Here is a 57,671-nt window from a genome sequence, read left to right as displayed (position 1 = left end):
TGGTGTCGGCCGCCTCGGCGAGCGGCATCGGCCGGGCGAACAAATAGCCCTGCAGGAGGTCGCAGCCCTCGGCGGTGAGGAAGTCGGCCTGCGCCTGCGTCTCCACCCCCTCGGCGACGACGAGCTTCGACATCGTGCCGCCGAGCGTGATGACGACCCGCGCCAGTTCCTCGTCGCCGCGGTCGCTGCCGATACCGTCGACGAACGACTTGTCGATCTTGATGGTGTGGATCGGGAACTGCCGGAGGTAGGCGAGCGAGGAGAAGCCGGTGCCGAAGTCGTCGAGGGCGAAGCGGCAGCCGATGGCGCCGAGCCGTCGGATGTTCTCCATCACCGCCGGGGACGATCGCAGCAGCACCCCCTCGGTGATCTCGAACTCGATGCGCGGCGGATCGACGGCATGTTCGGCAAGCATCGCCGTGATCTCGTCGGCGAAGTCGGTGTGCTCGAGGTCGATCGCCGACAGGTTGATCGACATGCCGATGTCGCTGCCGCCGGCGGCGTCGATCGCCGCCACCGCCTCCAGGGCGCGGCGGACGATGAGCCGCGTCATCTCCTGGATCAGCCCGGATCGCTCGGCGGCGGGCACGAAGTGGTCCGGCCGCAGCACCGAGCCGTCGGCACAGCGCCAGCGGGCGAGCGCCTCGAAGCGCCGGATGGCGCCCGTGGCGGCATCGACCTGCGGCTGGAACAAGAGGAACAGCGCCGTCTCGGCCGGCTCGGTGCGCAGCAGCGTCTCGATCGCCAGCCTGTCATGCGCCTGCCGCTCCAGTTCCTCGTCGAAGAAGCAGACGCGGTTGCGGCCGGTGCGTTTCGCCTCGTAGAGGGCGAGATCGGCCTCGCGCACGAGGTCATCCGATGTCGTCGCCGGTCCCGAGACGGAAACGCCGACGCTCACCGTGATGGAGAAGCGCCGCTCGCCGACGGCGAGCGGCAACCGCAGCCGCTCGACGATGCGCCCGGCGATACCGGCGAGCGCATCCGGTTCCGGGATCGTCGGACACAGCACGGCGAACTCGTCGCCGCCGAGCCGCGCCACGCGGTCGCTCTCCCCAACGATCTCGCTCGCCACCTGCGCCACCGCGGCGAGCAATTGGTCTCCCGTCTCGTGGCCGAGGGTGTCGTTGATGTCCTTGAAGTGGTCGAGGTCGAACATCAGGAGCCCGACCGACCGGCCCGTCTCGCGTGCCGCCGCGAGTGCCTCCTCCACCTGGTCGAACAGCGCCCGCCGGTTGGCGAGCCCGGTGACGACGTCGTGCAGGGCGTCGTGGCGCAGCTTCGCCTCGGCACGCTTGCGGGCGGTGACGTCGGAGTGCGAGCCGGCCATGCGGTAGGGCACGCCGTGCTCGTCGCGGACGGCGAGGCCGCGCACCAGCATCCACAGATAGGTGCCGTCGGAGGCGAGCAGGCGGTGCTCGATCTCGAAATGCGGCGAGCGGCCGGCGAGGTGGTCCTCCAGCGCGCCGAGCACGGCGGCGCGGTCGCCGGGGTGCATGCGGTCGAACCAGATCGACGGCGCGTCCCGCACGTCCTCCTCGCGGTAGCCGAGCATCGTCTTCCACCGCGGCGACAGATAGAGCCGGTTGGTCTTCAGGTCCCAGTCCCACAGGGAATCGTTGGCGCCGCGGATCGCCAGGGCATAGCGCTCCTCGCTGTCGCGGAGCGCCCGGTCCGCCCGCCGGCGCTCGTCGGCCGTCTGCACGAAGGTGTTGAACCAGCGGGACAGCTCGGCGATCTCGTCCTGGCCGTTCACCGGCACCGGCCGCAGCGCCGCCGGATCGCCCGCCTGGAAGCGCTTGAAGCGCTCGGTCAGCTGCTTCAGCGGCGTCACCACCGTCTGCGACAGCGCGAACCCGACGGCGGCGACGAAGGCGAGGCAGATCAGCAGCGCCACCGAGGTGGCGAGCGCAATGCCGGCCGTCTCCGCCCGGATCGTCCGCTGCGGCACCAGCGCCAGCACCCACCAGCCGGTCTGGTTCGAGCGCACCGCCGTCACCAGCGTCTCGACGCCGTCGATCGTCATCTCGGTGGCCGCCGGCGGATCGGCGAGGGCGGCGATGAGGTCCTCCGGCACCGTCGTGCCGATGCGCTCGGCGTGCGGGTGGTAGACGATGCGCCGGCTGCCATCGACAACCATCAGATGCGAGCCGACCCCGAGGCTCGACACCACGAACTGCCGGTAGAGCGCGTCGACGTCGAAGTTGACCAGCACCGAGGCGACCGCCCGCCGTGTCACCGTCTCGCGGTCGGTGCGCCAGATGCCGCGGCCGGCGGTGATCACCAGCCTGTCGGGCGAGCGCGGGTTGAGGTTCTCGACGATGCCGAACCAGTGCGTCCGCTCGCCCGCGCTCGCGAGAGCCGACAGGATCTCGCCGCGGCGGTCGCTGTCGGGCGGGGCGGAATCGAGGGTGCCGCCAACGTGGTAGTAGGTGCCGTTGGCGGCGAGCACGTCGATCGACACGAGCCCGCGGATGTAGAGGTAGTTGCTGAGGATGTAGCCGACCTTCGCCTGCGTCGCGAGGCGGGTGTAGGCGTCGGTCTCGATGCGCTCCTGCGACACCGCGTCGACGATGTCGTCGACGCTGACGATGCTGCCGATCAGCGATTCCACCTGTTCGAGCTGCAGGTCGAGATAGTCCCGCTCCGCCTCGAGCAGCGCCACCGAATAGCGTGCCGCCAGCCGGTCCACCACGGTCTGCGACACCTCGAACGAGGTCAGCCCGAGCACCAGCAGCGGCAGCACGCCGAGAACGGCGATGTAGGCGACGAACTTGACGAGCAGGCTCGCGTGCCGCCGCCGCCGCGGCGCCGCCCCCTCGGGTCCCGCCATTGCGGAGCCGGAAGCCGCGGTCGGTTCGGACGAGGGCGCCGGGTCCTGTCCCGAGCCGGATGCGCGGTCGCGGGCCGGGTCTCCCGCCTGAACTCTCACCGGATGGGCGGCCGGGTCCTGGACCGGATCCTGGCTCATGGCCCCCCGGTCGGCGTCGGTGCCGCGTTGATGGTCTCCGCATCGACGACGATGACGTCGATCATCGTCACCGCCGGCACGCTCTCGCCGCGCAGCAGGCTGAGGGCGTAGGCGACGCCGGTGTGGCCCTGCAGGTCGGCCTGCTGATCCACCGTCGCCTGCAGCTCGCCGGTAGCGATCGCCTGGCGCGCCTCATCCAGGGCGTCGAAGCCGGCGACGCGCACGTCGAAGCGGCCCGCGTCGCGCAGGTAGCGGCTGGCGCCGAGCGCCATCATGTCGTTGGCGGCGAAGACGAGCGTGATCTCCGGGTGGGCTGTCATCACCCGCTTGGTGACGTCGTAGGCCTCGTCGATCTTCCAGTTCGCGCTTTCAGAGGCGGCGATGGGCACGCCCGCCTCCTCGAAGCCGCGCACGGCGCCCCGCCGCCGCGCCTCGGCATTGTCGGCGCCGCGGATGCCCTCGAGCACGAAGGCGGCCGGTGGCCGGTCCGGCGAGGCGGCCGCGTCCGCCACCAGGCGGCGGGTGGCGAGCAGGGCGCCGGCCTCGTTGTCGACGCTGACGAACGGCACGTCGACGAGGCCGGAGCGGGCGAGGAAGTCGGGGTCGAGGCGGTTGTCGATGTTGACGACGGGGATGCCGGCCTCGCGGGCGCGTTTCACCGCCGGGATCAGCCGCACCGAATCGCCCGGGGCGATGACGATCGCGGAGACGTTGTCGGCGACGAGCTCGTCGACGATCGCCACCTGCTGCTCGATCGAGGTCTCCTGGGCGCCGGTGCGCACGAGCAGCTCGGCCCCGAACTCGTCCGCCGCCCGCCGCGCCCCCTGCTCCATCTTCAGGAAGAACGGATTGGTCAGCGTCTTCATGACGAGGGCGACGCGCGGCACGACCATCGCCGCGTCGCTTGCCGCCTCGCTGCTCGCCGCCGTCTGCGCCGGGGGCGTCGCCTCCTCGCAGGCGGCGAGCGCGAGCAGCAGCGCGGCGGCGGTGATCGCCCGGCGCGCAGTGCCGCCGAGGACGCCAGACACAGTCGAGATGGCGCCCGCGAGCGTCATGGCCGTGGCCCCCGGCAGGCCGTGGCGATGGGGGTCGCGGCCTGCTTCCTCGATGCATCCGGTCACGCGGGTGGCGACACCCGCGCATGAACGTCCGGATACGGGGCCTACTCTAAGCGCGCCGGCGTGGTCCTACCAACCGGAATCGCCGGACTTTGGCGCCACGCGCGGGTTCAACTCACCCGCGCCCGCGCCTCGAGGTCCGCCGGCGTGACGGCGGCGAGCGTATCCAGCAACCGCACGGCGAAGCTGCCGGGGCCGCTCGCGCCATCGGCAGCGATCTCGCCGGCGACGCCGAGCAGCACCATGCCGGCGGTCGCCGCCTCGAAGGCCGGCAAACCGGCACCGAGGAAGGCGCCGATCAGCGCGGTGGCGGCACAGCCCGTGCCCGTGACGCCGGCGAGCATCGGCGTGCCGTTGGCGATGCGGACGAGCCGGGTGCCGTCGGAGACCACGTCGACCGCGCCGGAGGCGACCACCGCCGCCCCCGAGCGCACGGCAAGCCGCCCGCAGGCCTCCACTGCGGCGTCCGCCTCGTCGGCGGCATCGACGCCGCGCCCGGTCGCCGCGCTCCCTGCGGCCGCCAGGATCTCCGAGGCGTTGCCGCGCACGACCGCCGGCCGTTCCAGGAGCAGCGTAGCCACCGCCTCGCGACGGAACGCAGTGGCGCCGCCGCCCACGGGATCGAGGATCCACGGCTTGCCGACGGCGTTGGCCGCGCTGGTGGCGGCGAGCATACCGTTCAGCCACGGCTGCGAGATCGTGCCGATGTTGATGACGAGGGCGCTCGCGATCGCCGCGAACTCGCCCGCCTCCTCCTCGGCGTGGATCATCGCCGGCGCCGCGCCGGCGGCGAGCAGCACATTCGCCGTCCAGCCCATCACCACGTAGTTGGTGATGTTGTGAACGAGCGGCCGTGCCGCGCGCATCTGCGCGAGGGCCTCGCCGGGCGAAACGGAAAGCGTCGTCATCCTCGTGTCTCCTCCTCGCGTCCGGGGGCGGGGAGGGCGGCCGCGTCACCGGAAGCTCCGGCCGCGGCACATCGCCGTTCCCTTCGCCGGTACGACCCGGATCAGGTTCGATGGGTGTGATCTCAGCCGCGTGCGCGGCACCCCAAGGCAGGGCGGATGATACACGGGATCGCGGGGAGGGGAAGCGGGGGGAGGGGTGGCAGTCCGCCACCAAGGCCGCGGCGAGGCGGGGCGGCGAGGCGGGGCGGCGAGGCGGATGAGGCGCACCTGTCCCTCCCCTGCCAGGGGGAGGGACAGACCGCGAAGCGGTCAGGGTGGGGCCTGTGAATCCGAATTCAGGTTCGCGTTGGGATTGACAGGCCCCCCCCTGCCGCGCCTGCGGCGCGGCTGTCCTCCCCCCTGGCAGGGGGAGGACGCAACCACCCCCTCACCGTTCCCCCGCCGCCCGGTACGCCGCCGGCGACACCCCCGCCCGGCGGGCGAAGAAGCGGGAGAAGTAGGCCGGGTCGGTGAAGCCGAGCGAATAGGCGACCTCGGCCACCGTCATCGAGGTGTAGACGAGGCTGCGCTTCGCCTCGAGCAGCACGCGGGCGTGCAGCACCTCCTGGGCGGAGCGGCCGGCGACGCGGCGGCAGACGGCGTTGAGGCGGCCCTCGCTCAGCGCCAGTTCTGACGCCAGCGCGCCGATGCGCGGCTGCGTGCGGAAGCGTTCCTCGACCAGCCGCCGATAGCGATCGAACAGCGCGGCATCGGCATTCGCGAGGTCGGTGCCCACGGCGCCGGCCGCCCCGGCTGCGTCGCTGCCGCCGTGCGGCCCGGCCTCGACGGCGCGGGCGACGGCGACCAGCGCCAGCGATACCCGCGCCAGGATCGCCGCCCGGCTGCCGGCGCGCGGAAAGCGCACCTCGCGCTCGATGGCGGCGAAGGCCGCCAGCGTCTCGGCCGCCTCCTCGCCGCAGAGCGCCACCTGGGCGGCGTGGCTCGCCGCGCCGGCGAGGCCGGGGTCGCCGAAGGCGGCGAGCGCCGCTGCGAGCCCCTCGGCCGACAGCGTCACCACCCAGCCCTCGGTGCCGGGCTCGAAGGCGAAGCCGTGCACCACCACCGGCGGGGTCGAGATCAGCATCGGCGCGGTGAGCGTCAGCCGACGGCCCTCGAGGTCCATGACGCCGCCGCCCGCCGCCACCGCCATCACCTGGTGGAGGTCGCGGTGGCGGTGCGGGCGGATCGTCCAGTCGTGCAGGGAGGCCCGCGCCCGGATCGTCTCGACGTGCAGGAAGCCGACCTCGCGCTCCTCGTCCGTCTCGCCATAGAGCCGGTAGCGCGGAATCTCGCCGTGGCGCCGGCTGGCCAAGGGGCGCATCCTCCGCTAGGCGGACGCGGCCCGGCGCGCGGCCGGGGGCGGTGGGGCGGCCGGTTGGAACGCCAGCGGCGATCCCGTGTTGTGCAGGGGTTCGCCCGGTCGCATCGGACCGTTCCGGGCGACGCGGTGAGAGGCGAGCTTCGGGCTCGGAAGCAACGTCCGATCGACCGGTGCCCAACCGATCGGCAGGCGCTTCCGCCCGGACGCAGGGGGGCGATCGTCGATGATCTCGAAATGGCGCTTCATGGCGCTGCGACTCGGCCGGCGCCTGTGGGTGCGCGCCGGCTTCTTCGCCGTGCTCGGCGTGGCCACCGCCTTGCTCGCGATCGTCGCCGAGCGCTTCATCCCGTGGGAGCTGCCGGGCAAGATCGGCGCCGACGCGGTCGACAGCATCCTCAACATCCTCGCCTCGAGCATGCTCGCGGTCACCACCTTCTCGCTGACGGTGATGGTGGCAGCCTACAGCGCCGCGACCTCCAACGTCACGCCGCGCGCCACCCGGCTCGTCATGCAGGACGTCACGACGCAGAACGTGCTGGCGACCTTCCTCGGCACCTTCCTGTTCAGTCTCGTCGGCATCATCGCGCTCTCCACCGGCGTCTATGGCGACCGCGGGCGCGTCGTGCTGTTCGTCGTCGTGCTCGGCGTGATCGTCGTCATCGTCGTCGCGCTGCTGCGCTGGATCGACCACCTGTCGCGCCTCGGCCGCGTCGGCGAGACCACCGACCGCGTCGAGAAGGCGACGGCAGCGGCCCTTGCAGGCCGAATAGAGACCCCATGCCTCGGCGGCCGGCCATGGCTCGCCTCGCCGCTAGTGCCGCCCGACGGCGCCGTCGCTGTCGAATCGGAGACCGTCGGCTACGTGCAGCACGTCGATATCGGCGGCCTCTCGGCGCTCGCCGAGGAACACGACTTCACCGTCTATCTCGCGGCACCGCCCGGCGCTTTCGTCCACGACGGCAAGCCGCTCGCCTGGCTGGTCGGAGACGCGGTCGACGGCGACGGCGCTGGCGATTTCGGGGCGGCCGTGCGCGAAGCGTTCGTCGTCGATGCGGAACGCTCCTTCGAGCAGGACCCCCGCTTCGGCCTCGCCGTCCTCGCCGAGATCGCCTCGCGGGCGTTGTCGCCAGCGGTCAACGATCCCGGCACCGCCATCGACGTCATCGGCCGCGCCGTGCGGCTGCTGCAGCCGTGGGCGCACCGCGGCGAGCCGCACCCGGAAGGCACCGTCGGCGCCGACGACGAGGCGAACCTCGGCGTAAGGTCCGGCCCGGACGAGGACATCGCCTGCCCGCGCGTCCACGTGCCCCCGCTCGCCGTCGCCGACCTGCTCGACGACGTCTTCGCGCCGATCGCCCGCGACGGCGCCGGCATCATCGAGGTGCAGATGCGCCTGCAGAAAGCCCTGATCGCGCTCGCGAGCATGGGCGACGACGCGATGACGGCGGCGGCGCTCGAGCAGTCGCGGCGGGCGCTCGTGCGCGCCGAGGCCGCCCTCACCTTGCCCGACGACGTCGCCCGCCTGCGCACCCTTCTCACCACCCACCGGGGCCGGAGGGGCTGAGGCGGGCGGAGCCGACCACTGCGGAAATCGAACCCTGTCAAAGCGAACTCGGCCAAGCCTGCGCGGCGTGAAGAACGGTGAGGATCTGGATTTCTTCGCCGAGGATTCGTTAGGCGACGATGTATGGCGTGCCCGTCACGATCATTTCGAAGGTTGCGGGCACCCGGCCGGGCCGCCCCTTTCGCGGATGCGGACGCAGCGTCTCGGTTTGCTCGACGATCCGCCGGATGAGCCGCGCGGCGGCGGGCGGGTTATGCTCGCTGACGTAGGCGCCGACCTCGTCGAGGCGACGCAGGGCTCGCCGTGTCCAGCGCAGTCTCACCCTGGCTCGCGCGCATACTTACCGATAACGGTCGCAAGATCGGTATCCGAGGCGAAGTGCCCCGCGTCGGCGTCGGCCACCCCGGCCTCGATGTCGGCGATATGGTCGGACTGCACAGCCACATAGGCGGCGATGGCATCTCCCGCCACCTCCGACACTGGCCGGTCGAGCTTCGCCGCCAGCTCTTCGAGGGATATGGCGGTCCGCTCGTCCACGGAGATCTTCAGGGCGACCATGTGTTGCCCCACCCTTTTTGCTGCACGCGCGAGGGTAGCATGCGGCGGGGGACGGTCGGAAGCGGCCAACTGACGGCCCTCAGAGCCGGTACACCCGCTTCGCGGTGTCGTGCAGCATCGCCCGGCGGTCGGCCGAGCTGTAGTCCGCCAGCACCGAACGGTAGGCGGCGATCAGGGCCGGGTAGGTCGTCCACAGCTTCTCGATCGGGAAGTTGGAGCCGAACAGGCAGCGGTCGGCGCCGAACATCCCGTGCGTCTCGCCGACCACCTCGGCGATCAGGCCCTGGTCGAGGCGGTGCACGAAGGTGCCGAGCGCCGACAGCTTCACCACCACGTTCGGCTGCTGGGCGAGCCGCTGCATGCCGTCCCGCCAGGCGGCGATTCCGGCCGGCGAGCGGTCCTCCGGCATGCCGCAGTGCTGCAGCACGAAGGTCACGCCGGGGAAGTCGGCGGCCAGCCGCGCGGCGCTCTCCATCTGGGAGGCGAACACCTGCAGGTCGAAGCTCCAGCCGTGGCCGGCGAGGCGCGCCATGTTGGCGCGCAGCACGGTGTCGTCGCAGAGGTCGGGCCGCGGCTGGAAGCGGTATTGCGGATTCTCGTGCCAATGAAGCTGCATGCGCACCCCGCGCATCAGCGGGTACTTGGCCTGCGCCTCGAAGACCGCGCCGGTGTCGGGGGTGAGCATGTCGGCATAGCCGACGATGGCGTGCGGCCAGCCGGTGCGGTCGGCCGTCTCCTGCACCCAGGCGACCTCCTTCTCCGCCGTACCCGGATCCCAGTTCGTCTGCACGTAGACGGAGGCGACGACGCCGGTGCCGTCGAGGTCGGCGCGGTATTCCTCGATCGGATAGTCGCGGCGGATCGGCGCGTAGGGGCCGAAAATGCGCGGCACCTCGGGCCCGCGCAGCCAAGGCAGGTCGCCCTGGCGCCAGATGTGGTGGTGGGCGTCGATGATCGGCTCGGCGTGCTGGTCGCTCACGGGTGTCGCTCCAGTCTGGAAGCGCGAAGGGCGCGGCCGCGCGGGGCGCGCGCCAGGGCGGGAAGGGCGGCGGCGGCACGAGTGAAGGCGTGGATCGAGCTCGCGTCGTCGAGGAGGTCGAGGTGCGGCGCGGCGGCACGCATCGCCCGCGTCTGCGGCCGGTAGTCGGGGCTCGCGGCAAGCGGCGTCAGCCAGACGAGGCGGAAGGCGAGGCGGGCGAGGCGCTCCACCCCGTGCCGCATCTCCTCCGGGTCGCCGCGCTCGAGGCCGTCGGAGACGACGACCACCACCGCCCCGCGCATCAGCGCCTGGTGGCGCGGATCGGCGATGAGCGTCGTCAGCGAGGCCCCGATGCGCGTGCCGCCGTCGGCATCACTGATGATCCCCGCCAGCGCCGACAGCGCCGCGTCGCCATCGCGCCGCGCCAGCGCCTTCGTCACGCGGGTGAGCCGGGTGGCGAAGGTGAACGCCTCGGTGCGCACGCCCGATCGCACCGCCGCCCGCGCGATCCTGAGCAGCCGCGGCGAGTGATCTTTCAGCGAGCCGGAAACGTCGACCAGCACCAGCAGCCGCCGGGGCCGCTCCGGCCGCGCCGACCAGAACAGCCGCACCGCCTCGCCGCCGGTGCGGCGGGCTCCGGCGAGGATGCGGCGGAGGTCGAGACGGTTGCCGCGGAGCGACCGTTGCCGGCGGCGGAGTGCCACCGTCGGAACGGTCTCAGAAAGCGTCTGGGAGAAGGCGAGAAGCTGTTGCCGTTCAGAGGGTTGCATCCCGCCAAAGGCCCGTCCGCCGCGGCCTTCGTCGAGCGACGTCGACCGTCCGCCGCCGGCACCGTCGGTGGCGAGCATCGGTCCATCGGTGCCAAGTGACTGATCGTCCTCGGAAATCTCCTCCTCGTCAGCCGTGTCTTTCGGTGCCGGCGGTGCCGCACCGAGGAAGTGCGCGGCGAAGACGGCGTCGAAAACGCCAAAATCCTCCGGCCGCCGCACCAGCGTCAGACGCGCAAGACGTTGGAAATCCTGAAGTTTCGCAGGTGGCCAGCCGGCGAGGGCGGTGAGGAAATCGGCGCTGGCAGCGGCGTCCACCGCCACCCCGGCCCGCCGCAATTGTTGAGGAAACTCAACGAGCCGCCGCTCGGCGATGGCCGTCGGTAGCGGCCCGCCGTGCACGGTCCGCCGGTGACCGTCCGACGGTGACCGTTCCCCCGGCACCGTCAGGCGAGCTCCCGCAGGATGTCGGCGCGGGAAAGCGTCTCGAGGTCCTCCTCGTCCTTGACGAGGAGGCCGAGGGAGCGCCGGAGCGCCTCCGGCCAGGCGACACCACCGGCGGCGAGCGCCGCGGCGCCGGCCGCCCAGTCGATCGTCTCGGAGATGCCCGGCCGCTTGCCGATCGGCAGCGTCCGCACCGCCGCCACCGCCGCGACCAGCCGCTCCGCCGCCGCCTCGGCGAGACCGGGATGGCGCAGCCGCAGGATCGCCGCCTCGCGGGTGGCGTCGGGGTAGCCGATGAAGTGGTAGAGGCAGCGCCGGCGCAGCGCGTCGTGGAGCTCGCGGGTGCGGTTGGAGGTGAGCACCACCGGCACCGGATGGGCGGCCGCCACCGTGCCGCGCTCGGGGATCGAGATCTGGAAGTCGGAGAGGAATTCCAAGAGCAGCGCCTCGAAGGCGTCGTCGGCGCGGTCGATCTCGTCGACCAGCAGCACCACCCCGCCGGGGTCGCGCACGGCCTTCAGCAACGGCCTCTCGATGAGGAATTCGTCGGAGTAGAGCTCGCCCTCGCCGCCGCGGGCGGCGACGAGCTGGCGGGCATGGTTCCACTCGTAGAGGGCGGCGGCGGCATCGAGGCCCTCGTAGCACTGCAGCCGCACCGGCTGCCGGCCGAGCGCCGCCGCGAGGGCGCGGGCGACCTCCGTCTTGCCGACACCCGGCGCGCCTTCCAGCAGCAGCGGACGGCCAAGGGCGAAGGCGAGGAAGATCGCGGTCGCGAGGTCCTCGTCAGCGAGATAGCCGACGCTAGCGAGCCGCGCGGCGACGTCCTCGGGCGACGCGAAGGGGGACGACGTCATCGGCGCTTCACCCTCGCGCGCATTGCCGGCGGCCGAGGCCGCCGGCTGACCCTCAGCGGCGGGCGTCGACGTCGCGCACCGCGCCGCGGGCGGCGCTGGTGGCGAACGCCGCGTAGGCGCGCAGCGCCGTCGTCACCTTGCGGGGACGGGGGGCGGCGGGCTTCCAGGCGTCCTTGCCCTTCGCCTCCATCGCGGCGCGGCGGGCGGCGAAGACCTCGTCCGGCACATCGACCCGGATGATCCGGTTCGGGATGTCGATCTCGATGGTGTCGCCCTCCTCGACGAGGCCGATCAGCCCGCCTTCCTCGGCCTCCGGCGAGACGTGGCCGATGGAGAGGCCCGAGGTGCCGCCGGAGAAGCGGCCGTCGGTGACGAGGGCGCAGGCCTTCCCGAGGCCCTTCGACTTCAGGTAGCTCGTCGGATAGAGCATCTCCTGCATGCCCGGGCCGCCGCGCGGGCCCTCGTAGCGGATCAGCACGACGTCGCCGGCTTTGATCTGGTCGCCGAGGATGCCTTCGACCGCCGCGTCCTGGCTCTCGAAGATGCACGCCGGGCCGGTGAACTTCAGGATCGAGGCGTCGACGCCGGCCGTCTTCACGATGCAGCCGTCCTCGGCGAGGTTGCCGTAGAGGACTGCCAAGCCGCCGTCCTTGGAGAAGGCGTGCTCGGCGCTGCGGATGACGCCGGTCTCGCGATCGGTGTCGAGATCGCGGTAGCGGCGGTCCTGGCTGAACGCCACCTGGGTCGGGATGCCGCCCGGCGAGGCGCGGAAGAAGGTCTCGACCGTCTCGCTGCTGGTGCGCTTCAGGTCCCAGCGGGCGAGCGCGTCCGCCATCGTTTCGGCGTGCACGGTCGGCACGTCGGCGTTGATCAGGCCGGCGCGGTCGAGCTCTCCCAAGATGCCCATGATGCCGCCGGCACGGTGGACGTCCTCGATGTGGACGTCCGGCACCGACGGCGCGACCTTGCAGAGCACCGGCACCCGCCGCGACAGCCGGTCGATGTCGGCCATCGTGAACGGCACCTCGCCCTCGTGGGCGGCGGCGAGCAGATGCAGCACCGTGTTGGTGGAGCCGCCCATGGCGATGTCGAGGGTGATGGCGTTCTCGAAGGCGGGAAAGCTCGCGATCGAGCGCGGCAGCACGGAATAGTCGTCCTGCTCGTAGTGGCGGCGGGCGAGGTCGACGATCAGGTGGCCGGCCTCGACGAACAGGCGCTTGCGGTCGGCGTGGGTGGCGACCACCGTGCCGTTGCCGGGCAGCGCCAGGCCGAGCGCCTCGGTGAGGCAGTTCATCGAGTTCGCCGTGAACATGCCGGAGCACGAGCCGCAGGTCGGGCAGGCGGAGCGCTCGATCGCCTGCACTTCCTCGTCGGTGACGGTGGAATCGGCGGCGGCGACCATGGCGTCGACGAGGTCGAGGGCCTTCTCCTTGCCGCGGAAGACGATCTTGCCGGCCTCCATCGGGCCGCCGGAGACGAAGACGGCGGGGATGTTGAGGCGCAGCGCCGCCATCAGCATGCCGGGGGTGATCTTGTCGCAGTTGGAGATGCACACCATCGCGTCGGCGCAGTGGGCGTTCACCATGTACTCGACGCTGTCGGCGATGATCTCGCGCGACGGCAGCGAATAGAGCATGCCGTCGTGACCCATCGCGATGCCGTCGTCGACGGCGATGGTGTTGAATTCCTTGGCGACGCCGCCGGCCTTCTCGATCTCGCGGGCGACCAGCTGACCGAGGTCCTTCAGGTGGACGTGGCCCGGCACGAACTGGGTGAACGAGTTGACCACGGCGATGATCGGCTTGCCGAAGTCGCCGTCCTTCATGCCTGTGGCGCGCCACAGGCCGCGCGCGCCGGCCATGTTGCGTCCATGGGTGGTGGTGCGGGACCTGTAGGCGGGCATTTTTCGGTTTCCTCGGTGTCGTTCGGGTCGTTGCCCTTGCGTCGGGAGCCGACTTCTTAAAGGAAGACGGCTGAGAACGCACGGGGGCCGTTCCCGTGCCAGACATTTTCGCCGGAACCATGACGCGCTACAGACCGAATTCCGCACGGCCCGGCGGCTCGCCGCCCGAGACGCCCGATCGCGACGCGGCGCATGCGGCCGCGCTGGCGCTGCCGCCTGTCGTGGTGCTCGTCGAGACGCAGCTCGGCGAGAACATCGGCACGGCGATCCGGGCGATGGCGAACTTCGGGCTGAAGGACCTGCGCCTCGTCAGCCCGCGCGAGCCCTGGCCGAACGAGCGCGGGCTCGCCGCCGCCTCCGGGTCGGATGCGGTCATCGGCTCCATCACCGTCTACGACAGCCTCGGCGCGGCGATCGCCGACTGCGGCGCCGTCTACGCCACCACGGCGCGCCCGCGCGAGATGGTGAAGCCGGTGATCGGGCCCGACGAGGCGGCGTCGCGCACGGTGGCGTCGGCAGTGAACGGGGTCCGCACGGCGATCCTGTTCGGCCGCGAGCGCACCGGCCTCGTCAACGACGAGATCGCGCTTTCCGAGGCGATCCTGACGCTGCCGGTCGATCCCGCCTTCGCCTCGCTCAACCTCGCCCAGGCGGTGCTGATCGTCGGCTACGCTTGGCGGCGCACGGTGGTGGAGGGGGACCTGCCGTTCATCACCGAGGAGGCCTCGCCGCCCGCCTCCAAGGCGGAGATGATCGCGCTGTTCGAGCACGTCGAGCGGGCGCTCGATCCGACCGGCTATTTCCGCTCGCCCGACAAGCGCGCCTCGATGGTGCGCAACCTGCGCGGCATCCTGCAGAAGGTGCCGTTCACCGAGCAGGAGGTGCGGACGCTGCGCGGCGTGTTCGCCGCGCTGGAGGACCGGCCGATCCGCCCGAAGCCGGTGCGCGGCCCGGCGCAGACGCCGCCGAAGCCGCGCCCGCCCGGCGCCCCGAAGCCGCCGTCGGCGCCGGGCGATGTGGCCGCCGAGGCGACCCGCGGGCCGAGCCCGGAGGGGGAGCCGGAGTGGTGAGGAGCCGCGTTCTCGCGGGATCGGCGAGCGGTTCTCCGCGTGTGCCGAACGGGATGCACCTTCCCTCGATAGTGGTGCTCTCCGTCGCGGCGCTCGCCTTCCTCGTCGTGGCGCCCGCGAGGGCGGCAGAGGGTATTTCCGACGCCGCTCTCGCCGAGGCGGCTAGATCGGCCAGGCTCGCCGACTTCGACTGGAACGAGGAACAGTGCCGGCGAGAGCGGACGATGGAGGCGTGGCTCGCCGAGCTCGGCCGCGATCGGGTCGCCTCGGTCGACTGGTACGGCGGCGCCTGCCGGCTGGTGAACGACGTCAACCCGCTCGACGGCGGCTCCGACTGGTGCGGCGGCGCCGAGATCCGCCTGAAGACGCCGCTGTCGGCCGACGACGTGCCGATGATCGAGGTCTATTTCGAGCGCCCGGTAGATGGCCGCGTGGCGGCCCCTTACGCCTTCCGCGGTCTGCTCCTGACCCCGGACGGCGAGGACTACACCCGCTTCAGCGCCCACTTCGAGTACGGGTGGGAGAGCCGGTTTCCGGGGTCGGTCGAGGGGTGCGAGGCGGAATAGGGGAGGGCGGATGGGATGGAGGGCGCTGGTCTCCCTATGCTTCTCCTATGAGTAAGTCCCTTCCCACCTGTGTCTCTGCAGGCGACGCAGGCGCTGAGATTTCTGTGGGCGACCTCTCCCCCCTCGTGGGGGAGGTGGCCGGCGCAGCCGGCCGGAGGGGGCCGCCGCGCATGAGCGCGGCGGTACGGCGCTAGAGACTGTCGAACCGTCGCCCGCCGTCGGCTGCGCCGCCGGCGCCCTCCCCGGTCCGCCTGCGGCGGCCCGACCCTCCCACAGGGGGAGGGTGGTGCGCGATACCCTCGCTGGTGCTCGACGCTGGCGGTCGTCGAGGGGGAAGGCGATGCCTCGCTCTTCCTTCTCCCGGCCGAAGGTGGCGCGCAGCGCCGGATGAGGGCGCGCCGCGCGAGCGGCGCGGGGCGGATTCTGATTGTGCCCCTTGCCAGCACCACTTCGGATGGTAGCCTCGCCAGGCCACGCAGGCAGGCAGGGGGAGGCCAAAACCATGCGGGTCCGGACTATCGTCTTTGCTGGAGCAATGATCGCCGCCGGGGCTGCTCACGCCCAGTGGGACACGAAGATCGAAGACGACATATTCTCAGGCGGTAAGAAGGCGATGTTGCTGGGCATCATCAGCCCAAATTCCTTCGTCGTAGCGGATTGCGATTCGAGCGGGGAACTTTCGATCGCTTACTCAGAAAAAGGCGAATGGAATGCTGGAATGGCGCTCGGTGAGTTTCGTTTACTCATCAAGGTTGACAGCGGATCTGTGATGGAAGCCAAAGCCAAGGCAGAAGAGAGAAATTCGGATTACTTCCAGATTACATCTGACGATGCAGATGTGGTGCTTGAGATGATCAAGCAGATCGCACTGGCGAAGCGTTCGATCTTGGTCGGGATAGAAGAGCCGAGCTTCGACATGAAGCACTCGGCGACCATTGGCGCTTCTGGCTCGACCAAGGCAACCAAGCGCTTCCTGGACGCGTGCGGGCGCGGATAGTCGACACGGCTGGTCCGCTCCATCGTCCACCTACGGATCGATTTTGTTCATCGACTGATGAACCCGCCACGTCTTCGGGTGCGCAGGGGGGCGTCGCCGGCGTCGCTTCCGCTCCTGCGGAGCGGCCCTCATCCGCCCTTCGGGCACCTTCTCCCGCCTGACGGCGGGAGAAGAGACACGTGGCAGCGGCAGTGAGGCTTCCCTTCTCCCAGCCTGCTGGGAGAAGGTGCCCCGAAGGGGCGGATGAGGGCGGCGGGCGAAGCGCGCCGAAGCCCCGGGCGCAATCCCAAAAGCCGCAAACGGGAGCGTCGAAAGCTGCGAGTGCCGAAGCGGCAGGTGGGGCGGGCACGGAACACTCGTGCTGATGCACCCCTCCCCCCGCGTGGGGGAGGTGGCCGGCGCAGCCGGCCGGAGGGGACCGCCGCGCGCGAGCGCGGCCGTACGGCGCCGGAGACTGCCGAACCGTCGCCCGCCGACGGCTGACGCCGCCGGCGGCCCTCCCCGGACCGCTCCGCGGCCCGACCCTCCCGCAAGGGGAGGGTGGCGCGCGACAACCTTGCCGGTGCGCGCCGACAGGGATCTGAACGAGGGGAGGCGAGGCCGCACTCTTCCCACCTCCTCCCGGCCGAAGGCAGGGAGAGGGTAGCGCGCAGCGCCAGAAGAAGGAGCGCCGCGCGAGCGGCGCAGGCCGCGGGGTCATGCTTACGTTGGCACTCTGGAGCCCTCATCCGCCCTTCGGGCACCTTCTCCCGCCTGACGACGGGAGAAGGGGGTGCCGCAATCGACCTCCCGCCCGCCCGCCGCCCCAACTCCGCCCTTAACGCTTCCTTCACTGGCCCGGCGTTCCAATCCGAGATTGTTCTCTGGTCGGGTGTCGGCGTGTCATGGGCATCGATCTGTTCGCCGGGACGGCGTATGCGACGCGGGTGATGAGCGGGCGGCCGCCAAAGGTCCTGATCTTCGATTCCGGTGTCGGCGGATTGTCGGTGCTGCGCGAGGTCCGCCGCGCGCTGCCGGCGGCCGGCCTGGTCTACGTCGCCGACGATGCCGGCTTTCCCTATGGGGCGCTGACCGAAACGGCGCTGGTCGAGCGCGTCACCGGCCTGATGACGCGCCTCGTCGCCTTCCATTCCCCCGATGCCGTGGTGATCGCCTGCAACACCGCCTCGACGCTGGTGCTGCCGGGCCTGCGCGCGGCGCTGCCGGTTCCGGTGATCGGCACCGTGCCGGCGATCAAGCCGGCGGCGGAGCGCACCACCTCCGGCCTCGTCAGCGTGCTCGCGACGCCCGGCACCGTGGCGCGCGACTATACCCGCGCCCTCATCGAGGCGCACGCCCGCGGCGCCGAGGTGACGCTCGTCGGCTCGAGCCGGCTCGCCGGCCTCGCCGAGGCGCGGCTGCGCGGCCAGCCGATCGACAATTCGGCGGTGGAGCGCGAGATCGCGCCGTGCTTCGTGCGCCGCGACGGCCAGCGCACCGACGTCGTCGTGCTCGCCTGCACGCACTATCCCTTCCTCACCGACCTGTTCGAGCGGCTGGCGCCGTGGCGGGTGGCCTGGATAGACCCGGCCGCCGCGATCGCCCGGCGCGTCCACACCGTGCTCTATGGCGAGGAGGCCTTCGAGCGCTACGACGACGAGGGCGACGAGGCTCCCGTGGCACCGGCCCTGCCGGGGCGGGCGGAATTCACCTCCGGACGGCCTCCGGAGCCGGCGCTGGTGGCCGCACTCGCCCGCCACGGCTTGCTTTGCGCCGCCGATTGAGCTAGCACCCGGCGGTCGCGTGGCCGGTTCCGCCGTCCGCGCGCCCGCACCCGTGGAACGGTGGCCGCGCTGAGCCGCCTGTTCCTGTCGGTCCCGACCGAGACCCGTGCGCCCGAGCGGAGGTCATCCTCCGCCCGCCGCGCCGTGCCCGCAGGGACAGAGGAGGGCGCGTTTCCGACGCGCCGCGCGGCCTCCGGGCCGCCGGCGTCTCTTATGTTGCGAAGGAAACCGCGAATGTCGAAGCGCCATAGCGCCAAGCACAAGATCGATCGCCGCCTCGGCGAAAACATCTGGGGCCGTCCGAAGAGCCCCGTCAATCGCCGCGAGTACGGCCCCGGCCAGCACGGCCAGCGCCGCAAGGGCAAGCTCTCCGACTTCGGCGTGCAGCTGCGCGCCAAGCAGAAGCTGAAGGGCTACTACGGCAACATTTCCGAGAAGCAGTTCCGCCGCGTCTATGCGGAAGCCTCGCGCCAGAAGGGCGACACCTCCGAGCGGCTGATCGGCCTGCTGGAGAGCCGCCTCGACGCCCTCGTCTACCGGGCGAAGTTCGTGCCGACCGTGTTCGCGGCGCGCCAGTTCGTCAGCCACGGCCACGTCAAGGTCAACGGCAAGCGCGTCAACATCGGCAGCTATCGCTGTCGCCAGGGCGACGTCATCGAGGTGCAGGAGCGCTCGCGGCAGATGGTGCTGGTGCTCGAGGCCGTGCAGTCGCCCGAGCGCGACGTGCCGGACTACATCGACGCCGACCACCACAAGATGACGGCGAAGTTCGTGCGCGTGCCGACGCTCGCCGACGTGCCCTATCCGGTGCACATGGAGCCGAACCTGGTCGTCGAGTTCTACTCGCGCTGAGGCGACGGCTGCGGGGCTTCCCGGGCCGCCAGCGGCGGCTCCTCGTGGAGCGCCGGCGAAGTTTGCGAAGGCCGCCCCCTCTGGGCGGCCTTTTGCGTTTCGGGCGACGGCGTTCGGTTGCCGGATCTCGGGGCGGCGCACCCGGCGCGCCACCTTGCAGAGAACCGTTCAGCGGCCAGGGGCCGATGCGACGGCTGCCGCGCGGGGTTGCTGGCCGCGGGTCTCCGGAGGTGCCGATGTGTTGCCAGCACGGCGCCGCCTCAGGCTGTCGCGAGAGATCAGGCCGGCGCGCTGTCGCGCGCGAGGGCGGCCTCGAGGTCTTCCGGGCGGACGGTGACGAGTTGACCGGTCGTGGTCCGGTCCGAGCCACCGGCGGCCGTGATCGCCGGCAGGGCGAGCATCGTCGCCGTGCGTCGGTAAGCGAGGAAGGAGAGGCCAGGGACCTCCTCCTCGTCGACCACCAGCCGGTACGTGCCCGCCGGCTGCGGCGCCTCGAGCGGCGGCAGCCGGAAGGGCCGGGCGAACGTCACCGTGGTCTCGGTGGTGCGGCTCATCGGGCGGGGCCGCTCAGCCCTTCTTCTTGTTCCCGGTCGCCTGCGTTCCCTTCATCATGGCGAGCACGGGAGCGGGGGCGGTGGCCGCCGGCGGCTTGTCGGCCTTCGGCTTGCGGATCTCGCGGTTGCTGCGCTTCTGGCCTTTGGCCATGACGATGTCCTCCCTGGGCGGCCCCGGTGCGGGGCAGCCGGAAACGAAAAGCCCCGCGTCCTCGGAGAGGCGCGGGGCCAAAGGCGCGAGGCGCCCGGTCGAGCTCGAAGCTCCGATCGCTCCGGGGTGCTGGGGGCCGGTGACCCGGACCTCCCGACACCCGCGGGGCTTGCCGCCGGCCGCACGGACGAGCCGCGCCGCCGGCTGGCGATCAGCTCAGGAGCTTCAGATTGTCAGCCGACATCTTGCCGCTCTTGCGATCGGCGACCAGCTCGAAGCCGACCTTCTGCCCCTCGCGCAGGTCGCTCAGACCGGAGCGCTCGACCGCGCTGATGTGGACGAAGGCATCGCTGCCGCCGCCATCAGGAGCGATGAAACCGAAGCCCTTCTGGGCGTTGAACCACTTCACGGTTCCCGAAGCCATGGGAAACCCTTTCTCGAATACATTGGGGTCGCTTGCCGGCGTCGCCGCCGACCGTCGAATTCGCATTTTCAGGCACGAGTATCGAGCGCCGGCCCTCACGCTGAAGGCGGCGACCGACGAAATCCTACCGTTCATCGACGGAACGACTATGGACGACGGCGGAAAATTTACAAGCGAGAACGACTTCGCACGCTGACGAAAAATCCGGCCGCGAGGCCTCCTCGCGTCGAGAAATACGATTTCCGCTCTCCGTTTGTCGGTGGGGGCGAGGGTTCGACGATCCGGTGACGGTGCCGAATCTGGGGGCAGCCCTCGCGGCTCTCTGGGTCAGGGCGGTCGGAGCGCGCGTGGTCCGGCCTCGCTGGGACTTTCCGGATGCCCCCGGCGGCGCTCTCCAAGCCGGGACTTCGGGCGGCGGGCCTCCCGGCGAAATGTCGTCGCGCTCCGGCCAAATCGCCCCAGAACATATTGCGAACGAGAACAAACATGGTACATTGCCGGTCGAGCCGGCGCGGCGCCGGGCGGACGTTTGAACGCGGCGGTCGGCCGTGGAATAAGGAGCCCCTCCATGTCGCAAGCGAATCTGCGCCTGATCGAAGGAACGTCGATGGACAAGAGGAAGGCGCTGGACGCCGCGCTGAGCCAGATCGAGCGCTCGTTCGGCAAGGGCTCGATCATGCGCCTCGGCCAGGGCAAGGCCGTGGAGGTGGAATCGATCCCCACCGGTTCGCTCGGGCTCGACATCGCGCTCGGCATCGGCGGCCTGCCGAAGGGGCGCATCGTCGAGATCTACGGGCCGGAATCCTCCGGCAAGACGACGCTGGCGCTCCACGTCGTCGCCGAGGCCCAGAAGCTCGGCGGTGTCTGCGCCTTCGTCGACGCCGAGCACGCCCTCGACCCTCTCTATGCCCGCAAGCTCGGCGTCGACCTCGACGACCTGCTGATCTCGCAGCCCGACACCGGCGAGCAGGCCCTCGAGATCGCCGACACGCTGGTGCGCTCCGGGGCAGTCGACGTGCTGGTCATCGATTCGGTGGCGGCACTGACGCCGCGGGCCGAGCTCGAGGGCGAGATGGGCGAGCAGCTGCCCGGCCTGCAGGCGCGGCTGATGAGCCAGGCGTTGCGCAAGCTCACCGGCTCGATCTCGAAGTCGCACGCCATGGTGATCTTCATCAACCAGATCCGCATGAAGATCGGCGTGATGTTCGGCAGCCCCGAGACCACCACCGGCGGCAACGCCCTGAAGTTCTACGCCTCGGTGCGCCTCGACATCCGCCGCATCGGCGCGATCAAGGACCGCGACGAGGTCGTCGGCAACCAGACCCGCGTCAAGGTGGTGAAGAACAAGGTGGCCCCGCCGTTCCGCGAGGTCGAATTCGACATCATGTACGGCGAGGGCGTCTCCAAGGTCGGCGAGCTCGTCGATCTCGGCGTCAAGGCCGGCATCGTCGAGAAGTCCGGTGCGTGGTTCTCCTACGACAGCCAGCGCCTCGGCCAGGGGCGCGAGAACGCCAAGCAGTTCCTGCGCGACCACCCCGACGTCGCCAAGACGATCGAGGCGGCGATCCGCCAGAACGCCGGGCTGATCGCCGACCGCATCGTCGGCAAGGGCGCGCCGGAGCCCGAGGACGACGGTCCGCCGGCGGATCTCTGAGGCCGGGGCGACGCGTCCGCGCGTCGCCGCCCGCCAACCCAGGTCCGCTCTTCCGGCCGCTCCGACCGCAGTCGACGCCTGGGCATTCTCCTTGCCGTTGCCGCGGGCGTGACAGCCGGCGGCGGCGACGCTAAAACCCGCCGTCCGCCGGTCAGCCGGCGGTTCTGCATCGGCCTCGTCGCGTGCACGGGCCGATGACGGACAGGGGGCGGCCGCGGCCGCCGGACGGAGCCGGCGCGCGTCGCCGCGAGAGGGTTGCCGATGAGCGGCGTGAACGAGATCCGCAGTGCGTTCCTGGACTACTTCGCTCGCGAGGGCCACGAGGTGGTGCCGTCGAGCTCGCTGGTGCCGCGCAACGACCCGACGCTGATGTTCACCAACGCCGGGATGGTGCAGTTCAAGAACGTCTTCACGGGCCTCGAGACGCGCCCGCTGCCGCGTGCCGTCACGGCCCAGAAGTGCGTCCGCGCCGGCGGCAAGCACAACGACCTCGACAATGTCGGCTACACCGCCCGACACCACACCTTCTTCGAGATGCTGGGCAACTTCTCGTTCGGCGACTACTTCAAGGAGCGCGCCATCGAGCTCGCCTGGCGGCTGGTGACGAAGGAGTTCGGCCTCGACCCCGGCCGCCTCGTCGTCACCGTCTACGCCGAGGACGAGGACGCTGGCCAGCTGTGGCGCAAGATCGCCGGCATCGACGAGCGGCGCATCATCAAGATCGCCACCAGCGACAATTTCTGGGCGATGGGCGACACCGGCCCGTGCGGCCCGTGCTCCGAGATCTTCTACGACCACGGGCCGTCGATCCCGGGTGGACCGCCCGGCTCCCCCGACCAGGACGGCGACCGTTTCATCGAGATCTGGAATCTCGTCTTCATGCAGTATGAGCAGGTGCCCGGTGCCCGGGTACCGCTGCCGCGCCCCTCGATCGATACCGGCATGGGGCTCGAGCGCGTCGCCGCCGTCCTGCAGGGCGTGCACGACAACTACGACATCGACCTGTTCCGGGCGCTGATCCGCGCGTGCGAAGACATCACCAATGTCCCCGCCGACGGACCGCACCGGGCGAGCCACCGGGTGATCGCCGACCACCTGCGCGCGGCGAGCTTCCTGATCGCCGACGGCGTGATGCCGTCGAACGAGGGCCGCGGTTACGTCCTGCGCCGCATCATGCGCCGCGGCATGCGCCACGCGCAGCTGATCGGCGCCCGCGAGCCGCTGATGTGGCGGCTCGTGCCGGCGCTGACCCGCGAGATGGGCCGCGCCTACCCCGAGCTTTTGCGCGCCGAGGCGTTGATCGCCGAGACGCTGAAGCTCGAGGAGACGCGCTTCCGCCGCACCCTCGACCGCGGCCTGACGCTGCTCGACGAGGCGACCGCGCGCCTCGTGCCCGGCGCTGCCCTCGACGGCGAGACCGCCTTCCGCCTTTACGACACCTACGGGTTCCCGCTCGATCTCACCGAGGACGCCCTGCGCGGCCGCGGCCTCACCGTCGACACGGCCGGCTTCCAGGTGGCGATGGAGCGGCAGCGCGCCGAGGCGCGCGCCGCCTGGGCGGGCTCGGGCGAGGCGGCCACCGAGACGGTCTGGTACGGTGTCAAGGACCGGGTCGGTCCGACCGAATTCCTCGGCTACGCCGCCGACCGCGCCGAAGCGGTGGTGACGGCGATCGTCCGCGAGGGCGCCACGGTGGCGCGCCTCGAGGCCGGCGAGACCGGCCTCGTGGTGTTCAACCAGACTCCGTTCTACGGCGAATCCGGTGGCCAGGTCGGCGACACCGGCACGGCCCGCGCTCCCGGCGTCTCGGCTCACGTCACCGACACACAGAAGAAGGCGGACGGCCTGTTCGTCCACACGCTCACGGTCGACACGGGAACGCTGTCGGTCGGCGACGCCGTCGAACTCGCCATCGACCTCGGTCGCCGGCGCGCCATCCGGGCGAACCACTCGGCGACGCACCTGCTGCATGCGGCGCTCCGCACCGTGCTCGGCCGCCACGTGGCGCAGAAGGGTTCGCTCGTCGCGCCGGACCGCCTTCGCTTCGACTTCTCGCACCCCCTGCCGGTCGATGCGGCCGAACTCGTGCGCATCGAGGACCTGACCAACGCCGCCGTGCTGCAGAACGCCGCCGTCACCACCCGCCTGATGGCGGTCGACGAGGCGATCGCCTCTGGCGCCATGGCGCTGTTCGGCGAGAAGTACGGCGACGAGGTGCGCGTCGTCTCGATGGCGCATGACGAAACCGGCGCGTCCTATTCCACCGAGCTCTGCGGCGGTACGCACGTCGAACGCACCGGCGACATCGGTCTCGTCACGGTGGTCGCGGAGGCCGGCGTCGCCGCCGGCGTGCGCCGTGTCGAGGCGCTGTCGGGCGCGGCGGCGCGCCATTATCTCGCCGAGCAAGATCGCCGTGTCCGTGGCCTGGCGCATATCCTCAAGGCGACGCCGGACGAGGTGCTGGCGCGCGCCGAGACCCTCGTCGAAGAGCGGCGGCGCCTCGAGCGCGAACTCGTCGACGCGCGCCGCAAGCTCGCCCTCGGGGGAAGCGAGGGCGGTGCATCGGCCGCCAAGGACGTCGCCGGCACGCGCTTTCTCGGCCGGGTCGTCACCGGCATCGCCCCGAAGGACCTGAAGGCGGTGGCCGACGACGCCAAGAAGGCGGTCGGTTCGGGCGTCGTCTCGGTGGTAGGCGTCGCCGAGGACGGCAAGGCCGCGGTTGTGGTGGGCGTCACCGACGACCTCCTCGGCCGGTTCGACGCCGTGGCGCTGGTCCGTCGGGCCTCCGAGGCGCTCGGTGGCAAGGGCGGCGGTGGCCGGCCCGACCTCGCCCAGGCGGGCGGCCCCGACGGCGCCCGGGCCGAAGCGGCGAACGCCGCCGTCGAGGCGGCGCTCGCCGACGCCTGAGGGCAGGCGACCCGCGCTCGCCGCGGTGACAGCCGAGTCCCTGGTGCGGTTCGCCGCCCGGGGGGCGGGTCAGACTGGTCGCATGATCGGCCGCGCGCAGCGACGGGAATCGCGCTGAAGCAGGGTCGCGGCATCGGCGAGCAGTAGCCCCGCGGATGAACGGCTTCAGGACATCCGCCAGCAGCCTCTCGAAGGAGCGTCGATCGCCATCTTCCGATCCCGCAAATTCGACAGGTACCGGCTGGACGCGGCGGTTCCGGGTGGCGGTCTCGCTCCCCGAGGCGAGTAGGTCTGTCGGACTTGGAGAGTGAGGGGCCTCGTCTGCGGCGGAAAGGGGGTGTCGCCGAACCCGCGCAATGCTCCCACACAGTGGCATCAGATCGCGAAGGCAGGATCGAAGAGCGAAGCGGCGGGGAAGCCGACCGCAAGGATGTCGCCGCGGAATCCGTTAGCCAGGCCCGCCAGCCCTCGCGGCTGTCACCCCGACGCTTGCAAGGTCAGAGTGGCGGGGACAGGCGGGCGGCAATGACGACCGGCAATCGACGGGCGGGACGCCACCCGTTCCCCGTTGGTGGTCAAGACCGAGCGGCGGGGGCGATGAGACGCCCATCCCCGAATCCCGTCGGCAAGCCCTCCCGCGTGTCTGTGCGCGCGGCGTATCCGGTCGGCCAGCGGCTTGGGGCGGCACGGCGGCCGCCACGAATCGGGCCGGACGGTGCCGCAGGCACGGGGAAAACGCGGCGCGAAAGCGGCAGGCGATTCCTCGCCGGCACTGAATCGCCACCGCACGAGGGCCTCAAAACGGTGACGGAAGTTAAGGAAAGGTGAAGAAATCCGGGCTCTCGCGGGTGTTTGGGGGCGGGCAGGGGGCACTTCTGTGGCGCTGCCGCAACACTGCCCCCAGAACACCCCCCGCGACGGCCACATTCCGCTCTTTGCGATTGAAGCGGAAGCGGCCGTGGGTATGTTCGGACCGACCGGAGCGGACCGGTCAACGCGTATCCCTCAACGGTTCGCCGCCACGGATACAAACAGACCAACCGCTTCGCGCAACGGTCACAGCCCACGCAATCGCCTCTCCGGTCTCCGGAACCGAAAGCGGAAGCTGCCAAGACGAGATGATGGAGATCTAAAGATGAACATGAAAGGCGTCGTCCTGGGCGTGGCCGGTGCGCTGGCCGTGACCGGTGTGCAGGCAGCCGACCTCGCGGTCGCTCCGGAGCCGGTCGATTACGTTCGCGTCTGCGACGCGTTCGGCACGGGCTTCCTCTATGTCCCCGGCACCGAGACCTGCTTCCAGATCCGCGGCCGTATCCGCGCCGACTATCGCTTCGCGATCACCGGCCAGGGTAACTTCGGTGGCGTGAACTACCAGAAGCGCAATCAGAACGCGTACAACTTCCGCGCTCGTGCGTACTTCTACTCGGACTCGCGCACCAACACCGAGTACGGCCTGCTGCGCACGTTCGCCCAGCTCGAGATCCAGACCCAGACCGCCAATGGCGGTGACTCGCGGGTCAACCTCGACCAGGCGTTCATCCAGTTCGGTGGCCTGACCTTCGGTAAGGCGTACTCGTTCTTCGACTTCTACCAGACGCCGGGCTTCTTCGCTCCGTTCGAGCCGGCCCACTCCGACCAGAACACGCTGATGGCGGCCTACACGTTCGCCTTCGGCAACGGCTTCTCGGCCTCGGTCTCGATCGAAGACAATACCTACCGTCAGAACCAGATCCTGCGCGGTGGCTACGTCAACTACGGCGGCGTGCGCTGGCCCGACCTGGTCGGTAACCTCCGCGTCGATCAGGGCTGGGGTTCGGCCCAGTTGATGGGCGCCCTGCACGAAGTGCGGTCGCCGTTCAACGGCGTCAGCAACGAGCTCGGCTGGGCGATCGCCGCTGGCGTCGTCGTCAACCTGCCGATGCTCGCCGAGGGTGACAACTTCGGTCTGCAGGCCGGCTACTCGAGCGGCGCGATCTCCTACGTCGCTCCGAACGCCTGGGGCCCGGCTGCTCGCGTTGCCGACGCTCGCATCATCCGTGGTGACCTGAAGCTCGCCAGCTCCTGGTCGATCGCTGCCGGCTTCCAGCACTTCTGGGCGCCGAATGTGTCCTCCGGCTTCGGCGTGTCCTACCTGGACGTCGATCAGGCGGCCAAGCGCTTCGACTACTCGAACTGGGACATCCAGGGTAACATCGTGTTCACCCCGGTGGCCGGCCTCGAGACGGGCTTCGAGCTGCAGTACAAGCAGACCGACCTGAAGGGCCGCAACAATGCGGGTAATGCTCGCCAGGACAAGGACATGCTGGTCGGCACGTTCCGGGTTCAGCGCTCCTTCTGATCCGACACTGCTGATCTGACGCAAGTCTGATCCTCGATCGAGCCCGGCGGGTCCTCCCGCCGGGCTCTTTCATTTCGGTGCATGCGGCTTTCGGGTCGTCCGCTTCAGGCCGTCGTGGCACTGCCGCGGCGGTCTTCTCGTGTCAGCGATCCGTTTGCCGCTAGCGGTGGTGGGGAAGCTTCGGATGCGCCGACCCGCTGGCCGGACCGACGTTCGGTCCCCGGTCGATCAGGCAGCGCCGCGCGTCCGGCTCACGGTACGCGGGCGGCTTGACCGGGACGCCGAAAGATCGTCAATCGGTGTGAGGGCGGCGCGTGCGGCCGCCGGTAACGGACGACGGAGCGGTGCGGTGCGTGAGACGCGAGCGGAGAACCTGATCCCGGGTGCGACGGGGGACTGGGAGGTCGTCATCGGCATGGAGGTGCATGCCCAGGTGACGTCCGAATCGAAGCTGTTCTCCGGCGCCTCGACCGCCTTCGGCGGCGCCCCGAACGCCCACGTCTCGCTCGTCGACGCGGCGATGCCGGGCATGCTGCCGGTGATCAACGAGGCCTGCGTCCGCCAGGCTGTGCGCACGGGCCTCGGCCTCAAGGCGGCGATCAACCTGCGCTCGGTGTTCGACCGGAAGAACTACTTCTACCCCGACCTGCCGCAGGGCTATCAGATCTCGCAGTACAAGCACCCGATCGTCGGCGAGGGCGAGATCCTCGTCGACCTGCCGAAGGGTGAGCAGGTCCGCGTCGGCGTCGAGCGCATCCATCTCGAGCAGGACGCCGGCAAGTCGCTGCACGACCAGCACCCGACGATGAGCCACGTCGACCTCAACCGCTCGGGCGTGGCGCTGATGGAGATCGTCTCCAAGCCGGACCTGCGCTCGTCGGAGGAGGCGCGCGCCTATCTCACCAAGCTGCGGGCGATCCTGCGCTATCTCGGCACGTCGGACGCCGACATGGAGAAGGGCAACCTGCGCGCCGACGTCAACGTCTCGGTGCGCCGGCCGGGTGATCCGCTCGGCACGCGCTGCGAGATCAAGAACGTCAACTCCATCCGGTTCGCCGGCCAGGCGATCGAGTACGAGGCGCGCCGCCAGATCGGCATTCTCGAGGATGGCGGCACGATCAGCCAGGAGACGCGCCTGTTCGACGCGCGCGCCGGCGAGACGCGCTCGATGCGCTCGAAGGAGGAGGCGCACGACTATCGCTACTTCCCCGACCCGGACCTGCTGCCGCTCGAGCTCGACCCCGCCGACATCGAGGCGATCCGCGCCAGCCTGCCGGAGCTTCCGGACGAGAAGCGCGCCCGCTTCGTTTCCGATTATGGAATCTCGTTCTACGACGCCGGCGTGCTGGTGGCGGAACGTGCCTCCGCCGACTTCTTCGAGACGGTCGCTCGCGGCCGCGACGCCAAGCAGGCGCTAAACTTCATCGTCAACGAGCTGTTCGGACGCCTGAACAAGGAAGGACTGTCGATCGAGGAGAGCCCGATCTCGGCCGAGCGCCTCGGCGGACTCGTCGATCTCGTCGCCGATGGGACGATCTCCGGCAAGATCGCCAAGGACCTATTCGATGTGATGTGGACCGAGGCCGGCGATCCGCGCGACCTCGTGGAGGCCCGCGGCCTCAGGCAGGTGACGGATACCGGCGCGATCGAGGCGGCTGTCGATGCCGTCATCGCAGCCAATCCCGACAAGGTCGAGCAGGCGCGTGCGAAGCCCAGCATGGCGGGCTGGTTCGTCGGTCAGGTGATGAAGTCGACCGGCGGCAAGGCCAACCCGCAGGCCGTCAATGTGCTGGTGAAGGCCAAACTCGGCATCGAGGAATAGCGGGTTGCGCGCGTCGGCTCAGCGCCGCTGCTTCCGTCCAGCGGACCGATTGGCCTTCCGGGCGACCTGACGGGCGGTTGGAGCGCGGTCTGCGCCTTTGGTACCTTCCCCGCGGCGCGGCGGGTTCGGCATCGGCCGGTACGAGGCGAGTGCCGCGATCAGGGCGGCGGCGGAGCCGGACAGGCGAGGCACGGCAAGCATCTCGGTCTCCTCTCGAGCGTCGGACGACGTTCCCGTCGTCCCTGTTTGAACCCACGCGCGGCGGCGTCTGCCGTCGAGGTCGGATGGCTAACGCCGAGGCATCCTCGAAGTTTCGCTCCTGCCGCAGTCGCGCTCGCCGTCATCGGCTTGGAGCGAGCGCCGGCACACCTTAGATGTGGGTTGCCTTTCCCGCTGGAGACCACCCCCCATGAGTGTCACGCAGTCGCAGCCGATCGAGCTGCATTACTGGCCGACCCCGAACGGCTTCAAGATCAGCATCATGCTCGAGGAACTGGGGGTCCCCTACGACCTCAAGCTCGTCGACATCGGCAAGGGCGACCAGTTCAAGCCGGAGTTCCTGAAGATCGCGCCGAACAACCGGATGCCGGCGATCGTCGATCCCGAGGGGCCGGGCGGCGCGCCGATCTCGATCTTCGAGTCGGGCGCGATCCTGCAGTATCTCGGCCGCAAGTTCGGCCGCTTCTATCCGACCGACGAGCGCAAGCGGGTGGCGGTCGAGGAGTGGCTCATGTGGCAGATGGGCGGCTTCGGGCCGATGCTCGGCCAGAACCACCACTTCGCCGTCTACGCGCCGGAGAAGATCCCCTACGCCATCAAGCGCTACCGCGACGAGACGCACCGCCTCTACGGCGTGCTGAACCGGCGTCTCGAGGGCCGCGAGTTCGTGGCGGACGAGTACTCGATCGCCGACATGGCGATCATCGGCTGGTCGCGCGGCCACGAGCGCCAGGGCATGGACATCGCCGAGTTCCCGAACGTGAAGCGCTGGATCGACACCATGGTGGCGCGCCCGGCCGTGCAGCGTGGGCTCGACGTCGGCAAGGACGCGCGCAAGAGCGACCTCGCCACCGACAAGGACGCGCAGAAGGTCCTGTTCGGCCAGCGCGCCAGCTGACGCGCGATATCGCGACGGATCGCCGGGCCTAGCGCCCGGCGGCTCGCCTGCGGGCCCGCCGGGCCCGGGCGGCGCTTGCGAGCGTCATCAGGAGATTTCCGGTGATCGCGTCCGACAGCGCCGCGGTGCGGCGGGTGGCGACGATCGCCTCCTCGATGCGTGAGGCCGCGGTGTCGAGGTCGGCGAGCGACCACAGACCGAGGGCGTCGGCCACCACCTGCTTGCGGCGGAAGAACACCGGCGGGATCATCCGCTCGACGGCGGCCGCAGGGGCGGCGCCCTCCTCGACGAGGAGGCGGCCGCGCGACAGCGCGTGGACCTGACGCAGCGCTGCGGAGAGAATCGACGGCGCCGTGGTGCCGGCCCGCAGCAGGCGCGACAATGTGCGGTCGAGGTCGGCGACGGCGCCGGTGAGGGCGGCGTCGATGGTGGTGTCGAGGGTCTCGGCCGCGCTGTCCCCGATCAGGGCCTCGACATCGGCGAGACGGACGCGGCCGGTGCCGTGGGCGTAGAGCGCCAGCTTCTCGATCTCGGCGCGGGTCTGCCGCCGGTCGGCGCCGAGCAGGTCCTTCAACGCCGCACGGGCGTCCGCCTCGACCTCGAGGCCGTCGCGGCGGGCGATCTCCTCGATGATGCGCTCGATGTCGGCCGCCTCGTCGGCGTAGCAGGCGAGTGCCGCGGCACTGGCGTGGTCCTCGACCCGCTTGCGCAGGCCCGTGCCCTTCTTGAGGTCGCCGGCCTCCACCACCACCAGCGCGTCCTGCGGCGGCGCATCGAGCAGCGGCGCCAGTGCCGGCTCGATGGCGCGGGTGCCGGCGTCGCGCACCCAGATGATGCGGCGGCCGCCGAACAGCGCGATCGTGCGCGCCTCGTCGGAAAGGCGACCGGGGTCGGCGGCGACCTCGGCGCCGTCAAGACGGACGAGCGAGAACGGGTCGGAGGACCCGCGGTTGGCGGCGTCGACGAGGGCCTTGGCGCGCTCGGCAACGAGGCCCTGCTCGGGGCCGAAGACCAGCACAACGGCCGGCGCCCGCGCGGGGTCCGCGACCAGGCGGTCGAAGTCGCGGGGCTTCAGCGCGACCATCGGCGCGCGCTCGTCAGCGATGCGTCGCGAAGTAGGCCGCGAGGCGGATGCGCAGGTCGCTCGCGATCGTCTTGGCGGCGCGCGATTCGGCGTCCTCGAGCGCGCGCACGTTGGCGAAGCGCTGGCTGGAGAAGTCGTAGGAGGCGTCGGCGGCGGAGTTGCCGGTGAGCAGCGTCCGGCCGGTGGTGGCGTCCGAGAGCACGAAGGAGGCCGACAGCGAGACGATGTAGGAGGCCGGCACCTCGGACAGGCGCTCGACGGCGACGGACGCCTCGGTGCGGGTGAGGAAGATGCGCAGCGAGTACTGGGCGTCGGGCGCCTCCTCGCCGCCCGTGAAGGCGAAGATCAGCTCGTTGCGCAGCACCTGCTCGACGCGGTTGCGGGCGGGCTGGATGGCGATCTTGGCGAGCTCGGTCGCGACCGGCGTGCCGGAGCCCGGCGCATCCGCATAGAGGGGGCGGACGACGCAACCGCCGAGCGCCAGCGCGACGACGAGGAGCGGGGCGACGAGGGCGGCGGCGGTGTGGTGGGGGCTCCGCCGTGGCATTGCGCGGCCGTGGTCGCTGCGGCTCGGCCGCCCCTCATCCCACCACATTGACGATCCTCTGGGGCACGACGATCACCTTTTTCGGGGCCCGGCCGTCGAGGTGGCGGCGGACCTCGTCGAGGGCCAGGGCGGCGGCCTCGACGTCGGCGGTTGCCGCGTCGCGCCGGACCGTGACCTCGCCGCGCCGCTTGCCGTTCACCTGCACCGGCAGCACCACCACGTCCTCGAGGAGGAGCGAGCGGTCGACCGTCGGCCAGCCCTGAGTCGCCACCAGCCTAGCATGGCCGAGCGCCGACCAGCATTCCTCGGCGAGGTGCGGCATCATCGGGGCGAGCGCCTGGACGAGCATCTCGAGCGCCTCGCGCAGCGACGCGGCGAGCGGGGACGTAACCTCGAAGGGCTCCTGGGCGGCGCGGGCGAGGACGTTGACGAGCTCGTGCAGCCGCGCAACGGCGCGGTTGAAGGCAAGCTGCTCGATGTCGTCCTCGATCGCGGCGAGCGCCTTGTGGGCGGCCTTGCGCACGTCGAAGGCGGTGCCCTCGGCGGCCGCCGGCGCGGCGGTACCGACCGGCGGCAGCTTCGGGGCGGTCTCGGCGACGAGGCGCCAGGCGCGCTGCACGAAGCGCTGGGCGCCGGCGACGCCGTCCTCCGTCCAGATCACGTCGCGCTCGGGGGGCGAGTCCGACAGCATGAACCAGCGCGCGGTGTCGGCACCGTAGCCGGCGATGATGTCGGACGGGTCGACGGTGTTGCGCTTCGACTTCGACATCTTCTCGATCGAGCCGATCGCCACGGCCTGGCCGGTGGCGCGGTCGACGGCGCGGCGCTCCCCACCTTCTTCCGTGATGTCGATCTCGGCCGGGCTCGCGAACGTGCCGTCGGCGCGCTTGTAGGTCTCGTGGACGACCATCCCTTGCGTGAACAGGCCGGCGAACGGCTCGTCGAGGCCGATGTGGCCGGTCGCCTTCATCGCCCGCACGAAGAAGCGCGAGTAGAGCAGGTGCAGGATCGCGTGCTCGATGCCGCCGATATACTGGTCGACCGGCAGCCAGCGGTCGGCGACGGCGGGCTCGGTCGGCGTCGCCGCGTTGGGCGCGGTGAAGCGGGCGAAGTACCAGGACGAATCCACGAAGGTGTCCATGGTGTCGGTCTCGCGCCGGGCCGGGCCCTTGCACTGCGGGCAGGCGACGTTGCGCCAGGTCGGGTGGCGGTCGAGCGGGTTGCCCGGCTTGTCGAAGTCGATGTCATCAGGCAGCTGCACCGGCAGGTCGGCCTTCGGCACCGGCACGACGCCGCACTCCGCGCAGTGGATGACCGGGATCGGGCAGCCCCAGTAGCGCTGGCGGGAGATGCCCCAGTCGCGCAGGCGGTAGTTGACCTGGCGGGCGCCCTGCGGGGCGCCGTCGAGCGTCTCGCCTTCCAGGCGCCGGGCGACGGCGTCCTTCGCCTCGGGCACCGACAGGCCGTCGAGGAAGTCGGAGTTGTAGAGGCGGCCGTCGCCGACATAGGGCTCGTCGCCGATGGCGAAGGTGGCGGCGTCGGCGTCCGGCGGCAGCACCACCGGGATCACCGGCAGGCCGTACTTGCGGGCGAACTCGAGGTCGCGCTGGTCATGCGCCGGGCAGCCGAAGATGGCGCCCGTGCCGTATTCCATCAGCACGAAGTTCGCGACGTAGACAGGCAGCCGCCGGCCCGGGATCAGTGGGTGCTCGACGGTGAGGCCGGTATCGTAGCCCTTCTTCTCGGCTGTCTCGAGCACCGCGACGCTCGTGCCCATGCGCCGGCACTCGGCGACGAACTCGGCGAGGCCGCCGTCCGTCTCCGCCGCCGCCTTGGCGACCGGATGGTCCGGTGACAAGGCGAGGAAGCTCGCGCCGAACAGCGTGTCGGGGCGCGTCGTGAACACCTCGACGGAGGTGCCGACGTTGGTCGGCGGCGTCAGGGCGAAGCGGACGCGCAGGCCCTCGGACCGGCCGATCCAGTTCTTCTGCATGAGCCGGACCTTCTCCGGCCAGCGGTCGAGCCCGTCGAGCGCCGTCAGCAGGTCCTCGGCATAGTCGGTGATGCGCAGGAACCACTGCGTCAGCTCTCGCTGCTCGACCAGCGCCCCCGAGCGCCAGCCGCGGCCGTCGATCACCTGCTCGTTGGCGAGCACGGTCTGGTCGACGGGGTCCCAGTTGACCTTGGAGGTGCGGCGATAGGCGAGGCCGGCCGCCAGGAAGTCGAGGAAGAGCTCCTGCTGGCGGTGATAGTAGGCGACATCGCAGGTGGCGAACTCGCGCGACCAGTCGAGCGACAGGCCCATCGACTTCAGCTGGGCGCGCATCGTCGCGATGTTGTCGTAGGTCCACGCCTTCGGGTGGACCTTGTTCTGCATGGCCGCGTTCTCGGCCGGCATGCCGAAGGCGTCCCAGCCCATCGGGTGCAGCACGTTGAAGCCGCGGGCGCGCTTGTAGCGGGCGACGACGTCGCCCATCGTGTAGTTGCGCACGTGGCCCATGTGGATGCGCCCCGACGGATAGGGGAACATCTCGAGCACGTAGTAGGGCGGGCGCGGGTCGTCATTCTCCGTGCGGAAGACCTCGGCGGCGGCCCATGCGGCCTGCCACCGGCCCTCTGCTTCGGGGGCGTTGTAGCGCTCCGTCGTCGTCATGTCTGGTCCGGACCGGGTGCTGGAAAAGTCTGAGGATTCCCGCGGACTGACAACAGAATTCCCCCCGATGGTCAACTGTCGCCGGCGCATGGTTGCCGCCCGTCGGCGGCTGCGCTACCCCCGGCGGAGGAAAGTCCGCCGCCCGCTGCCGGAGCACCGCCGATGACCGAAGCCGACGTTCGCGACGATACCCCGGCCGCCCGGCTGGCGGCGATCGGGGCCCGCATCGCAAGGGCGGAGCGCATCGCCCATCGGCCGGCCGGCTCGGTGACGCTGGTGGCGGTGTCGAAGACCTTTCCGGCCGAGGACGTCGAGGCGCTGATCGCGTGCGGCCAGCGGGTTTTCGGCGAGAACCGCGTGCAGGAGGCGAAGGCGAAGTTCCCGGCGCTGCGGGAGCGCCATGCCGATCTCGAGCTGCACCTGATCGGGCCGCTGCAGTCCAACAAGGCGCGCGAGGCGGTGGCGCTGTTCGACGTCATCCACACAGTCGACCGCGAGAAGATCGCGGTGGCTCTGGCCGAGGAGATCGCGAAGTCCGGCCGGCGGCCGCAGCTTCTCATCCAGGTCAACACCGGCGAGGAGCCGCAGAAGGCAGGCGTGCCGCCGCGCGAGGCGGTAGCCTTCGCGGCGCGCTGCCGGGATGTCCTCGCGCTGCCGGTGGTCGGCCTGATGTGCATTCCGCCCGCGGACGAGCCGCCGGGGCCGCACTTCGCGCTGCTGCAGAAGCTCGCCGGGGAGGCGGGACTGTCGCAGTTGTCGATGGGGATGTCGTCGGACTTCGAGACGGCGGTGGAGTTCGGCGCGACGCACGTGCGCGTCGGCAGCGCGCTGTTCGGCTCGCGGCCCTATCCGGCCGGATAGGGCCTCAGGCGGCGGTGGCGACGGGGGCGTCGACGGTTCCGGCGGCCACTAGTGTCGCCGGCTCGGCGAGGCGCTTGCGGAACTTGCTCGGCTTGTCCTCGTAGAGGATGCGGCCGCGGGCGAAGGCGTCGGCCTGCAGGGCGGCGCGGCGGGCGGCGACGACCGCGACGACGCGGCCGGCCTCGGCCTCGCCGCCGGCGAGCGCCGGATCGGCCGTCACGGTTGCGGCGAGAACGGCGAGGTCGTGCTCCTCGCCGAGCATCTCGCCGAGCTCGTCGAGGGCGGTGACCACCGAGGGGGCGGCGGCCGCGGTGCGCGGTTCGGCGAGCTTCGACAGATGCCAGCGGTGCTTCACCGCCTTGCGCCAGTCGTGCAGGGCCTCGTCGTGGGCGCCCGGCTCGGCGGCGGCGGCGAGCGCCGCCCGGCCGTCGCGATAGGTGGTCTCGATCCCGGCGAGGAGCACGTCGGCCCGACCCGCCTTCTTGCCCCAGACGAGGTCGACGGCGGCGACCGCTGCCTGCGCCAGCCCTGCGGCGGCGGCCTCGATCGGCGGCAGCTCGGCGTGCACGGCCTTGGCGCGGGCGGCGAGCGTGCCGGCGAGGTGGCGAAGCGCCTCGCCCTCCGGCCCGTCTGCCTCGCCGGCGAGGCGTTCGGCGGTGCCGGCCATGACGTCGGCGTCGCGGGCGGCGGAGAGCGAGCGGGCGATGTCGCCGAGTTCCCTGCCGAGACGGCGCGCCGCCTTGTCGGCGAGAGGGCGCAGGGCCCTCAGGATCGTGCGGGCGCGCTTCAGGCGGCGGCGGGCCTTGTGGATGCGCTTGTCGAGGCGGGCGCCGTCCTCGAGCAGCGTCTCACGGGCGGAGACGATGTCGTCGCGGAGCTGCTCGCGCAGCGCCGCGGCGACATTGCGGTCGAGCGAAACGGCGATCGGCAAGGCTGCCCTCCGCTCGGTGGTCGTCTCAGAGGGCGGCTTGGCCCGTGGCGGGAAGGCCGATCGGGCAGGACACGCCCGTGCCGCCGATGCCGCAGTAGCCGTTCGGGTTCTTCGCCAGGTACTGCTGGTGGTAGTCCTCGGCGTAGTAGAACGGGCCGGCAGCGGCGATCTCGGTGGTGATCGTGCCGTGGCCGGCCTTCAAGAGCGCCGCCTGGTACTCGGACTTGACGCGGCGGGCGACCTCGAGCTCGGCCGGATCGGCAAGGTAGATCGCCGAGCGGTACTGGGTGCCGACGTCGTTGCCCTGGCGCATGCCCTGGGTGGGGTTGTGCGCCTCGAAGAAAACCTTGAGCAGCGCCTCGAGCGAGATCACCGCCGGATCATAGACGACCAGCACCGCCTCGGTGTGGCCGGTCATGCCGGTGCACGTCTCCTGGTAGGTCGGGTTCGGCGTCGAGCCGCCGGCATAGCCGACGGCGGTGACGAAGACGCCGGGCGTCTGCCAGAGGATGCGCTCGGCGCCCCAGAAGCAGCCGAGGCCGAGCACGACCGTTTTGAGGCCTTCGGGGAACGGCCCCTTCAGGGGTCGTCCGGTGACGAAATGGCGCTCGACCGTGGGGAGCGGATCCGGACGGCCGGCGAGGGCCTCCCCCGCGGGGGGGATGGCGAGCTTCTTGGTGAGGATGTCGAGCAGGAACATGGCGCCAATATAGGATGCCGGGGGGCCGGGGTCCAAGGGCAGGGCCAAAATTCAGCGCCGGCGCGATGCGGCGCGGTCGCCGCGCAGCTGGCGTGCGACAGGGGAGGATCATTGTCGGGGGAGGTGAGCTGCCTGCGGCGTTCACGCCGGGCTCACCCGGAATTGAGGCACCTCAATGCGACACGGCGCGCCGAGGCGGCAAACGATGGCTATGGTGCTCCCCGGTGCGGCGTGTGGATGACGCCGAGATCTGGCCTGGGGGCGAGAGAAGAACGGACCGGAACGGTCCGCGTCACCACTTCGCGGACCGTCGGCCGTCTCGGGAGGACCGCCGATGCCGAGCTACCTCACGACCGCCGCGCGGTCGAGGCCGGAGCCGACCACCGTGCGATCGTCGGCACGGGCGCCCCTGTGCCGACCGCTGGCCCTGATGCTGGCGCTGCTCGCGACAGCGGCCCTCTCGGTCTGCCCCATGCCCGCCGCGATGGCGCAGGGGACGACGGGCGGCCCCGCCGCAACCGACGCCTCTCCCGATGCGCCGCCGGACGCGCCGCCGCCGCCCCCGGACTATATCCCGCCGCCGCCTCCGCCAGACGACATCGACCCGGGCGCCGGCTTCGACGAACCACCGCCGCCGCCGGACTACGACGCCACCGGCACGCCACCGCCGGACTATGGTGCGGCGCCGGCCGAGGCGACCGCGGAGGGGCCGCCGGCACCCGAGCCGGGCGGTCCGCCGCTGGAGGCGGGCGAGGCCTACCACACCCGCTTCTCCGGCACGGTGACGCGGGAGGGGCCGGGTGGCGGCTTCCCGGCGATCAATCTCGACGGCGTCGTCGGCAGCATCTTCGACCTGCGCGCCATCGGCGAGCCGCCGGTCGGCCAGCACGTGCTGTCGGTGCCGCAGCGGGCGCCGGCGACGGCGGCCGACGTCGGCCAGATCTTCGGCATCGCCATCGACGACGCGGCGGAGCCCAACATCTTCGTGACGGCGACCTCCGCCTACGGCCTGCACCTCGAGCCCGGCACGCGCGACTGGATGGCCGGGATGTGGGGGCCGGAGTCCGGCCCGGGCACGATCTACCGGCTGCCGGCCGACACCGGCTACGTGCCGGAGTACTTCGCCGAGATCACGCTGGACGGCCGCCGCAACACCGGCGCGGCGCTCGGTAACATCGCCTACGACCCGCAGACGCGGCAGCTCTACGTCTCCGACCTCGAGACCGGCATGATCCACCGCCTGTCGGCGGAGGACGGCAGCGAGCTCGGCCGCTACGACCACGGCGTCGAGGGGCGGCGGGGCTTCCTCGACGCGGAGACCGGCGAGGCGCTGTCGCTGCCGGCGATCGCCTTCGACCGCGCCAGCGCCGCGCGGGTCGGTGATTGTGCCGCCGGGCCGTTCGAACGGACGCCGGCGTGCTGGAACTTCGCCGATTTCCGCCGCCGCATCTGGGGTCTCGCGGTCCGGCCGGGTGCGAACGGCGGCGAGAGCCGGCTGTTCTACGCGGTGTGGGGCAGCGACGGCTTCGGCAATCCCGAGTGGGAGAGCGTCGACGACGAGCAGTACAACAGCGTCTGGTCGGTGCGGCTCGACGCAAGCGGCGGCTTCGACCCGACGAGCGTGCGGCGCGAGTTCTTCGTGCCGGCCTTCTTCGGTGACGACCCCGGCGCCGGAGCGATGGCGGAGAACAGCCGCCCTGTGTCCGACATCGAGTTCGCCGCCTGCGGCGACCGCCGCGTCATGCTGCTCGCCGAGCGCGGCGGCGTGCGCAATCTCGGCCTCGGTGCCGAGGACGCCTTCGCCAGCCCGCACGAATCGCGGGTGCTGCGCTACGAACTCGGCGACGATGGCGTCTGGCTGCCCGCCGGGCGCTACGATGTCGGCTTCTACGAGCGCCAGGACCACGGTTCGCCGCGGCTGCGCGCCAGCGCCGGTGGCGGCTGCGACTTCGGCTACGGCTACACCGATGCCGGCGTCGAGGATCTGTCGCGGCAGAACGGCTTCGTCTGGGCGACCGGCGACAACCTCTGCTCGCCGCGCGGCGCCTGCCTCGATCCCTCGACGGGCGTTCTGGAGGACACCGGTTTCGTCGACGGCCTGCAGGGCACGCCCGAGGGCCTCCTGCAGGAGCTCGGGCCGGAGGCGGCCTATGCCGTGCCGGCGCCCGCGGGGCCAGTGACGCCCGCCGATGGGCCGCAGGCCTCCTACATGATCGATTCCGACGTCGCCCTCGACACGAGTGGCGGGCCGATCGGCTCCGACCGCAACCAGGCGACGTTCGCCGGAGACATCGACGTCTTCCAGCGCTGCGTCGTCGCCGTGCAGCCGGCGGAGATCATCGTGCCGCCGCCGGTTCTGGCGGCGCCGCTGCCACCGCCGGCGGTGCACCAGCGCGACATGACGCACCAGCGCAATGCCTCGCCGATGCACAACGTCAACCGCTCGTGGCACGAGCGCAGCTGGTCGTGGCACTCGCGCGACCAGTCCTGGCACTACCGCAACCGCTCCTGGCACCAGCGCGACCAGTCCTGGCACTGGAAGAACGGCTCGTGGCACTCGCGCGACCGCTCCTGGCACTCGCGCAACCGGTCGTGGCACTGGCGCGATCGCTCGTGGCACTGGAAGAACGGCTCGTGGCACTTCAACAATCGTTCGTGGCACAGCCGGAACCTCAGCTGGCACACGCGGGCGCGCTCCTGGCACGGCAAGGACCGCTCGTGGCACTACAAGCAGAGCTCCTGGCACGACCGCCGCCAGTCCTGGCACAGCCGAGATCGCTCCTGGCACGGCCGCGACAGGTCGTGGCACGCGAAGGATCGCTCCTGGCACGCGAAGGATCGGTCGTGGCACAGCCGCCAGGAGACCTTGCGCAACGGTCACGATACCAAGCGATCGCGCGACCACGATCGCCAGCGCTCGCAGAACAACGACCACAATCGCCAGCGCTCGCTGAACCAGCACCACACGAGGGACCGCTCGCAGAAGCAGCACCACGACCGCGACCGCTCGCACAAGCAGCCGGCGGTGCACAACCGGGCGGAGTCGCAGCGCAAGAACGACGGTCCGCGCCACAGCCGGGCGCAGTCGGACAAGCGCGACGACGCCAAGGGGCACAGCCGCACGCGCTCGCAGCAGAAGGAGCCGGCGAAGCACAGCCGCGCGCAGTCGGACAAGCGGGACGACGCCAAGCCCGCGCACAGCCGCACGCGCTCGCAGCAGCAGGAGAAGCCGAAGCACAGCAAGGCGCAGTCGGACAAGCGGGACAACGCCAAGCCCGCACACAGCCGCTCGCGCTCGCAGCAGCAGGAGAAGCCGAAGCACAGCAAGGCGCAGTCCGACAAGCGCGACAACGCCAAGCCTTCTCACAGCCGTTCGCGTTCGCAGCAGCGCGAGGACGCAAACCAGGGCCACAGTCGCTCCCGCTCGCAGCAGCAGCAGGCGAAGCCCGACAAGCCGAAGAAGCAGCAACAGCAGCAGCAGCAGAAGCAGCAGCAGCAGAAGCAGCCAAAGCAGGAGAAGCCCGCGAAGCAGCATCAGCAGCAGAAGCCGCCGAAGCAGCAGGGTGACGGCGGGCGTCACAACAAGAACCGATCGGAAAAGGGATGAGGGTCGGGCCGATGGCGGCTGCTTGCCTTCCCGCCGCGCGCGGCTCCACCGGCCGTGCGACGGGCCTGACGGTGGTGGCGCGGCGCGTGGCGGGATCCCGCGCCTCGTCGCTGGCGATGTCTCTCGCGGGGGCGCTCGCCCTCGCCGGAGCGTTCCTCGGAGATGCCCCGCTGGTGGCGGCGGCAGATGTGCCGCGGCTCGAGACCAACCAGCGCTACGTCGAGGAGGTGACGGCCCCGTCGCGTCTCGACGTCACCGACATGGCCTCCGTGCTGCGTTTCGTGCTGGCGAGCCTCCCGGACGAGGTGATGGTCTATCCGACGGAGAACTACTTCTATTTCGGCTTCACCGACGGTGGCATCCGGTGGGCGGGCAACCTCAGGCTCGACGCCGAGACGCGCGACCTCGGCAAGATCCACATGACCTACTACAAGGACTTCACCGCCTGGCAGCACGACGAGACCGACTACACCAAGGTGTGGGGCGCCGAAGACGGCGTGACGGTCACGAAGGTCGGCCCGCTCGCGTACCGGGTGACGTTCGAGGGCCGCAGCGTGCTGTTCCGCCTGAACGACCTCTCCGACGTGGTGCCACCGGAGGGAGTGCTGCTGCCGGGGGAGCGCTATCTCGGGCCGGTGTTCGACGAATCCGGCATCCGCTTCTTCCTCGTCTTCCGGCCGGAGGAGCGTCAGTTCCTGTTCGTCCTCGACGAGACGGTGCGGACGCCGGACGAGTTCATCGCCTCGCCCGTCTCCGACCGTCTGACGCTCGGCCGTCGCACGGGCTTTGCCTTCTATGCCGACCGGATGGCGCCCCGGCAGATTCTGGTCGGAGTCAATGCTGGCGCGACGGGCGTCAACAACTACCTCGATGGCCCGTTCGACCAGCTGCCGGACAACTTCCTGAAGGGCAACGAACTGCTCGACGCGATCCTGATGGTGAGCCCGGAACTCGCCGGCACGCTCGACCGCTTCGGCAACTCCGAGGACGACAGCGTCCGCTACCTGATCGCGCCCTACATGCAGTACGACTACGAGGACGAGCTCTCGTCGGTCACCGCCTGCGTCCGCGAAACGACGGGGGCGGACTACTGGGCCTGCTTCGGCGGTGGCGGAGCGGGAGACGACGAGCCACCCTATCCCGAGCCGCCCTACCCCGAGCCCCCTCCGGAGGACGACCCGCAGGCCTCACCGCCGCCGCCGCCGCCGCAGTAGCGGGGCCTCGGCGGGCTTCGAGGGCGCGGCCCGCGGGCGGCGCCACCCGTCAGAGGAAGACGTCGCCGCCGTTCGGCGAGAGCGTCTGGCCGACATAGTTGGAGCCCGCCTTCGAGGCCAGCAGCAGCGCCGTGGGGGCGACCTCGTCGACGTGGCCGAAGCGGCCGATCGGCAGCTGCGTCTGTTTCCAGGCCTTCCAGTCCTCGCTGAAGCCGCGCAGCATGTCGGTGTCGATCGGGCCCGGCGCGATGGCGTTGACCAGGACGCCCTTCGGCGCGGCCTCCTGGCCGAGCGCGCGCGTCAGGCTGACAATGCCGCCCTTGGCGGCGCAGTAGTGCGCGACGTTGACGCCGCCCTTGTAGGCGAGCTGCGAGGCGAGGTTGATGATCCGCCCATAGCCGCGCTCGACCATCCCCGGATAGAAGGCTTGGCTCACCATGAAGGTGCCGCGCAGGTGGACGCCGATCATCCGGTCGAAGGCGGCAAGCGAGATCTTCTCGAACGGCACGTCGTCGCCGATGCCGGCGCAGTTGACGAGGATGTCGACAGGGCCGAGCGCCTCAGCCGCCCAGGACGCCAGCGCCGCGACGTCTTCCTCGAGGGCGACGTCGCAGGCGGTGTGGACGACCGTGTGGCCCTTCTCCGACAGCGTGGTGGCCAGCGCCGCGGCGTTCTCGTCGTCGCGATAGTGGCAGAAGCCGACCTTGGCGCCATGTTCGGCGAACAGCGCGACGATTGCAGCACCGATGCCGCGGCTGCCGCCGGTGACGAGCGCGGTGCGGCCGTCGAGGCTGAAGAGACCCATGATGCACTCCGGGGCGGGCGCGCGGCGCGCGGCGGCCGGTGGGGAAGGGAAGCGACGGTGGCGCGCGGCCGGCGCCGGCGCCGGCTATTTCTTGTAGTAGGTCTGGGCGACCTGATCCTCGGTGTTCTTCCCGCACGAGATCGGCGGATAGCGGGCGGGGCGCTCTTCCGTGACGCACGTCGGGAAGGCGTCGAGGGTGGCGTCATAGTCGACGCCGAAGAACTGCACGATCGAGTAGCGGTGCTCGGTCGTGAGGTTCACCACCCGGTGCGGCCGCGACAGGAAGACGTCGTTGCTCCAGCGCTGCATCAGGTTGCCGAGGTTGATGACGAAGGTGCCGTCGATCGGCGTCACCTCCACCCAGTCGCCGCCAACGCCCTTCACCTGCAGGCCGGGCTGCGGCGACTGCCAGACGGTGGTGAACAGCTCGTAGTCGCGATGGGCGCCGATGCCGATCTTGGAGAGGTCCCAGTCCGGCTGCTGGGGCGGGTAGTAACAGGCCCGCATCCGCGACATCGGCTTGGTGTACATCGCGTCGAAGTAGGTCTCGGGCAGCTCGAGGGCGAGCGCGAAGGCGCGCAGCATCGTCTTGCCGAACTCGAGCTGGGTGTCGAAATAGGTGCCGAGCGCCGAGGCGAACTCCGGCGGCGCGTCCGGCCACTGGTTCGGACCGTAGAACTTGATGCCCTTCAGATAGTCCGGATCGTCCTCGGGCAGGTCGTGCGCGGCCTCGAAGGCCTCGTGCATGTCGTTGCCCTTGAGCTCGTGGTCGGCGTTGATGTCGCCGTTGCCCACATAGCCGCGGTGGTTGGGCGTCGACATGTAGTGGCGCTTCATCTTCTCGGCCGCCGGCAGCGCGAAGTAGCGCTGCATCGCCTGGTAGGCGCGGCGGATGACGGCGTCGGGGATGCCGTGGTTGACGAGGTAGAAGAAGCCGACGTCGGTGCACGCCTTGCGGAGCGCCGGGGCGATCTGCTTGCGGATTTCCGGGTCGCTCGACAGCATCGGGCTGAAATCGAGCACCGGGATGATGTCGCTGGTGTTGCGCTTGAAGCGGATGCCCTTGCCGGCATCGACGATGGTCTCAGAGCTCATGGACATCGGACGGCTCCCCGCGAGGCTTTTTTGCCGGGCGATCTCAGCATCCGTCGCCGCCGGCGGCTTGGCGCAGACTGCACGGGCTTTTGTCAGCGGGTGCCCTCGCGGCGGCGTACGACTCCCGGCGGGGCGACGCCGGCGCGGGAATGCTTCTTGCTTTCCTTCCAGACTGGGTTCGTCGTGACGGGACGGAGATCTGGAGCACGCCATGCCGAACGAGATCGTCACGCGGGGAACGGGCGGTGCCGCCGAGCGGGAGTGGGAGCGGGCGATCTCGGCGACCTACTATCTGCAGGAAGTGCGCTCCGCCGGCGGACAGGACTTCCGCGGGCGCCTCTCGGTGCAGCCGGTGGGAGCCATCTCACTGTCGCGCATCGTCTCGACGCCCGTCACCTACCGGCGCCGGCCGCTGCAGATCGCCGCCCACGCCGAGGGCTACCACCTCGTGACGATCCCCCTCCGGGGCGACCTGTTCTTCGAGCAGGAGGCGGCGCACGCCCACTGCCCGGCGCAGTGCTTCCTGACCGAGCGCGGTGACCTGCCCTACGAGCTCCACCAGCCGGGCGACAATGAGCTCCTCGTCCTGCGCCTGCCGGAATCGCTGCTGGACGGGTTCCTGCCGCGTGGACGCGCCTTCCAGGGCCGCACGATCGGCCGGCCGGAGGGCTTTGCAGGGCTGTTCATAGACTTCGCGCGCTCGGCGATGGCGAATGCCGACGGCCTCGACCCTGAGCGGGCGCCGGTGGTGGCGCGGCAGCTCATGGAACTCCTGGCGTTGGCGCTAACCGAAGGCGGCCGCGACACCGAGAGCGGCGAGAGCACGGTGGCGGCGGCGCACCTCCGGCGCATCAAGGCGGCGATCCGCCGGCGCCTCGCCGAGCCCGACCTTTCGCCGGCGCTGATCGCCGCCGAGTGCGGCCTGTCGGTGCGCTACCTGCACCGGCTGTTTTCCGCCGCCGGCACGACAATGGGGCGCTGGACGATCGAGCAGCGGCTCGCCGAGGCCGACGGTGCCCTGCGCGATCCGCGCCGGCGCAGCTCGCTGGCGATGGTCGCCCAGAGCCACGGCTTCTCCGACCAGTCGCAGTTCTGCCGCCACTACAAGAAGCGCTTCGGGCGGACGCCCGGCGAGACGCGCGCCGAGGCGGCCGGCAGGGCCGGCCGCGGCAGCTAGGCTAGCACCGCGCCCGACGTGAACTCACTGCGCCGCCGGTTCACGCCAACCGACCAGAGTGACGACCCAGAAGACATCGTAATCAGCGCCATCCACGGAGTTGTAGCCCGTGACGATCGGCGTCAGATACCCGCCGTCGGCGGAGGACTGTACGGATTTCCGGCTCTGCCCTGGAGCCAGGAAGTGCGTCTGATCCGTCAGGAACCGGATGTCGCAATGATCGGGGGCCCTGACGAACCGCGCCTTGATCACGCCGGAGAGCTGGACGCCGTCCTGGGTGACACATCTGTACAAGGGCCCGCGAGATTCCTGCTCGGGGCCAAATCTGATCTCGGACATGAACATGGCGGGCGTAACCGAGACCAGGGTTGCCGTCCCAAGGCAGCTGAGATGCGCGGTCCTGTGCGGTGTACCGAACGCAATGAGGGCCAGGACCGGTTTTTCTTTCCACATCGAGCATGCGGCGCTCACCGGCGTCGAAATCGCGACGGCGGCCGCGACGAGCAGCAGCTTCGTGCCGAGAGCGCGTGCCGTCATTGCGCCGCCTCCGGCGACATGCGGTTCAAGGTGAACCCCTCGACGACCTTGCCGTTCTTCAGGAAGCCCTGGATCAGCATGCCGTCGGTTCCGGCCGCGATGACGCGGTAGCGGTCGAACAGCACATCCTTGCCGCCCTTGACCCGGAAGTTGCCGTCTACCGCGCAAGGCCGGCCGTTGCTGATCTTGAGCTCGCCCTTGATGCTGATCGGGCGGTCGGTCCGGCCGTAGAAGCACTGCTTCTTCGAGGTAATGCGGCCTTTCGCATTGATCTCCACGGTGCAGATGGCATCGCCGGCCGTGACCAGCCAAGGGCCGGCATAGTCCTTGGTTTCACATTTGCGGCTGGCCGCTTCCGCCGCCGTGGCGCTGAAGAGGCCAGCCACTAACGCAAGCCCGATACCGAAAGATCGCATGTGCTCCTCCCAGGAAACGTCCTTGAACGTCCTTAGAGCACGCACGAAGGGTTGTATATGGTTGTATTTTACACGCCGTGCGGTGCGCGGCAGCTAGTCTGCCGCGCGACGGCCTGGCCGGATCACGTCGCCTTCTACCGGCCCGTGCCGATCGAGACGATGCGGGACGTGGCGTGCTCGGTGAACCACATCGCGCCGTCCGGGCCGGCAGCGATGCCCTGGGGGGCGGAGGCCGCGGTGGGGGTCGGGTACTCGGTGATGGTGCCGTCCACCGTGATGCGGCCGATCTTGTGGCCGCCCCATTCGGCGAACCACAGCGCGCCGTCGGGGCCGGCGGCGATGCCGCGCGGAGCGGCGCCTGCGGTCGGCACGGGAAATTCGGTGATGGTGCCGTCCATGGTGATGCGGCCGATCTTGTTGCCGGCGCGCTGGGTGAACCACATGGCCCCGTCCGGCCCCGTCGTGATGTCCTGCAGGACGGCGCCCTCGGTCGGGATCGCGTACTCGGTGATCGTGCCGTCCATGGCGATGCGGCCGATCTTGTTGCCGCGCCATTCGACGAACCACATCGCCCCGTCGGGGCCGGCGGCAATGCCCCAGGGGAGCGAGCCCGCCGTCGGGATGTCGTACTCGCTGAACGCGCCGTCCATGGTGACGCGGCCGATCTTGTTGGCTTCCGACTGCGTGAACCACATCGCCCCGTCCGGGCCGGCGGCGATGCGCGCCGGGGCCGCGCCGGGGGTGGGCACGCGGAAGTCGCTCAACTCGCCGGCCATGTTGATGCGGCCGATCCTGTTCGCCCGCATCGCCGCGAACCACATGGCCCCATCCGGACCGGCGGCGATGCCGAGCGGGATGGCGCCGGCGCCGGGAAGGGCGTAGCCGGTCACCACGCCATCCATGGTGATGCGGGCGACCTGGTTGCCGACGTACTCGGTGAACCACATCGCCCCGTCGGGACCGGCCGCGATGTTGAGCGGCACGGCACCGGCAGGTGGCACGGGGAACTGCGTGACCTCACCGCTCGCGGTGATGCGCCCGATGGTGTTGGCGCTCCGCTCGACGAACCACATCGCCCCGTCCGGGCCGGCGGCGATGCCCTCGAGGACCGCCCCGGCCGGCTGCACCGGGAACTCGGTGATCGTGCCGTCGGGCGCGATGCGGCCGATCTTGTTGCCGGCGAACTGGGTGAACCACATCGCCCCGTCAGGCCCCGCCGCGATCCCCTCCGGCGAGGCGGCCTCGGTCGGCACGGCGTACTCGGTGATCTCGCCGGCCGTGGTGATCCGCCCGATGTTGTTGCCCTTGCCCTGGGTGAACCACAGGGCGCCGTCCGGGCCTGCCGCGATCCCCTCCGGGGCGGCCCCTTCGGTCGGCATCTCGTATTCCGTGATTTCTCCGGCCGTGGAGATCCGGCCGATCCGGTTGGCCTTGACCTCGGTGAACCACATCGCCCCATCCGGGCCGGCGGCGATGCCGCGGGGCGCGGCCCCTTCGGTGGGCACCGCATATTCGGTGATCTCGCCGGTCATGGTGATCCGGCCGATCTTGTTGCCGAACTGCTCGGTGAACCACATCGCGCCGTCGGGGCCGGCCGCGATCCCGCGCGGCGCCGAACCAGCGGTCGGGACAACGAACTCGGTGATCTCGCCGGCCATGGTGATGCGGCCGATCTTGTTGCCCCACAGCTCGGTGAACCACATCGCGCCGTCCGGCCCGAGGGCGATCGCGAAGGGCACCGACACGGCGGTCGGCACAGCGAACTGCGTGATCTCGCCGGTGGTGGTGATGCGGCCGATCTTGTTGGCGCTGCGGTCGGTGAACCACAGGGCGCCGTCGGGCGCGAGGGCGATGCCCTGCGGGCCGGCGCCGCCCTTCATCGCCTCGAACGTCCGGAACTCGCCGAGCGGCTGCGCCGCCATCGCCGTGAGCGAGGGGGCTATCAGGCTCAGGAACGCCACGAGAAGAACGATCGCCGGATGACCCCGGTCGACAGCAGCCTGGCCGCGCATCACGAACTCCCCCAATCGATATCTGCTCCGGCAGGGCGTATCTGCTGCCCCGCTCTCGGTTCTTGTTCTGCAGTATCATCATTACTTGAAGCCGCGATCAACGGCCGGTCGGCGCGCTCAGGGGCGGGGCGGGCGACCCGCCGCGACGGCGCGAACCGCGGTGGCGAGGAGGGCGGTCACGGGGAGCAGGCAGGCGGCCAGCGGCAGCGAGGCCGCGACGGGCTCGCCCATCGTCCACAAGGTGAGGGCGCTCAGCGCGCACCACACGAGCGGGATCGGCACGAGCACCCACGTCATCGGGCCGCGCAGGACCAGCAGCAGGCCGAGGGTGGCGATGGCGGTGGGATCGGGGGCGATAGCGAAGACTTCCGCAGCGGGCCAGCCGCGTCCGGCCCAGGGTGCCAAGAAGGGTTGGGCGGCTGCGATGGCGACCAGGAGCCAGCCGGCCACAGTGGCGACGTCGCGCTGTCCGCTGCGCAGTCCGCCTAAACTGGCCGCCAGCACGAGGAGCACGGCCTCGATGGCGAAGAGCGGGGCCAGGTATTCGGCCGCCCAGTTGATGGTGGCGTAGCGGCTCCAGACGAAGGACCAGCCGGTGAAGGCCCATGCGAGGGCGAGGCCGGCGGCGATGAGCCTGGCCTGGCCGGCCGGTCGCGCGGCGGCGAGCCAGATGAGGATGGCGAGAAGGGCCGCCGTGGCGAGCTGCGCAGGCCACCAGGCGGCGTTGTGGAGCTCGAACAGGCGCCAGTAGACCCGCGGCGAGAACAGCAGGAAGTCTTCCGGACGGTAGCTCCACCACTCCGACATGGGCGCTCAGAGCGCCGCGACGTCGGCGGCCATGCGGGCGCGAAGGCTCGCATCCGGCAGCGGGCCGGCGCTCGCCGCGAGGTTCTCGCGCACGTGGTCGACCCGCGTCGTCGCCGGAATGGCGGTGGTGACGGCCGGGTGGGAGAGGATGAACTTCAGGATCGCCTGCGCCCATGTCTCGGCGCCGATCTCGGCCGCCCAGCCGGGCAGGGGCTCGCGTTCGAGGCGGCGCGTCAGGGCGCCCTGGCGGAAGGGCCGGTTGACGATGACGGCGATGCCGCGGTCCTGCGCCAGCGGCAAAAGGCGCTCCTCGGCCGCGCGGTCGACGATGTTGTAGGAGAGCTGCACGAAGTCGAGCCGCTCGGTGCGCATGATCTCCTCGAAGAGGTCGTGGCGGCGGCCTTCCGACGTGGTGATGCCGAGATAGCGCAGGCGGCCGTCCGCCTTCATGTCGGCGAGCGTCCGCAGGTGCGGCTGCCAGGCGAGGAGGTTGTGGACCTGCACGAGGTCGAAGGCCGGCACGCGCCAGAGCTCTCGCGACTGCTCGATCTGGGCGGGGCCGGCGCTGCCGTCGGAGGTCCACACCTTGTCGGCGGAGAACAGCGCCTCCGGCCGGCCGAGGCGCTGGAGCCCGTCGCCCACCACCGGCTGCGAGGAGCCGTACATCGGCGAGGAATCGATCATCTGGCCGCCGCCCGCGAAGAAGGCGGCCATCACCTCGGCGCACTCGGCCCGCAGCACCGGGTCGTTGCCGACATTGAAGGTGATCCAGGTGCCGAGCCCGACGGCGGCGATCGTCTCGCCGCTGGACGGGATGGTGCGCACGCCGGGGGCGGCAGCCTGTGCGCCGGCCGTCTGCGCTCGCGCCGGCCGGAGCGGCAGCAGCGCCGCCATCGCGCCGCCGAGGCCGGCAGCCAGTACGTTCCGCCTCGTCGTCATCCGACGGCGTCCTCCCACATCACTCCGCCTGTTCCTCCGCATGGCCACGAAGACACGGGCAGACGGCGATTTTGTGGGGCGTCGGGGGAAGGGCGGTCGCAGCGGACGGGCCGGCGTGCTGGACGCCGGCCCGATGCAGTCGTGCCCGGCCGGATCAGACCGTCGGCATGCCGGCGGCGACCCAGGCTTCGGTCTCTTCGAGGGCCGCGCCGAAGCGGGCGACGATCTGGTCGATCTGCTCCGGCGTGACGATCAGGGGCGGGCAGAAGGCGATGTTGTCCTGGATCGCCCGGACGATCAGGCCGTGCTCCTGGGCGCGCTCGAAGAGATAGAGCGCCACCTTGCCGACCGGATCGAACTTCGCCTTCGTCTTCTTGTCGGCGACGAGCTCGATGGCGGCGATCAGGCCGACGCCGCGGACCTCGCCGACGAGCGGGTGGTCGGCGAACTTGCGCAGCGCCGCCTGCAGGCGCGGGCCGACGACGCCGACGTTCTCGACGAGGCCGCGCTCCTCGATGATGGCGAGGTTCTCCATCGCCACGGCGGTGGCGACCGGATGGCCGCTCGTCGTGAAGCCGTGGCCGAAGGTTCCGAGGCGCTCGCTCTGGTCGGCGACGCCCTGATAGATCGCGTCGCTGAAGAGAACCGCTGCGAGTGGCTGGTAGGACGAGGTGATCTGCTTCGACAGGACGAGGATGTCCGGCTTGATGCCGTAGGTTTCGCAGGCGAACAGCGTGCCGATGCGACCGACGCCGTTGATGACCTCGTCGGCGACGACGAGGACGTCGTATTTGCGGCAGACGGCCTGCACCTTCTCCCAGTAGGTGGCGGGCGGCACGATGACGCCGCCGGCGCCCATCACCGGCTCGCCGATGAAGGCGGCGACCGTCTCCGGGCCTTCCGCGAGGATCGTCGCCTCGAGCTCGGCGGCGAGCCGGTCGGCGAACGCCTCCTCGCTCTCGCCCGGCTCGGCGAAGCGGTAGTGGTGCGGGCAGGTGACGTGGCGGACGAAATCGAGCGGCAGATCGAAGCCGCGCTGGTTGACCTGCAGGCCGGTGAGGCTGCCGGAGGCGATGGTGATGCCGTGGTAGCCGCCGTTGCGGGCGATGAACTTCTTCTTCTCCGGCCGGCCGATCGCGTTGTTGTAGTACCAGACGATCTTGACGACGGTGTCGTTCGCCTCGGATCCTGAATTGGTGAAGAAGACGTGGTCGAGGCCGTCCGGAGACATCTTCACGAGCTTCTCGGCCAGATCGATCGAGGGCTCGTGCGACTTGTGCGAGAAGGTGTGATAGTAGGGCAGCTTGCTCATCTGCCGGGTGGCGGCGTCGACGAGGCGTTGCTCGCCGAAGCCGACGGCAACGCTCCACAGCCCCGCCATCGCCTCGATGTATTCGCGTCCCTGGTCGTCATAGACGTAGACGCCCTTGCCGTGGTCGATGACCATCGGGCCGAGGCGCTCGTGCCGGCGGGCGTTCGTGTAGGGATGCAGGACGTAAGCGACGTCGCGCGCGTGCAGCGAGTTCGGAAGGGCGGTCATGGCGTTTGTCCCGTCGTGAAATGGGGCTCGTTCCGGCGGTCGGGGCCACCGCGAGCGGTTCGTCGTGTTCTACCGTCTATCGCGTTCTATCGTTTATCCCGTTCTACTCGGCGGCCGCCAGTGCGGCGGCGTAGACGGTGCGGGCCTGCTCCTCGGTGATGAAACCGTCCGCGAGGTCCTCGCGGACGCGGGCGGGGGCGCGTTCCTCCGGCGGGCCCCAGCCGCCGCCGGCCGGCGACGAGATGAGGATGCGGTCGCCGGGGGCGATCGGCACGTTGGCGAATTTCGACGGCGAAACCTTGTTGAAGGCCTGGGTGATCGTCAACCAGCTGTCGCTGCCGGCGCGCTTGATGAAGAGCTCCGCCTTGGCACCTTCGTGGCCGCCGTGGATGCCCCAGGGGGCCACCTTCTGGCGGTCGCTCATGTAGCTGAAGGTCATCGGCGTGTCGGTGCAGCGCACCGTCTTCGACAGGGCGAGGCCGCCGCGGAAGGTGCCGGGACCACCCGAGCCCTCGACGAGCTTGAACTCCTCGACGTGCCACGGAAAGCGGTACTCGAACACCTCGACCGGGATGTGCGGGCAGTTGCCGTTGATGCCGCCGACCGCATTGTTGCCGTCGGCGAAGCTGCGGCCGCCCCAGCCGACCGGCGTCAGGTCGTAGCAGCAGAAGAACTCGCCGGTCTTGTTGTCGGTGCCGCCGAACAGGAAGTTCGAGTGGGTGGCGCCGTCGGTGGCGGCGGAGCGGTCCTTCAGGCCGGGGGCGAGCGCACCCATGACGACGTTGGCGATGCGGCAGTGGGTCTCGGTGTTGCCGCCGACCGAGGGGCCGGGGAAGTTGACGTTGACCATCGAGCCCGGCTCGGCGAGCACGCGGATCGGCCGGAAGCAGCCGGAGTTCTTCGGGATGGTCGAGTCGGTCAGCTGCAGCACGGCATTGTAGGCGGCGCCGTGGGCGACGCCGAGGGTGCCGTTGATCGGCCCCTTCGCCTGCTTCGACGAGCCGTGATAGTCGACGATGAGGTCGCTGCCCTTCACCGTCACCTCGGCGCGGATCGTGTAGACCTTGTCCTCGATGCCGTCGTCTTCCATGCAGTCTTCGAAGGTGTAGCGCCCGTCGGGAATCTGCTCGATCTCGGCGCGCATCCGCCGCTCGGAATAGTCCATCAGCGCGTTGACGGCCTCGCGGAACTCCGCGACGCCGTGCTTGCGGGCGAGGTCGGCCATGCGGCGCTCGCCGAGGTCGATGGAGGCGATGAGGGCGCGGAAGTCGCCGTAGTTGTAGCGGGGGGTGCGGACGTTCGCGAGCAGCAGCCGCCAGATGTCGTCGACGTCCTTGCCGGCGCGCTTGATCTTCACCGGCGGCACGCGCAGGCCCTCGTGGAAGACCTCGGTCGCCTCGCCGGCGAAGCCCGCCGGCGCCATGCCGCCGACCTCGCAGACGTGGCCGATCGCCACCGCGAAGCCGATCAGCGAGCCATCGACGAACACCGGCTTGAAGAAGGTGTGCTCGGGGGTGTGCAGGCCGCCGCGATAGGGGTCGTTGTGGAGGATGACGTCACCCTCCTCGAGATCGTCCATCGAGATCTCCTGCACGCACGAGCGCAGCAGGAGCGGCATGCCGCCGATCATCGAGGGGCAGAAGTCGCCGGTGGCGACGAGCTCGCCGGTCGGCAGCGCCAGCCCGCAGGTGAAGTCGAGGGATTCGGAGAAGATCGTCGAATAGGACGTGCGCATCAGCGTGACGCCCATGTCCCGGCAGATCGACACCAGAATGCCGCCGACGATATTGAGTGAAACCATGTCCATGGGAGTTCTCCCTTGCGGTCTTGTCGGGGCGGGTGTCAGGCGGAGATGAGCAGGTTGCCGTAGCGGTCGACGGTGAGCGACTTCGCCGGGTCGAGGACCGTGACGGAGGCGTTCTCCTCGATCAGCGCCGGCCCGGGGATGGCGTGCCCGGCCTTGAGGTCGTCGCGGACGTAGACGGGCGTCTCGACCCAGCCGCCGGAAAACCACACCGGCCGGCTCGACACCGACGCGGCGGGACCGGTCGCCTCCTCGATCACCGGGAACTCGAGCTCGCCCGTGCGGGCGGTGCCGGTGACGAGGAAGTTGACGATCTCCATGTGGTCGGAGAGGCGGAAGCCGAAGCGCGCGTCGTGCTGGCTGTGGAAGGTCTCGAGCAGTTCGGCCACCTCGGCGTCCGTAAAGCTCTCGGCGACCGTCGGGATCTCGAGCTCGTAGTTCTGGCCGAGATAGCGCATCTCGACGCTCTTCGTGATGGTGACGTCGTGGTGGCCCTGGGCGGCGAGCTCGGCCCGGCACTCGCCGACGAGCGCCGACATCGCCGCGGCAGCGCGGTCGCGGTCGAAGAAGCGCGAGTTGAGCTGGACGGTGCGATAGCGGTCGACGCGGGCGTCGGCCATCGTGAAGCCGAAGGCGGAGAACTGGCCGGGGAAGTTCGGCACCAGGCCCTTCGGGATCGACGCCTCCGTCATCAGGTCGCTGACGTGGGGCGGGCCGGCGCCGCCGAAGGCGACGAGCACGAAGTCGCGCGGGTCGAGGCCCTGCTCGGTCAGCACCGTGTGGAGGGCGCCGACCATGTTGTTGTTGGCGATGCGGACGATGGCGAGGGCGGCCTCCTCGACCGACAGGCCGAGGGCCTCGGCGATCGGGGCGACGGCCGCGCGCGCCGCCGCCGCGTCGAGCGCCATGGCGCCGCCGAGAAAGTTCGCGGCGCTGATGCGGCCGAGCACGACGTTGGCGTCGGTGACGGTCGGCTTGGTGCCACCCTTGCCGTAGCAGGCGGGGCCGGGGTTGGCGCCGGCGCTCTCCGGGCCGACGACGAGCATGCCGCCGACGTCCATGCGGGCGATCGAGCCGCCGCCGGCACCGATGGTGCGGATGTCGATCATCGGCACCTGGATCGGACGGCCCCACTCGATCTCGAAGTCGGTGGTGAACTTCTCCTTGCCGTCGACGACGGTGGAGACGTCCGTCGAGGTGCCGCCCATGTCGAGGGTGACGAGGTTCGGCAGGCCGAGCAGCTCCGCGGTGCGCTTGGCCGCAATGACGCCGCCGGTCGGGCCGGAAACGGCGATCTGGATGGGCGAGCCGGTGGCGGCCTCGAGCGTCATCTCGCCGCCGTTCGAGCGCATCACCACCGCCTTCGCCTTGACGCCGTGCTCGTCGAGCTGGCTGCGCAGCGAGCCGAGCTGGCGCTCGACCACCGGCTTGATGAAGGCGTCGCAGATCGTCGTCGAGGAGCGGAAGTGCTCCTTCCACTTCGGAAGCACCTCGTAGGAAATCGACACCGGAACGTTCGGCAGGCGCTCGGCGAAGATCTCCTTGATGCGCTGCTCGTGCACCGGCGTCAGGTAGGAGTGCAGCAGCACGACGGCGATCGCCTCGATCTCGCCGGCCTCGGCGAAGCTGTCGGCGAGCGCCGCGACGCCGGCCTCGTCGAGCGGCTCGACGACGTCGCCGGAGGGGCCGACGCGCTCGTCGACCTCCACCGCGTCGCGGCGCATGACGAACGGCTTCGGCTTCACCCAGGCGAGGTCGTAGTGGTGGCGGCGGTTGCCGCGGCCGATGAACGGCACGTCACGGAAGCCGCGCGTCGTCACATAGGCGACGCGGGCGCCCTTGCCCTCGAGCAGGGCGTTGGTGGCCACCGTGGTGCCGAGGCGGATGCCGGCGATGTCGTCGAAGTCCTCGATCTCCCGCAGGCCCGTCATGATCGCCTGGATCGGGTCGTGCGGCGTCGACAGGTTCTTCCAGGCCTTCAGCGCCCGGTTCTGTTCGTCGTAGGCGACGAAGTCCGTGAAGGTGCCGCCAATATCGATGCCCAGTCTGTAGCCCATGATTTTCTTGCTCTCGATCGGCGTGAGGAATGATGCGGCGCGGTCAGACGTGGGCCGGCTCGGCGAGGGAGTAGTCGACCGGCGTCGCGTGCCAGCCTTCGGCGCGGCGGGCCCAGTAGGCGTCCTGCACACGCTGCGAGATCGGGCCGGGGCGGTCGTTGCCCATGCGGCGGCCGTCGATGCGGGACGCCGGCATGACGCCGCCGGCGGTGGTGGAGAGGAAGATCTCGTCGGCCTCGCGCAGTTCGTCGGCCGGCACCGGCCGGACCTCGATCGGCAGGCCGAGGTGTTCGCAGAGCTCCAGCACGGACTGGCGGGTGAGGCCCTCCAGCACGCCGGCATCCGGCGTGGCGATGCGGCCGTCGCGGACGGCGAAGACGTTGAAGCCCGGGCCCTCGGTGACGTTGCCGTTCTCGTCGAGCAGGATGCAGAAGTCGGCGCCGCGGTCGTGCGCCTCGAACTGGCCGCGCGTCAGATCGGCCCAGTGGAAGTTCTTCGCCTTCGGGTCGACGGAGCCGGCGGGAATGCGCAGCGTCTCGGCGATGACGAGGTGGGCGCCGCGGGCCATCTGCTCGGGCTTCAGGAGCGTCACCCAGGGGATGGCGAAGGCGGCGATGTAGTTGCGCGAATAGGCCGGGTGGTAGGGCACGCCGGCGGGCGGCCGGCCGCGCAGGCAGTCCATCGCCACGTAGGCGTCGCGCAGGCCGGTCATCGCGACGAGGCGGTGCAGGATCGCGCGGATGTCGTCGTCTGTCTCAGCCGGGGCGAAGCGGAAGGCGTTCATCGAGGCGCGGAAGCGGGCGAGGTGGTCGTCGAGGCGGAAGAAGGCGCCGTCGCGGACGCCGACGACGTCGTAGGTGACGTCGGAGCGGCGATAGCCCCAGTCGGTGATCGGGATGGCCGCCTCGCCGACCGGCATGTAGCGGCCGTCGATGTAGGCGGCGCCGGCGGCGAAGCGGTTCGGCGGGGGTGCGGCGTTCATGCTCGCCTCCTCGATGGGTGCCTTCTAGCGGGCACTGGTTGGGCTTTCGGAGAGCTGCAGGGCAGCGTCCGGCACGGCTGCGGGAGGGGCGTCTGGCGCGGCGCGGAACAGCCGGATCTCCTTGCCGCGGGCGAGGCCGGACGGCCGGAAGATCAGGATCAGCGCCATGACGACGCCAAGGCCGATCTCCTGGCTGCCGCTCGGCAGCGAGAAGGCGGTGTCGCCGAGGCCGACGCCGCGCTCGAGCGCCCGCAGGATCTCGACGACCGCCGTCACCACGACGACGCCGACGACGGCGCCCGTCAGGCTGAACATGCCGCCGACGACCAGCATCGCGAGCGTGATGAAGGAGAGGCTGAGGTAGAAGGGGTCAACGGTCAGGATGCCGAGGAACTGGGCGTAGAGGCCGCCACCGAGGCCGACGAGGGCAGCACTCAGCACGAAGGCGGCCAGCCGCATCCGGAGCACGTGCACGGCGGAGGCGCGTGCGGCCACCTCGTCGTCACGCGAGGCGCGCAGCATCAGGCCGATGCGCGAGACCTGGAACAGGTAGGCGACGACGATCGCCACCGCGGCGAAGACATAGGCCGTCCACGGCCCGACGACGGTCGGGATGCCGATGATGGAGGAGACGCCGGCGGTGACGGAGTCCCAGTTCGAGTAGACGCTGTTGACGATGATCAGGAAGGCGAACGTGGCGATCGAGGCGGCGGTGCCGGAGAGCCGCATGATCGCAAAGCCGAGGATCAGCGCCACCGCCGCCGGCAGCACCATCGCGCCGGCCATGGCGCCGAGGAACGGGTACTGCGCCTCCTGCAGGAACACCGGCAGGCCCTGCAGCATGATCTGCTTGAAGGTCGGCTCGGCGGTCGCCCAGGCGGCGGCATAGGCGCCGATGCACATGAAGCCGATCTGGCCGAAGGAGATGATGCCGGAGTTGCCGATGAAGACGTAGAGCCCGACGACCACCACGACGCGGATGAACATCTCCGTCAGCGTCACGTGCAGGGCATCGCTTTGCCCGACGAGGCTGAGGCAGGCGATGATCGCCAGCAGCGCGATCAGCACAGCGGGCGTCTGGTGGCGGGCGAGGGCTCGGCTGAGGGGCATGCGGCGGTCTCCGGGCGTTCCCAGGGAGGCACTCAGACGCGTTCGAAGGTGCTGCGCGACGGCACCAGGCCTGCGGGCCTGACGAGCAGCACGAGGATGACGAAGGCGAAGGCGAAGGCATCGCGGAAGGCGCGCAGGTCCGGCGGCAGGTAGGCCTGCAGCATCGTCACCGTGATGCCGATGACGAACCCACCGACGACCGCTCCGACCAGACTGCCCATGCCGCCGACGACGACGGCGACGAAGGCGAAGAGGGCGAGCGGTACGCCCATGACGTGGCTGAGCGAGCCGGACTGGGTCGTGTAGAGGAGCGACACCACGCCGGCGAGGATGCCGGAGACGGCGAAGGCGATGCCGATGACGACGTTGCCGCGCACGCCGAGATATTGCGCCATGCGAAAGTCCTCGGCGGCGGCGCGCATCTGGATGCCGTAGGAGGTGCGCCGCAGGAACAGCGTCACGGCGACCATCAGGACGAGGGTGACGGCGAGGGTGATGAGCTGCAGCATCGGCACCCGCAGGTCGCCGATGAACACCTGGCTGTTGGCGCCGCTCCACAGATCGACCGACTTCGGCCGCGAGCCGTAGGCCATCAGCACGCCGTTCTGGATGATGTAGCTCACCGCGAACGAGGCGATCATCAGCGTCGGCGAAGTGGCGCGGCGGAGCGGGCGGAACACCGCCGCGTCGGTCAGGAGGGCGGCGATGACGACGATCAGGCAGATCGTCGGGATCAGCACCGGCCACGGCCAGTCGCCGATCAGGAGCCGCGCCGTGACGTCGGCGGAGGGCACGATGAGCGCGTAGGCGCCGATGGTGATGTAGTCGCCGTGGGCGAAGTTGATGAGGCGGAGGATGCCGAACAGCAGCCCGACGCCGAGGGCCACCAGGGCGTAGATGCTGCCGAGCGCGACCGCGTCGATGAGGTTCTGGATGAACTGGATCATGCCGGGATCTCCGCCTTGGCGGTCGCGCCGTCCTCGAAGCCGAAATAGGCGCTGCGGATCGCCTCGCCGTCCTGGAGCTCGGCGGCGGTGCCCTCGAGCTGGATGCGGGCGCCGCGCAGCACGTAGATGCGGTCGGCGTGCTTGAGGATGCGGTTGGAGCTCTGCTCGTTGATGAGCAGCGTCAGGTTGGCGCGCTGGCGCAGGTCGA

47 protein-coding genes and 1 riboswitch (2 of these 48 cut by a window edge) are annotated in these 57,671 nt (G+C 70.5%); of the genes, 15 read left to right on the top strand and 32 right to left on the bottom strand.

The genetic code is table 11. From position 1 onward, the window contains the following. The 4 genes from RUR49_RS12775 to RUR49_RS12760 all read right to left on the bottom strand — a co-directional run. Positions 1-2,830: the 5' portion of an EAL domain-containing protein gene (locus RUR49_RS12775; protein WP_409146763.1), read on the bottom strand. The gene continues 23 nt to the left of window position 1, outside the view; the window shows 2,830 of its 2,853 coding nt (coding positions 1-2,830); it begins with the start codon at positions 2,828-2,830; its stop codon lies beyond the left edge, outside the window. A 134-nt stretch (positions 2,831-2,964) separates the two neighbouring features. Continuing rightward, a complete protein-coding gene (locus RUR49_RS12770; RefSeq protein ID WP_409146762.1) occupies positions 2,965-4,023 on the bottom strand; it encodes a substrate-binding domain-containing protein in 1,059 nt (352 codons plus the stop codon). 173 nt (positions 4,024-4,196) lie between these two features. Further along, complete coding sequence (thiM, locus tag RUR49_RS12765) at positions 4,197-4,994, bottom strand: hydroxyethylthiazole kinase (RefSeq protein ID WP_409146761.1); 798 nt, start codon at positions 4,992-4,994, stop codon at positions 4,197-4,199. Between the two features lie 60 nt (positions 4,995-5,054). Continuing rightward, positions 5,055-5,149: riboswitch (TPP riboswitch) on the bottom strand. Between the two features lie 272 nt (positions 5,150-5,421). Continuing rightward, positions 5,422-6,345, bottom strand: coding sequence for a helix-turn-helix domain-containing protein (locus RUR49_RS12760; protein WP_409146760.1), 924 nt, complete (start codon positions 6,343-6,345; stop codon positions 5,422-5,424). Between the two features lie 232 nt (positions 6,346-6,577). Here RUR49_RS12760 and RUR49_RS12755 point away from each other — a divergent pair, with 232 nt between their 5' ends. Next, positions 6,578-7,918 (top strand): DUF2254 domain-containing protein, encoded by a 1,341-nt coding sequence (locus tag RUR49_RS12755; RefSeq protein WP_409146759.1) that lies wholly within the window; start codon positions 6,578-6,580, stop codon positions 7,916-7,918. A gap of 109 nt (positions 7,919-8,027) precedes the next feature. Here the strand turns inward: RUR49_RS12755 and RUR49_RS12750 are convergent, their stop codons facing one another. The 6 genes from RUR49_RS12750 to ilvD all read right to left on the bottom strand — a co-directional run bounded on the left by RUR49_RS12750 (position 8,028) and on the right by ilvD (position 13,423). After that, complete coding sequence (locus tag RUR49_RS12750; protein WP_409146758.1) at positions 8,028-8,240, bottom strand: type II toxin-antitoxin system RelE/ParE family toxin; 213 nt, start codon at positions 8,238-8,240, stop codon at positions 8,028-8,030. After that, a complete protein-coding gene (locus RUR49_RS12745; protein ID WP_409146757.1) occupies positions 8,237-8,476 on the bottom strand; it encodes a CopG family ribbon-helix-helix protein in 240 nt (79 codons plus the stop codon). Before RUR49_RS12745 ends, RUR49_RS12750 begins: the two co-directional genes overlap by 4 nt. A gap of 79 nt (positions 8,477-8,555) precedes the next feature. Beyond that, the gene (locus RUR49_RS12740; RefSeq protein WP_409146756.1) at positions 8,556-9,455 is read right to left on the bottom strand and encodes an amidohydrolase family protein; all 900 of its coding nucleotides are present in this window, start codon (positions 9,453-9,455) and stop codon (positions 8,556-8,558) included. After that, positions 9,452-10,546, bottom strand: a complete 1,095-nt coding sequence (locus tag RUR49_RS12735) for a vWA domain-containing protein (RefSeq protein WP_409146755.1) — start codon at positions 10,544-10,546, stop codon at positions 9,452-9,454. The genes RUR49_RS12740 and RUR49_RS12735 overlap by 4 nt, the downstream gene beginning before the upstream one ends. Before the next feature lie 122 nt (positions 10,547-10,668). Then, positions 10,669-11,520, bottom strand: a complete 852-nt coding sequence (locus RUR49_RS12730; RefSeq protein WP_409146754.1) for an AAA family ATPase — start codon at positions 11,518-11,520, stop codon at positions 10,669-10,671. Between the two features lie 52 nt (positions 11,521-11,572). Continuing rightward, positions 11,573-13,423, bottom strand: a complete 1,851-nt coding sequence (ilvD, locus tag RUR49_RS12725) for a dihydroxy-acid dehydratase (protein ID WP_409146753.1) — start codon at positions 13,421-13,423, stop codon at positions 11,573-11,575. Between the two features lie 119 nt (positions 13,424-13,542). On the opposite strand from ilvD, the gene RUR49_RS12720 reads away from it, so the two are divergent. The 5 genes from RUR49_RS12720 (at position 13,543) to rpsD (ending at position 18,671) form a co-directional block, all read left to right on the top strand. Further along, positions 13,543-14,493, top strand: coding sequence for an RNA methyltransferase (locus tag RUR49_RS12720; protein WP_409146752.1), 951 nt, complete (start codon positions 13,543-13,545; stop codon positions 14,491-14,493). A gap of 53 nt (positions 14,494-14,546) precedes the next feature. Beyond that, a complete protein-coding gene (locus RUR49_RS12715; RefSeq protein ID WP_409146751.1) occupies positions 14,547-15,059 on the top strand; it encodes a hypothetical protein in 513 nt (170 codons plus the stop codon). Between the two features lie 502 nt (positions 15,060-15,561). Further along, positions 15,562-16,056 carry a hypothetical protein gene (locus RUR49_RS12710; RefSeq protein WP_409147160.1) on the top strand — a complete coding sequence of 165 codons (495 nt, stop codon included), beginning with the start codon at positions 15,562-15,564 and terminating at the stop codon, positions 16,054-16,056. An 884-nt stretch (positions 16,057-16,940) separates the two neighbouring features. Further along, positions 16,941-17,819: a glutamate racemase gene (gene murI / locus RUR49_RS12705; protein WP_409146750.1), complete on the top strand. Its 879-nt coding sequence runs from the start codon at positions 16,941-16,943 to the stop codon at positions 17,817-17,819. Positions 17,820-18,053: 234 nt separating this feature from the next. Next, positions 18,054-18,671 carry a 30S ribosomal protein S4 gene (gene rpsD, locus RUR49_RS12700; protein WP_409146749.1) on the top strand — a complete coding sequence of 206 codons (618 nt, stop codon included), beginning with the start codon at positions 18,054-18,056 and terminating at the stop codon, positions 18,669-18,671. A 278-nt stretch (positions 18,672-18,949) separates the two neighbouring features. Here the strand turns inward: rpsD and RUR49_RS12695 are convergent, their stop codons facing one another. The 3 genes from RUR49_RS12695 to RUR49_RS12685 all read right to left on the bottom strand — a co-directional run bounded on the left by RUR49_RS12695 (position 18,950) and on the right by RUR49_RS12685 (position 19,800). Further along, positions 18,950-19,225 carry a hypothetical protein gene (locus tag RUR49_RS12695; protein ID WP_409146748.1) on the bottom strand — a complete coding sequence of 92 codons (276 nt, stop codon included), beginning with the start codon at positions 19,223-19,225 and terminating at the stop codon, positions 18,950-18,952. Between the two features lie 13 nt (positions 19,226-19,238). Then, complete coding sequence (locus RUR49_RS12690; protein WP_409146747.1) at positions 19,239-19,376, bottom strand: hypothetical protein; 138 nt, start codon at positions 19,374-19,376, stop codon at positions 19,239-19,241. Positions 19,377-19,587: 211 nt separating this feature from the next. Then, positions 19,588-19,800, bottom strand: a complete 213-nt coding sequence (locus RUR49_RS12685; RefSeq protein ID WP_409146746.1) for a cold-shock protein — start codon at positions 19,798-19,800, stop codon at positions 19,588-19,590. A gap of 568 nt (positions 19,801-20,368) precedes the next feature. Between RUR49_RS12685 and recA the strand changes: the two genes are divergently transcribed. From recA to RUR49_RS12660, 5 genes are all read left to right on the top strand, one after another. After that, positions 20,369-21,454, top strand: a complete 1,086-nt coding sequence (gene recA, locus RUR49_RS12680) for a recombinase RecA (protein ID WP_409146745.1) — start codon at positions 20,369-20,371, stop codon at positions 21,452-21,454. Positions 21,455-21,715: 261 nt separating this feature from the next. After that, positions 21,716-24,361, top strand: coding sequence for an alanine--tRNA ligase (gene alaS, locus RUR49_RS12675; protein ID WP_409146744.1), 2,646 nt, complete (start codon positions 21,716-21,718; stop codon positions 24,359-24,361). Between the two features lie 1,135 nt (positions 24,362-25,496). Then, positions 25,497-26,699 carry a porin gene (locus RUR49_RS12670; protein ID WP_409146743.1) on the top strand — a complete coding sequence of 401 codons (1,203 nt, stop codon included), beginning with the start codon at positions 25,497-25,499 and terminating at the stop codon, positions 26,697-26,699. Positions 26,700-27,048: 349 nt separating this feature from the next. Next, complete coding sequence (gatB, locus tag RUR49_RS12665) at positions 27,049-28,521, top strand: Asp-tRNA(Asn)/Glu-tRNA(Gln) amidotransferase subunit GatB (protein WP_409146742.1); 1,473 nt, start codon at positions 27,049-27,051, stop codon at positions 28,519-28,521. A 409-nt stretch (positions 28,522-28,930) separates the two neighbouring features. Continuing rightward, positions 28,931-29,638 carry a glutathione S-transferase N-terminal domain-containing protein gene (locus tag RUR49_RS12660; protein WP_409146741.1) on the top strand — a complete coding sequence of 236 codons (708 nt, stop codon included), beginning with the start codon at positions 28,931-28,933 and terminating at the stop codon, positions 29,636-29,638. 28 nt (positions 29,639-29,666) lie between these two features. Here RUR49_RS12660 and holA read toward each other — a convergent pair whose 3' ends face one another. From holA to leuS, 3 genes are read right to left on the bottom strand one after another with little or no spacing between them, the layout of a single operon-like run. Continuing rightward, complete coding sequence (holA, locus tag RUR49_RS12655; protein WP_409146740.1) at positions 29,667-30,722, bottom strand: DNA polymerase III subunit delta; 1,056 nt, start codon at positions 30,720-30,722, stop codon at positions 29,667-29,669. A 13-nt stretch (positions 30,723-30,735) separates the two neighbouring features. Further along, on the bottom strand, positions 30,736-31,269 hold the full coding sequence (gene lptE, locus RUR49_RS12650; protein WP_409146739.1) for an LPS assembly lipoprotein LptE: 534 nt from the start codon (positions 31,267-31,269) through the stop codon (positions 30,736-30,738). 34 nt (positions 31,270-31,303) lie between these two features. Then, the gene (gene leuS / locus RUR49_RS12645; protein WP_409146738.1) at positions 31,304-33,922 is read right to left on the bottom strand and encodes a leucine--tRNA ligase; all 2,619 of its coding nucleotides are present in this window, start codon (positions 33,920-33,922) and stop codon (positions 31,304-31,306) included. A gap of 162 nt (positions 33,923-34,084) precedes the next feature. Between leuS and RUR49_RS12640 the strand changes: the two genes are divergently transcribed. Then, positions 34,085-34,783 carry a YggS family pyridoxal phosphate-dependent enzyme gene (locus RUR49_RS12640; RefSeq protein WP_409146737.1) on the top strand — a complete coding sequence of 233 codons (699 nt, stop codon included), beginning with the start codon at positions 34,085-34,087 and terminating at the stop codon, positions 34,781-34,783. 4 nt (positions 34,784-34,787) lie between these two features. On the opposite strand, the gene RUR49_RS12635 is transcribed toward RUR49_RS12640, so the two are convergent. Continuing rightward, complete coding sequence (locus RUR49_RS12635; RefSeq protein ID WP_409146736.1) at positions 34,788-35,714, bottom strand: CHAD domain-containing protein; 927 nt, start codon at positions 35,712-35,714, stop codon at positions 34,788-34,790. A gap of 25 nt (positions 35,715-35,739) precedes the next feature. Next, entirely contained in the window at positions 35,740-36,414 is a 675-nt protein-coding gene (msrA, locus tag RUR49_RS12630; protein ID WP_409146735.1) for a peptide-methionine (S)-S-oxide reductase MsrA, read from the bottom strand. A 334-nt stretch (positions 36,415-36,748) separates the two neighbouring features. On the opposite strand from msrA, the gene RUR49_RS12625 reads away from it, so the two are divergent. Both RUR49_RS12625 and RUR49_RS12620 read left to right on the top strand, forming a co-directional pair. Continuing rightward, positions 36,749-40,021, top strand: coding sequence for a hypothetical protein (locus tag RUR49_RS12625; RefSeq protein WP_409146734.1), 3,273 nt, complete (start codon positions 36,749-36,751; stop codon positions 40,019-40,021). 11 nt (positions 40,022-40,032) lie between these two features. Continuing rightward, positions 40,033-41,235, top strand: coding sequence for a hypothetical protein (locus RUR49_RS12620; protein WP_409146733.1), 1,203 nt, complete (start codon positions 40,033-40,035; stop codon positions 41,233-41,235). 49 nt (positions 41,236-41,284) lie between these two features. Here the strand turns inward: RUR49_RS12620 and RUR49_RS12615 are convergent, their stop codons facing one another. Next, the gene (locus tag RUR49_RS12615; RefSeq protein WP_409146732.1) at positions 41,285-42,040 is read right to left on the bottom strand and encodes an SDR family NAD(P)-dependent oxidoreductase; all 756 of its coding nucleotides are present in this window, start codon (positions 42,038-42,040) and stop codon (positions 41,285-41,287) included. 84 nt (positions 42,041-42,124) lie between these two features. Further along, positions 42,125-43,141 carry an isopenicillin N synthase family dioxygenase gene (locus RUR49_RS12610; protein WP_409146731.1) on the bottom strand — a complete coding sequence of 339 codons (1,017 nt, stop codon included), beginning with the start codon at positions 43,139-43,141 and terminating at the stop codon, positions 42,125-42,127. 205 nt (positions 43,142-43,346) lie between these two features. Here RUR49_RS12610 and RUR49_RS12605 point away from each other — a divergent pair, with 205 nt between their 5' ends. Further along, positions 43,347-44,312, top strand: coding sequence for an AraC family transcriptional regulator (locus RUR49_RS12605; protein ID WP_409146730.1), 966 nt, complete (start codon positions 43,347-43,349; stop codon positions 44,310-44,312). Positions 44,313-44,336: 24 nt separating this feature from the next. Here the strand turns inward: RUR49_RS12605 and RUR49_RS12600 are convergent, their stop codons facing one another. From RUR49_RS12600 to RUR49_RS12545, 12 genes are all read right to left on the bottom strand, one after another. Beyond that, positions 44,337-44,849, bottom strand: a complete 513-nt coding sequence (locus RUR49_RS12600; protein WP_409146729.1) for a hypothetical protein — start codon at positions 44,847-44,849, stop codon at positions 44,337-44,339. After that, on the bottom strand, positions 44,846-45,265 hold the full coding sequence (locus RUR49_RS12595; protein WP_409146728.1) for a hypothetical protein: 420 nt from the start codon (positions 45,263-45,265) through the stop codon (positions 44,846-44,848). The genes RUR49_RS12600 and RUR49_RS12595 overlap by 4 nt, the downstream gene beginning before the upstream one ends. 134 nt (positions 45,266-45,399) lie before the next feature. Beyond that, a complete protein-coding gene (locus RUR49_RS12590; RefSeq protein ID WP_409146727.1) occupies positions 45,400-47,277 on the bottom strand; it encodes a hypothetical protein in 1,878 nt (625 codons plus the stop codon). 117 nt (positions 47,278-47,394) lie between these two features. Beyond that, complete coding sequence (locus tag RUR49_RS12585) at positions 47,395-48,084, bottom strand: DUF6064 family protein (RefSeq protein WP_409146726.1); 690 nt, start codon at positions 48,082-48,084, stop codon at positions 47,395-47,397. Positions 48,085-48,090: 6 nt separating this feature from the next. Beyond that, positions 48,091-49,023 (bottom strand): aldo/keto reductase, encoded by a 933-nt coding sequence (locus RUR49_RS12580; RefSeq protein ID WP_409146725.1) that lies wholly within the window; start codon positions 49,021-49,023, stop codon positions 48,091-48,093. A gap of 154 nt (positions 49,024-49,177) precedes the next feature. Next, a complete protein-coding gene (locus RUR49_RS12575; RefSeq protein WP_409146724.1) occupies positions 49,178-50,563 on the bottom strand; it encodes an aspartate aminotransferase family protein in 1,386 nt (461 codons plus the stop codon). 103 nt (positions 50,564-50,666) lie between these two features. Then, the gene (locus RUR49_RS12570) at positions 50,667-52,370 is read right to left on the bottom strand and encodes a hydantoinase B/oxoprolinase family protein (RefSeq protein WP_409146723.1); all 1,704 of its coding nucleotides are present in this window, start codon (positions 52,368-52,370) and stop codon (positions 50,667-50,669) included. A gap of 35 nt (positions 52,371-52,405) precedes the next feature. Beyond that, positions 52,406-54,424, bottom strand: coding sequence for a hydantoinase/oxoprolinase family protein (locus RUR49_RS12565; protein WP_409146722.1), 2,019 nt, complete (start codon positions 54,422-54,424; stop codon positions 52,406-52,408). A gap of 43 nt (positions 54,425-54,467) precedes the next feature. Further along, the gene (locus tag RUR49_RS12560) at positions 54,468-55,406 is read right to left on the bottom strand and encodes an aminotransferase class IV (RefSeq protein WP_409146721.1); all 939 of its coding nucleotides are present in this window, start codon (positions 55,404-55,406) and stop codon (positions 54,468-54,470) included. Between the two features lie 24 nt (positions 55,407-55,430). Then, positions 55,431-56,516, bottom strand: coding sequence for a branched-chain amino acid ABC transporter permease (locus RUR49_RS12555; protein ID WP_409146720.1), 1,086 nt, complete (start codon positions 56,514-56,516; stop codon positions 55,431-55,433). 32 nt (positions 56,517-56,548) lie between these two features. Beyond that, on the bottom strand, positions 56,549-57,463 hold the full coding sequence (locus RUR49_RS12550) for a branched-chain amino acid ABC transporter permease (protein WP_409146719.1): 915 nt from the start codon (positions 57,461-57,463) through the stop codon (positions 56,549-56,551). Then, on the bottom strand, positions 57,460-57,671 hold the 3' portion of the coding sequence (locus RUR49_RS12545; protein ID WP_409146718.1) for an ABC transporter ATP-binding protein. Its footprint extends 541 nt past the window's final position; only the last 212 of its 753 coding nucleotides appear in the window; its start codon lies off the right edge, out of view — the gene reads right to left on this strand; the stop codon is at positions 57,460-57,462. The genes RUR49_RS12550 and RUR49_RS12545 overlap by 4 nt, the downstream gene beginning before the upstream one ends.

The organism is Pseudoxanthobacter sp. M-2, assembly GCF_046156265.1.
Taxonomy (GTDB): Bacteria; Pseudomonadota; Alphaproteobacteria; order Rhizobiales; family Segnochrobactraceae; genus CAMDHY01.
The sequence above is the reverse complement of the archived record's forward strand: the minus strand, read 5'-3'. Positions and strand labels throughout refer to the sequence as shown.

Bases quoted from the DNA above. Each gene is read 5' to 3' on its own strand.
- RUR49_RS12715 (WP_409146751.1), top strand. From the start codon at position 14,547: ATGCACCTTCCCTCGATAGTGGTGCTCTCCGTCGCGGCGCTCGCCTTC.
- RUR49_RS12615 (WP_409146732.1), bottom strand. From the start codon at position 42,040: ATGGGTCTCTTCAGCCTCGACGGCCGCACCGCGCTCGTCACCGGCGGC.
- RUR49_RS12770 (WP_409146762.1), bottom strand. From the start codon at position 4,023: ATGACGCTCGCGGGCGCCATCTCGACTGTGTCTGGCGTCCTCGGCGGC.
- alaS (WP_409146744.1), top strand. From the start codon at position 21,716: ATGAGCGGCGTGAACGAGATCCGCAGTGCGTTCCTGGACTACTTCGCT.
- leuS (WP_409146738.1), bottom strand. From the start codon at position 33,922: ATGACGACGACGGAGCGCTACAACGCCCCCGAAGCAGAGGGCCGGTGG.
- msrA (WP_409146735.1), bottom strand. From the start codon at position 36,414: ATGTTCCTGCTCGACATCCTCACCAAGAAGCTCGCCATCCCCCCCGCG.
- rpsD (WP_409146749.1), top strand. From the start codon at position 18,054: ATGTCGAAGCGCCATAGCGCCAAGCACAAGATCGATCGCCGCCTCGGC.
- lptE (WP_409146739.1), bottom strand. From the start codon at position 31,269: ATGCCACGGCGGAGCCCCCACCACACCGCCGCCGCCCTCGTCGCCCCG.
- RUR49_RS12640 (WP_409146737.1), top strand. From the start codon at position 34,085: ATGACCGAAGCCGACGTTCGCGACGATACCCCGGCCGCCCGGCTGGCG.
- RUR49_RS12580 (WP_409146725.1), bottom strand. From the start codon at position 49,023: ATGACGACGAGGCGGAACGTACTGGCTGCCGGCCTCGGCGGCGCGATG.
- RUR49_RS12585 (WP_409146726.1), bottom strand. From the start codon at position 48,084: ATGTCGGAGTGGTGGAGCTACCGTCCGGAAGACTTCCTGCTGTTCTCG.
- RUR49_RS12755 (WP_409146759.1), top strand. From the start codon at position 6,578: ATGATCTCGAAATGGCGCTTCATGGCGCTGCGACTCGGCCGGCGCCTG.
- RUR49_RS12605 (WP_409146730.1), top strand. From the start codon at position 43,347: ATGCCGAACGAGATCGTCACGCGGGGAACGGGCGGTGCCGCCGAGCGG.
- RUR49_RS12550 (WP_409146719.1), bottom strand. From the start codon at position 57,463: ATGATCCAGTTCATCCAGAACCTCATCGACGCGGTCGCGCTCGGCAGC.
- holA (WP_409146740.1), bottom strand. From the start codon at position 30,722: ATGGTCGCGCTGAAGCCCCGCGACTTCGACCGCCTGGTCGCGGACCCC.
- RUR49_RS12695 (WP_409146748.1), bottom strand. From the start codon at position 19,225: ATGAGCCGCACCACCGAGACCACGGTGACGTTCGCCCGGCCCTTCCGG.
- RUR49_RS12575 (WP_409146724.1), bottom strand. From the start codon at position 50,563: ATGACCGCCCTTCCGAACTCGCTGCACGCGCGCGACGTCGCTTACGTC.
- RUR49_RS12685 (WP_409146746.1), bottom strand. From the start codon at position 19,800: ATGGCTTCGGGAACCGTGAAGTGGTTCAACGCCCAGAAGGGCTTCGGT.
- RUR49_RS12625 (WP_409146734.1), top strand. From the start codon at position 36,749: ATGCCGAGCTACCTCACGACCGCCGCGCGGTCGAGGCCGGAGCCGACC.
- RUR49_RS12595 (WP_409146728.1), bottom strand. From the start codon at position 45,265: ATGCGATCTTTCGGTATCGGGCTTGCGTTAGTGGCTGGCCTCTTCAGC.
- RUR49_RS12560 (WP_409146721.1), bottom strand. From the start codon at position 55,406: ATGAACGCCGCACCCCCGCCGAACCGCTTCGCCGCCGGCGCCGCCTAC.
- RUR49_RS12590 (WP_409146727.1), bottom strand. From the start codon at position 47,277: ATGCGCGGCCAGGCTGCTGTCGACCGGGGTCATCCGGCGATCGTTCTT.
- RUR49_RS12620 (WP_409146733.1), top strand. From the start codon at position 40,033: ATGGCGGCTGCTTGCCTTCCCGCCGCGCGCGGCTCCACCGGCCGTGCG.
- murI (WP_409146750.1), top strand. From the start codon at position 16,941: ATGGGCATCGATCTGTTCGCCGGGACGGCGTATGCGACGCGGGTGATG.
- RUR49_RS12745 (WP_409146757.1), bottom strand. From the start codon at position 8,476: ATGGTCGCCCTGAAGATCTCCGTGGACGAGCGGACCGCCATATCCCTC.
- RUR49_RS12690 (WP_409146747.1), bottom strand. From the start codon at position 19,376: ATGGCCAAAGGCCAGAAGCGCAGCAACCGCGAGATCCGCAAGCCGAAG.
- RUR49_RS12570 (WP_409146723.1), bottom strand. From the start codon at position 52,370: ATGGACATGGTTTCACTCAATATCGTCGGCGGCATTCTGGTGTCGATC.
- ilvD (WP_409146753.1), bottom strand. From the start codon at position 13,423: ATGCCCGCCTACAGGTCCCGCACCACCACCCATGGACGCAACATGGCC.
- RUR49_RS12555 (WP_409146720.1), bottom strand. From the start codon at position 56,516: ATGCCCCTCAGCCGAGCCCTCGCCCGCCACCAGACGCCCGCTGTGCTG.
- RUR49_RS12710 (WP_409147160.1), top strand. From the start codon at position 15,562: ATGCGGGTCCGGACTATCGTCTTTGCTGGAGCAATGATCGCCGCCGGG.
- recA (WP_409146745.1), top strand. From the start codon at position 20,369: ATGTCGCAAGCGAATCTGCGCCTGATCGAAGGAACGTCGATGGACAAG.
- RUR49_RS12660 (WP_409146741.1), top strand. From the start codon at position 28,931: ATGAGTGTCACGCAGTCGCAGCCGATCGAGCTGCATTACTGGCCGACC.
- thiM (WP_409146761.1), bottom strand. From the start codon at position 4,994: ATGACGACGCTTTCCGTTTCGCCCGGCGAGGCCCTCGCGCAGATGCGC.
- RUR49_RS12730 (WP_409146754.1), bottom strand. From the start codon at position 11,520: ATGACGTCGTCCCCCTTCGCGTCGCCCGAGGACGTCGCCGCGCGGCTC.
- RUR49_RS12565 (WP_409146722.1), bottom strand. From the start codon at position 54,424: ATGGGCTACAGACTGGGCATCGATATTGGCGGCACCTTCACGGACTTC.
- RUR49_RS12600 (WP_409146729.1), bottom strand. From the start codon at position 44,849: ATGACGGCACGCGCTCTCGGCACGAAGCTGCTGCTCGTCGCGGCCGCC.
- RUR49_RS12610 (WP_409146731.1), bottom strand. From the start codon at position 43,141: ATGTCCATGAGCTCTGAGACCATCGTCGATGCCGGCAAGGGCATCCGC.
- RUR49_RS12670 (WP_409146743.1), top strand. From the start codon at position 25,497: ATGAACATGAAAGGCGTCGTCCTGGGCGTGGCCGGTGCGCTGGCCGTG.
- RUR49_RS12720 (WP_409146752.1), top strand. From the start codon at position 13,543: ATGACGCGCTACAGACCGAATTCCGCACGGCCCGGCGGCTCGCCGCCC.